The organism is Pseudomonas sp. NY15374 (assembly GCF_048068255.1).
Classification (GTDB): Bacteria; Pseudomonadota; Gammaproteobacteria; order Pseudomonadales; family Pseudomonadaceae; genus Aquipseudomonas; species Aquipseudomonas machongensis.
Genome location: NZ_JBLUPZ010000016.1, coordinates 56,662 through 111,281 on the forward strand (window position 1 = coordinate 56,662; position 54,620 = coordinate 111,281).

54 protein-coding genes (2 of these 54 only partly in view) are annotated in these 54,620 nt (G+C 64.5%); 28 read left to right on the plus strand and 26 right to left on the minus strand.

Annotated features, from left to right (window positions below):
* From mrdA to ACNFHO_RS25400, 9 genes are all read left to right on the plus strand, one after another.
* Window positions 1-1,372, plus strand: the 3' portion of a protein-coding gene (mrdA, locus tag ACNFHO_RS25360; RefSeq protein ID WP_416767746.1) for a penicillin-binding protein 2. The gene continues 530 nt to the left of window position 1, outside the view; 1,372 of the gene's 1,902 nt are visible here — the last part of the coding sequence; the start codon falls outside the window, past its left edge; the stop codon is at window positions 1,370-1,372.
* A 38-nt stretch (window positions 1,373-1,410) separates the two neighbouring features.
* On the plus strand, window positions 1,411-2,514 hold the full coding sequence (gene rodA / locus ACNFHO_RS25365) for a rod shape-determining protein RodA (protein WP_054892858.1): 1,104 nt from the start codon (window positions 1,411-1,413) through the stop codon (window positions 2,512-2,514).
* Between the two features lie 17 nt (window positions 2,515-2,531).
* Window positions 2,532-3,542, plus strand: a complete 1,011-nt coding sequence (gene mltB, locus ACNFHO_RS25370; RefSeq protein WP_416767748.1) for a lytic murein transglycosylase B — start codon at window positions 2,532-2,534, stop codon at window positions 3,540-3,542.
* Window positions 3,542-4,543, plus strand: a complete 1,002-nt coding sequence (locus ACNFHO_RS25375) for a septal ring lytic transglycosylase RlpA family protein (RefSeq protein WP_065861514.1) — start codon at window positions 3,542-3,544, stop codon at window positions 4,541-4,543. Before mltB ends, ACNFHO_RS25375 begins: the two co-directional genes overlap by 1 nt.
* Window positions 4,544-4,744: 201 nt before the next feature.
* On the plus strand, window positions 4,745-5,905 hold the full coding sequence (locus tag ACNFHO_RS25380; protein WP_054892812.1) for a D-alanyl-D-alanine carboxypeptidase family protein: 1,161 nt from the start codon (window positions 4,745-4,747) through the stop codon (window positions 5,903-5,905).
* A 75-nt stretch (window positions 5,906-5,980) separates the two neighbouring features.
* Window positions 5,981-6,256 (plus strand): DUF493 domain-containing protein, encoded by a 276-nt coding sequence (locus ACNFHO_RS25385; RefSeq protein WP_054892813.1) that lies wholly within the window; start codon window positions 5,981-5,983, stop codon window positions 6,254-6,256.
* Window positions 6,256-6,903 carry a lipoyl(octanoyl) transferase LipB gene (lipB, locus tag ACNFHO_RS25390; protein WP_054892814.1) on the plus strand — a complete coding sequence of 216 codons (648 nt, stop codon included), beginning with the start codon at window positions 6,256-6,258 and terminating at the stop codon, window positions 6,901-6,903. The genes ACNFHO_RS25385 and lipB overlap by 1 nt, the downstream gene beginning before the upstream one ends.
* A 2-nt stretch (window positions 6,904-6,905) precedes the next feature.
* Window positions 6,906-7,922, plus strand: coding sequence for a lipoyl synthase (gene lipA / locus ACNFHO_RS25395; protein WP_054892815.1), 1,017 nt, complete (start codon window positions 6,906-6,908; stop codon window positions 7,920-7,922).
* A 136-nt stretch (window positions 7,923-8,058) separates the two neighbouring features.
* Complete coding sequence (locus ACNFHO_RS25400; RefSeq protein ID WP_416767750.1) at window positions 8,059-8,997, plus strand: S66 peptidase family protein; 939 nt, start codon at window positions 8,059-8,061, stop codon at window positions 8,995-8,997.
* Window positions 8,998-9,032: 35 nt separating this feature from the next.
* On the opposite strand, the gene ACNFHO_RS25405 is transcribed toward ACNFHO_RS25400, so the two are convergent.
* From ACNFHO_RS25405 to leuS, 5 genes are all read right to left on the minus strand, one after another.
* Window positions 9,033-10,346, minus strand: coding sequence for a lytic murein transglycosylase (locus ACNFHO_RS25405; protein ID WP_054892817.1), 1,314 nt, complete (start codon window positions 10,344-10,346; stop codon window positions 9,033-9,035).
* 54 nt (window positions 10,347-10,400) lie between these two features.
* Window positions 10,401-10,565: an alternative ribosome rescue factor ArfA gene (gene arfA, locus ACNFHO_RS25410; RefSeq protein ID WP_039580593.1), complete on the minus strand. Its 165-nt coding sequence runs from the start codon at window positions 10,563-10,565 to the stop codon at window positions 10,401-10,403.
* A gap of 203 nt (window positions 10,566-10,768) precedes the next feature.
* Entirely contained in the window at window positions 10,769-11,806 is a 1,038-nt protein-coding gene (holA, locus tag ACNFHO_RS25415) for a DNA polymerase III subunit delta (protein ID WP_112897242.1), read from the minus strand.
* A gap of 36 nt (window positions 11,807-11,842) precedes the next feature.
* Window positions 11,843-12,448 (minus strand): LPS assembly lipoprotein LptE, encoded by a 606-nt coding sequence (lptE, locus tag ACNFHO_RS25420; RefSeq protein ID WP_054892819.1) that lies wholly within the window; start codon window positions 12,446-12,448, stop codon window positions 11,843-11,845.
* Between the two features lie 59 nt (window positions 12,449-12,507).
* Complete coding sequence (leuS, locus tag ACNFHO_RS25425; RefSeq protein WP_416767752.1) at window positions 12,508-15,114, minus strand: leucine--tRNA ligase; 2,607 nt, start codon at window positions 15,112-15,114, stop codon at window positions 12,508-12,510.
* 238 nt (window positions 15,115-15,352) lie between these two features.
* Here leuS and ACNFHO_RS25430 point away from each other — a divergent pair, with 238 nt between their 5' ends.
* Both ACNFHO_RS25430 and ACNFHO_RS25435 read left to right on the plus strand, forming a co-directional pair.
* The gene (locus ACNFHO_RS25430) at window positions 15,353-15,667 is read left to right on the plus strand and encodes a hypothetical protein (RefSeq protein ID WP_054892821.1); all 315 of its coding nucleotides are present in this window, start codon (window positions 15,353-15,355) and stop codon (window positions 15,665-15,667) included.
* A 130-nt stretch (window positions 15,668-15,797) separates the two neighbouring features.
* The gene (locus ACNFHO_RS25435) at window positions 15,798-16,559 is read left to right on the plus strand and encodes a YdcF family protein (protein WP_063542613.1); all 762 of its coding nucleotides are present in this window, start codon (window positions 15,798-15,800) and stop codon (window positions 16,557-16,559) included.
* 110 nt (window positions 16,560-16,669) lie between these two features.
* Here the strand turns inward: ACNFHO_RS25435 and lnt are convergent, their stop codons facing one another.
* The 8 genes from lnt to ACNFHO_RS25475 all read right to left on the minus strand — a co-directional run bounded on the left by lnt (window position 16,670) and on the right by ACNFHO_RS25475 (window position 24,179).
* Window positions 16,670-18,187 (minus strand): apolipoprotein N-acyltransferase, encoded by a 1,518-nt coding sequence (lnt, locus tag ACNFHO_RS25440; RefSeq protein WP_112897244.1) that lies wholly within the window; start codon window positions 18,185-18,187, stop codon window positions 16,670-16,672.
* A gap of 8 nt (window positions 18,188-18,195) precedes the next feature.
* Window positions 18,196-19,035 carry an HlyC/CorC family transporter gene (locus ACNFHO_RS25445; RefSeq protein WP_054892824.1) on the minus strand — a complete coding sequence of 280 codons (840 nt, stop codon included), beginning with the start codon at window positions 19,033-19,035 and terminating at the stop codon, window positions 18,196-18,198.
* Window positions 19,036-19,064: 29 nt separating this feature from the next.
* Window positions 19,065-19,538 (minus strand): rRNA maturation RNase YbeY, encoded by a 474-nt coding sequence (gene ybeY, locus ACNFHO_RS25450; protein WP_125930854.1) that lies wholly within the window; start codon window positions 19,536-19,538, stop codon window positions 19,065-19,067.
* Window positions 19,531-20,529, minus strand: a complete 999-nt coding sequence (locus ACNFHO_RS25455; protein WP_063542619.1) for a PhoH family protein — start codon at window positions 20,527-20,529, stop codon at window positions 19,531-19,533. Before ACNFHO_RS25455 ends, ybeY begins: the two co-directional genes overlap by 8 nt.
* 131 nt (window positions 20,530-20,660) lie before the next feature.
* Entirely contained in the window at window positions 20,661-21,212 is a 552-nt protein-coding gene (locus ACNFHO_RS25460; protein WP_054892827.1) for a tetratricopeptide repeat protein, read from the minus strand.
* 230 nt (window positions 21,213-21,442) lie between these two features.
* Window positions 21,443-22,726 (minus strand): glutamate-1-semialdehyde 2,1-aminomutase, encoded by a 1,284-nt coding sequence (gene hemL / locus ACNFHO_RS25465; RefSeq protein ID WP_054892828.1) that lies wholly within the window; start codon window positions 22,724-22,726, stop codon window positions 21,443-21,445.
* 17 nt (window positions 22,727-22,743) lie between these two features.
* Window positions 22,744-23,367 carry a thiamine phosphate synthase gene (thiE, locus tag ACNFHO_RS25470; RefSeq protein WP_416767755.1) on the minus strand — a complete coding sequence of 208 codons (624 nt, stop codon included), beginning with the start codon at window positions 23,365-23,367 and terminating at the stop codon, window positions 22,744-22,746.
* Between the two features lie 14 nt (window positions 23,368-23,381).
* Window positions 23,382-24,179, minus strand: coding sequence for a hydroxymethylpyrimidine/phosphomethylpyrimidine kinase (locus ACNFHO_RS25475; RefSeq protein WP_063546626.1), 798 nt, complete (start codon window positions 24,177-24,179; stop codon window positions 23,382-23,384).
* A 264-nt stretch (window positions 24,180-24,443) separates the two neighbouring features.
* Between ACNFHO_RS25475 and ACNFHO_RS25480 the strand changes: the two genes are divergently transcribed.
* The 4 genes from ACNFHO_RS25480 (at window position 24,444) to ACNFHO_RS25495 (ending at window position 30,459) form a co-directional block, all read left to right on the plus strand.
* Complete coding sequence (locus ACNFHO_RS25480) at window positions 24,444-26,432, plus strand: 7TM diverse intracellular signaling domain-containing protein (RefSeq protein ID WP_416767758.1); 1,989 nt, start codon at window positions 24,444-24,446, stop codon at window positions 26,430-26,432.
* A 99-nt stretch (window positions 26,433-26,531) separates the two neighbouring features.
* Window positions 26,532-28,175, plus strand: a complete 1,644-nt coding sequence (locus tag ACNFHO_RS25485) for an acyl-CoA dehydrogenase family protein (protein WP_416767760.1) — start codon at window positions 26,532-26,534, stop codon at window positions 28,173-28,175.
* A 145-nt stretch (window positions 28,176-28,320) separates the two neighbouring features.
* Complete coding sequence (amn, locus tag ACNFHO_RS25490) at window positions 28,321-29,823, plus strand: AMP nucleosidase (protein ID WP_178117571.1); 1,503 nt, start codon at window positions 28,321-28,323, stop codon at window positions 29,821-29,823.
* A 6-nt stretch (window positions 29,824-29,829) separates the two neighbouring features.
* Window positions 29,830-30,459: a pseudouridine synthase gene (locus ACNFHO_RS25495; RefSeq protein WP_112897249.1), complete on the plus strand. Its 630-nt coding sequence runs from the start codon at window positions 29,830-29,832 to the stop codon at window positions 30,457-30,459.
* A gap of 29 nt (window positions 30,460-30,488) precedes the next feature.
* Here the strand turns inward: ACNFHO_RS25495 and ACNFHO_RS25500 are convergent, their stop codons facing one another.
* On the minus strand, window positions 30,489-30,692 hold the full coding sequence (locus ACNFHO_RS25500) for a DUF2788 domain-containing protein (protein WP_013974331.1): 204 nt from the start codon (window positions 30,690-30,692) through the stop codon (window positions 30,489-30,491).
* Between the two features lie 54 nt (window positions 30,693-30,746).
* Window positions 30,747-31,223 carry an Lrp/AsnC family transcriptional regulator gene (locus ACNFHO_RS25505; protein ID WP_016712159.1) on the minus strand — a complete coding sequence of 159 codons (477 nt, stop codon included), beginning with the start codon at window positions 31,221-31,223 and terminating at the stop codon, window positions 30,747-30,749.
* 405 nt (window positions 31,224-31,628) lie between these two features.
* Here ACNFHO_RS25505 and ACNFHO_RS25510 point away from each other — a divergent pair, with 405 nt between their 5' ends.
* Window positions 31,629-32,468 (plus strand): DUF6515 family protein, encoded by an 840-nt coding sequence (locus ACNFHO_RS25510; RefSeq protein WP_416767763.1) that lies wholly within the window; start codon window positions 31,629-31,631, stop codon window positions 32,466-32,468.
* A 42-nt stretch (window positions 32,469-32,510) separates the two neighbouring features.
* On the opposite strand, the gene ACNFHO_RS25515 is transcribed toward ACNFHO_RS25510, so the two are convergent.
* Window positions 32,511-33,380 carry a cation diffusion facilitator family transporter gene (locus tag ACNFHO_RS25515; RefSeq protein WP_112897251.1) on the minus strand — a complete coding sequence of 290 codons (870 nt, stop codon included), beginning with the start codon at window positions 33,378-33,380 and terminating at the stop codon, window positions 32,511-32,513.
* A 25-nt stretch (window positions 33,381-33,405) separates the two neighbouring features.
* On the minus strand, window positions 33,406-33,825 hold the full coding sequence (locus ACNFHO_RS25520) for a hypothetical protein (RefSeq protein ID WP_054892836.1): 420 nt from the start codon (window positions 33,823-33,825) through the stop codon (window positions 33,406-33,408).
* 119 nt (window positions 33,826-33,944) lie between these two features.
* Between ACNFHO_RS25520 and hrpB the strand changes: the two genes are divergently transcribed.
* A complete protein-coding gene (gene hrpB / locus ACNFHO_RS25525) occupies window positions 33,945-36,479 on the plus strand; it encodes an ATP-dependent helicase HrpB (protein ID WP_416767765.1) in 2,535 nt (844 codons plus the stop codon).
* 128 nt (window positions 36,480-36,607) lie between these two features.
* On the opposite strand, the gene ACNFHO_RS25530 is transcribed toward hrpB, so the two are convergent.
* Window positions 36,608-37,381 (minus strand): alpha/beta fold hydrolase, encoded by a 774-nt coding sequence (locus tag ACNFHO_RS25530; protein ID WP_416767767.1) that lies wholly within the window; start codon window positions 37,379-37,381, stop codon window positions 36,608-36,610.
* 103 nt (window positions 37,382-37,484) lie between these two features.
* Between ACNFHO_RS25530 and ACNFHO_RS25535 the strand changes: the two genes are divergently transcribed.
* Window positions 37,485-38,921, plus strand: coding sequence for an HD domain-containing phosphohydrolase (locus ACNFHO_RS25535; RefSeq protein ID WP_416767768.1), 1,437 nt, complete (start codon window positions 37,485-37,487; stop codon window positions 38,919-38,921).
* Between the two features lie 10 nt (window positions 38,922-38,931).
* On the opposite strand, the gene ACNFHO_RS25540 is transcribed toward ACNFHO_RS25535, so the two are convergent.
* Together ACNFHO_RS25540 and ACNFHO_RS25545 are read right to left on the minus strand one after the other, a co-directional pair.
* Window positions 38,932-39,423: a hypothetical protein gene (locus tag ACNFHO_RS25540; RefSeq protein ID WP_416767770.1), complete on the minus strand. Its 492-nt coding sequence runs from the start codon at window positions 39,421-39,423 to the stop codon at window positions 38,932-38,934.
* Window positions 39,424-39,543: 120 nt separating this feature from the next.
* On the minus strand, window positions 39,544-40,212 hold the full coding sequence (locus ACNFHO_RS25545; protein ID WP_063542640.1) for a YciC family protein: 669 nt from the start codon (window positions 40,210-40,212) through the stop codon (window positions 39,544-39,546).
* Between the two features lie 151 nt (window positions 40,213-40,363).
* On the opposite strand from ACNFHO_RS25545, the gene ACNFHO_RS25550 reads away from it, so the two are divergent.
* Window positions 40,364-41,101 carry a DUF2076 domain-containing protein gene (locus ACNFHO_RS25550; protein WP_054892844.1) on the plus strand — a complete coding sequence of 246 codons (738 nt, stop codon included), beginning with the start codon at window positions 40,364-40,366 and terminating at the stop codon, window positions 41,099-41,101.
* A gap of 71 nt (window positions 41,102-41,172) precedes the next feature.
* Entirely contained in the window at window positions 41,173-41,652 is a 480-nt protein-coding gene (locus ACNFHO_RS25555; protein WP_054892845.1) for an NYN domain-containing protein, read from the plus strand.
* A gap of 10 nt (window positions 41,653-41,662) precedes the next feature.
* Here the strand turns inward: ACNFHO_RS25555 and ACNFHO_RS25560 are convergent, their stop codons facing one another.
* On the minus strand, window positions 41,663-42,121 hold the full coding sequence (locus ACNFHO_RS25560) for an Lrp/AsnC family transcriptional regulator (protein ID WP_054892846.1): 459 nt from the start codon (window positions 42,119-42,121) through the stop codon (window positions 41,663-41,665).
* A gap of 155 nt (window positions 42,122-42,276) precedes the next feature.
* Between ACNFHO_RS25560 and yedA the strand changes: the two genes are divergently transcribed.
* A complete protein-coding gene (gene yedA / locus ACNFHO_RS25565) occupies window positions 42,277-43,173 on the plus strand; it encodes a drug/metabolite exporter YedA (RefSeq protein WP_054892847.1) in 897 nt (298 codons plus the stop codon).
* Between the two features lie 103 nt (window positions 43,174-43,276).
* Window positions 43,277-44,602 (plus strand): DEAD/DEAH box helicase, encoded by a 1,326-nt coding sequence (locus ACNFHO_RS25570; RefSeq protein WP_416767772.1) that lies wholly within the window; start codon window positions 43,277-43,279, stop codon window positions 44,600-44,602.
* A gap of 184 nt (window positions 44,603-44,786) precedes the next feature.
* Here ACNFHO_RS25570 and ACNFHO_RS25575 read toward each other — a convergent pair whose 3' ends face one another.
* The 3 genes from ACNFHO_RS25575 to ACNFHO_RS25585 form a co-directional block, all read right to left on the minus strand.
* Window positions 44,787-46,040 carry a TIGR03862 family flavoprotein gene (locus ACNFHO_RS25575; RefSeq protein ID WP_416767773.1) on the minus strand — a complete coding sequence of 418 codons (1,254 nt, stop codon included), beginning with the start codon at window positions 46,038-46,040 and terminating at the stop codon, window positions 44,787-44,789.
* Window positions 46,041-46,188: 148 nt separating this feature from the next.
* Window positions 46,189-47,103, minus strand: a complete 915-nt coding sequence (locus ACNFHO_RS25580; protein ID WP_054892850.1) for a histone deacetylase — start codon at window positions 47,101-47,103, stop codon at window positions 46,189-46,191.
* A 71-nt stretch (window positions 47,104-47,174) separates the two neighbouring features.
* Entirely contained in the window at window positions 47,175-47,864 is a 690-nt protein-coding gene (locus tag ACNFHO_RS25585) for a histidine phosphatase family protein (protein ID WP_063542652.1), read from the minus strand.
* A gap of 183 nt (window positions 47,865-48,047) precedes the next feature.
* Between ACNFHO_RS25585 and ACNFHO_RS25590 the strand changes: the two genes are divergently transcribed.
* From ACNFHO_RS25590 to ACNFHO_RS25615, 6 genes are all read left to right on the plus strand, one after another.
* The gene (locus ACNFHO_RS25590) at window positions 48,048-48,617 is read left to right on the plus strand and encodes a GNAT family N-acetyltransferase (RefSeq protein WP_416767774.1); all 570 of its coding nucleotides are present in this window, start codon (window positions 48,048-48,050) and stop codon (window positions 48,615-48,617) included.
* A gap of 90 nt (window positions 48,618-48,707) precedes the next feature.
* Window positions 48,708-49,577, plus strand: coding sequence for an acyl-CoA thioesterase II (tesB, locus tag ACNFHO_RS25595; protein WP_063542654.1), 870 nt, complete (start codon window positions 48,708-48,710; stop codon window positions 49,575-49,577).
* Complete coding sequence (locus ACNFHO_RS25600; RefSeq protein WP_063542656.1) at window positions 49,574-50,164, plus strand: HAD family hydrolase; 591 nt, start codon at window positions 49,574-49,576, stop codon at window positions 50,162-50,164. Before tesB ends, ACNFHO_RS25600 begins: the two co-directional genes overlap by 4 nt.
* Before the next feature lie 278 nt (window positions 50,165-50,442).
* A complete protein-coding gene (locus ACNFHO_RS25605) occupies window positions 50,443-51,558 on the plus strand; it encodes an ABC transporter substrate-binding protein (protein WP_416767775.1) in 1,116 nt (371 codons plus the stop codon).
* A complete protein-coding gene (locus ACNFHO_RS25610; protein ID WP_054892671.1) occupies window positions 51,555-52,616 on the plus strand; it encodes a FecCD family ABC transporter permease in 1,062 nt (353 codons plus the stop codon). The genes ACNFHO_RS25605 and ACNFHO_RS25610 overlap by 4 nt, the downstream gene beginning before the upstream one ends.
* On the plus strand, window positions 52,613-53,374 hold the full coding sequence (locus ACNFHO_RS25615; protein WP_416767777.1) for an ABC transporter ATP-binding protein: 762 nt from the start codon (window positions 52,613-52,615) through the stop codon (window positions 53,372-53,374). Before ACNFHO_RS25610 ends, ACNFHO_RS25615 begins: the two co-directional genes overlap by 4 nt.
* A gap of 40 nt (window positions 53,375-53,414) precedes the next feature.
* On the opposite strand, the gene ACNFHO_RS25620 is transcribed toward ACNFHO_RS25615, so the two are convergent.
* Together ACNFHO_RS25620 and dmeF are read right to left on the minus strand one after the other, a co-directional pair.
* Window positions 53,415-53,759, minus strand: a complete 345-nt coding sequence (locus tag ACNFHO_RS25620) for a cupin domain-containing protein (protein WP_063542660.1) — start codon at window positions 53,757-53,759, stop codon at window positions 53,415-53,417.
* Between the two features lie 79 nt (window positions 53,760-53,838).
* A protein-coding gene (gene dmeF, locus ACNFHO_RS25625; protein ID WP_416767779.1) for a CDF family Co(II)/Ni(II) efflux transporter DmeF crosses the window boundary here: on the minus strand, window positions 53,839-54,620 show its 3' portion. The gene runs 154 nt beyond the window's last position; the window shows 782 of its 936 coding nt (coding positions 155-936); its start codon lies beyond the right edge, outside the window; it ends in the stop codon at window positions 53,839-53,841.

A 54,620-nucleotide genomic window follows, 5' to 3' on the forward strand; every position in this document is an offset into this window, starting at 1 on the left:
GGGCTATGTCGGGCGGATCAACGAGAAGGAGCTCAAGTCCCTCGATCCGGTGAACTACAGCGGCACCCATCATATCGGCAAGACCGGTATCGAGCGCTTCTACGAGGACGACCTGCACGGCCAGGTTGGCTACGAGGAAGTCGAGACCAACGCTCGCGGCCGTGTATTGCGGGTGCTCAAGCGCACCGACCCGATTCCTGGCAAGGATATTGTCCTGAGCCTGGACATCAAGCTGCAGGAGGCCGCCGAAGAGGCGCTGGCCGGGCGCCGTGGTGCGATCGTCGCCCTCGATCCGCGCACCGGCGAGGTCTTGGCGATGGTCAGCCAGCCGAGCTTCGACCCCAACCTGTTCGTCACCGGCATCAGCTTCAAGGCCTATGCCGAGCTGCGCGATTCGATCGACCGCCCGCTATTCAACCGCGTGCTGCGCGGCCTGTACCCGCCGGGCTCGACCATCAAGCCGGCAGTGGCCATCGCCGGCCTGGACAGCGGCGTGGTCAATGCCAGCAGCCGGGTATTCGATCCGGGCTATTACCAACTGCCCAACTATGACCACAAGTACCGCAACTGGAATCGTACCGGCGATGGCTGGGTGGATCTGGATGTGGCGATCATGCGCTCGAACGACACCTACTTCTACGATCTTGCACACAAGATGGGGATTGATCGGTTGTCGGCCTACATGAACAAGTTCGGTATCGGCCAGAAAGTCTCGCTGGACATGTTCGAGGAGTCGCCCGGGTTGATGCCATCACGTGAGTGGAAGCGCGCCACCCGCCGCCAGGCCTGGTTCCCCGGCGAAACGCTGATCCTGGGCATTGGCCAGGGCTACATGCAGGCAACGCCCCTGCAACTGGCCCAGGCCACCGCGCTGATCGCCAACAAGGGCAAGTGGAACCGCCCGCACCTGGCCAAGACCATCGAGGGCAAGCAGCCGGTGGATGAGAATCCGATGGAAGACATCGTGCTGCGCGACAAGAACGACTGGGCCCGGGTCACCCATGGCATGGAGCAGGTGATGCACGGCGCGCGCGGTACAGCGCGCAAGGCCGCGCTCGGGTCGCAATACCGCATCGCCGGCAAGAGCGGTACCGCGCAGGTGGTGGCGATCAAGCAGGGCGAGAAGTACGACCGCAACAAACTCCAGGAGCGTCACCGCGACCACGCGCTGTTCGTCGCCTTCGCACCCGCCGAAGATCCGAAGATCGTGGTCTCGGTAATGGTCGAGAACGGCGAGTCCGGCTCCGGCGTCGCCGCCCCCGTGGTGCGCCAGGTCATGGACGCCTGGTTGCTCGACGAAAACGGCCGGCTCAAGCCCGAATTTGGCCCTGCCACTGCCACTGCCACTGTCGCCCAGGAAACGGCCCCGTGAAGAACAATTTCGATCGCATGCTTTCCAGCGAGGACGTGATGCGCAGGCGCGCCAGCTTCCTGCAGCGCATCCATGTCGACGGTCCACTGCTGCTCATTCTGCTGACGCTCGCCGCCGGCAGCCTGTTCGTCCTCTATTCGGCCAGCGGCAAGAACTGGGACCTGCTGATGAAGCAGGCCAGCTCCTTCGGCATCGGCCTGGTTTCCATGTTCATCATCGCCCAGCTCGAGCCGCGCTTCATGGCGCGCTGGGTGCCGTTGGCCTACGTGGCGGGGGTGCTGTTGCTGGTGGTGGTGGATGTGATGGGCCACAACGCCATGGGCGCCACGCGCTGGATCAACATTCCCGGAGTGATTCGCTTCCAGCCCTCGGAGTTCATGAAGATCATCATGCCGGCGACCATCGCCTGGTACCTGTCCAAGCGCACCCTGCCGCCCCATCTGAAACACGTGGCAATCAGCCTGGTGTTGATCGGTGTGCCGTTCATCCTTATCGTCCGACAACCTGACCTTGGCACGGCTTTGCTGATCCTTGCCTCCGGCGCGTTCGTGCTGTTCATGGGCGGCTTGCGCTGGCGCTGGATCATCAGCGTGGTGACGGCGGCCGTACCGGTGGCTGTGGCGATGTGGTTCTTCGTGATGCATGACTATCAGAAGCAACGGGTCCTGACCTTCCTCGACCCCGAGAGCGATCCGCTGGGCACTGGCTGGAACATCATCCAGTCCAAGGCCGCGATCGGTTCGGGCGGCGTGTTCGGCAAGGGCTGGCTACTGGGCACCCAGTCGCACCTGGACTTTCTGCCCGAAAGCCACACCGACTTCATCATTGCCGTACTGGGTGAGGAATTCGGCCTGGTGGGCATCTGTCTGCTGCTGATCATCTACCTGTTGCTGATCGGTCGCGGCCTGGTCATCACGGCGCAGGCTCAGACCCTGTTCGGCAAGTTGCTGGCCGGCAGCCTGACGATGACCTTCTTTGTTTATGTATTCGTCAACATCGGTATGGTGAGTGGCCTGCTGCCCGTGGTGGGTGTGCCGTTGCCCTTTATCAGCTATGGCGGAACTTCGTTGGTGACGCTGCTGTCAGCGTTTGGCGTTTTGATGTCGATCCACACGCACCGCAAATGGATCGCACAGGTTTGAAAAAGGTGAAGAATTTCATGCAAGCAGTGCGTGGCTGGGCTGCCCGTTGTATGCCGTGGATCGGCGCGATGGGGCTGCTCGGCGCTGTCCAGCAGGCCAATGCCGGCGACTATGACGGCTCGCCCAAGGTGGCCGAATTCGTTGGCGAAATGACCCGCGACTACGGCTTTGCCGGCGAGCAACTGATGGGTGTATTCCGCGAGGTGCAGCGCAAGCAGGCGATCCTCGACGCGATCTCGCGTCCGGCCGAGCGGGTCAAGCCCTGGAAGGAATACCGCCCGATGTTCATCACCGATGCGCGCATCGCCCGCGGTGTCGACTTCTGGCGCCAGCACGAAGCCGTGCTGGCCCGCGCCGAGCAGGAATACGGCGTGCCGGCCCAGTACATCGTCGCGATCATTGGCGTGGAAACCTTCTTTGGCCGCAATACCGGCAACTACCGGGTCATCGATGCCTTGTCGACGCTGGGCTTCGACTACCCGCCGCGCGCCGAATTCTTCCGCAAGGAGCTGCGAGAGTTCCTCCTGCTGGCGCGCGAGGAGCAACTCGACCCACTCACGCTCAAGGGGTCCTATGCTGGCGCCATGGGCCTGCCGCAGTTCATGCCGAGCAGTTTTCGCAATTACGCCGTGGATTTCGACGGCGACGGCCACATCAATATCTGGAACAACCCGGATGATGCCATCGGCAGTGTGGCCAGCTATTTCAAGCGCCACGGCTGGGTCGCCGGGCAGCCCGTGGTCAGCCGGGCCCAGGTCAGCGGTGCGCGTGCCGACGAGGGCCTGACCACCGGCATCGAGCCTGTGAAGACGGTCGGGGAGTTGCGAGCGCTGGGCTGGTCGAGTCATGATGCGCTGCGCGATGATCTGCCGGTCACGGCGTTCCGGCTCGAAGGCGACAACGGCCCCGAATACTGGATGGGCCTGAAGAACTTCTACGCGATCACGCGTTACAACCGCAGCGTGATGTATGCCATGGCGGTGCATCAGCTCTCGCAACAGCTGGTCCAGGCACGGGGCGTCAAGTAATGCGCGAATTGTTCAAAGCCAATACCTTCAAGTTGCTGACTTGCGCCGCCATCGGCGTATTGCTGGTCAGCTGTTCTTCCAGCCGTCCGACCTCGCAGGGGGGCGGCAACACCGTTCGCTCGCAGCCGGGCCTGGACATCAACCGTGCCCACAAGGACGGTGCACCCTGGTGGGACGTGGACGTCAACAAGATTCCCGACGCTACCCCGACCGTGCACACCGGCAACTACAAGGCCAACCCGTACACCGTGCTGGGCAAAACCTATTACCCGATGCAGGACTCGCGCAACTACCGCGCCGAGGGCACGGCGTCGTGGTACGGCACCAAGTTCCACGGGCAGAACACCGCCAACGGTGAGCTTTACGACCTCTACGGCATGAGCGCGGCGCACAAGACCCTGCCGCTGCCGGCCTATGTGCGGGTGACCAACCTGGCCAACGGCCGCAGTGTGATCCTGCGGGTCAACGACCGCGGGCCATTCTATTCGGACCGCATCATCGACTTGTCGTACGCCGCGGCGAAGAAGCTCGGTTACGCCGAAATCGGCACCGCCCATGTGCGCGTCGAAGGCATCGACCCGCAGCAGTGGTGGGCGCAGAAGGGCCAGCAGCCGCCATTGATGCTCAAGGAGCCGCAGGTCGCCCAGGCGCAGCCGATCCCCGCCAGCACCGGGCGTGTCGAACAATGGACCCCGCCGCCGCAGCAGCACGCTGCTCCCGTGGTGCCGGTGCAGGTGGCCGGCAACAACGTACCGGGCAACAGCGGCGGCAGCTTCCTTCAGGTCGGCGCCTTCGCCAACCCGGACGCCGCCGAGCTGTTGCGTTCGAAGTTGAGCACCATGGTCAGTGCGCCGGTGTTCATCAGTTCCATCGTGCGCAACCAGCAAACGCTGCACCGGGTACGTTTGGGGCCGATCAGCAGCCAGGGTGAAATCCAGCAGGCGCAGGACAGCATTCGCCTGGCGAACCTGGGGCAGGCCAAGCTGGTCACAGCAGACTGACGACGCAGTACCTTCCGGCGCGGGTTTGCCCGTGAGCAAGACGATGCCGACCTGTCGGTTTGTTCATGAATTGCCAGGTCCGGCCATGTACAATGGCGGTTTTGCCCCTTGGGGCATGGGCTGTCCGCCAGCCCCGAAGCAGACTGAAACGCCGTGGTATCCCCACGGAACATCAGACCATTAGCGATTTACGAGAGACGGATGAACATCACCAACCTTGCCAAACGACTTTGCCTGCCCGTACTGCTGCTGATCGTGCCCGCTGCCTTTGCAGCCGAGCAGATGATGCCAGCACCTCCGCAGTTGGCAGCCAAGTCCTATGTACTCATGGATGCGTCCAGCGGCAACGTGCTGGTCGAGAACAACGGTGACGAGCGCCTGCCGCCAGCCAGCCTGACCAAGCTGATGACCGCCTACATCGCCACCCTCGACATCCGTCGTGGCCAGATCGGCGAGAACGACCCGGTGACCGTCAGCGAGAACGCCTGGCGTACCGGCGGTTCGCGCATGTTCATCAAGGTCGGCAGCCAGGTGACCGTCAGCGACCTGCTGCACGGCATCATCATCCAGTCGGGCAACGATGCCTCGGTAGCCCTTTCCGAGCACATCGCCGGCAGTGAAGACGCCTTCGCCGACATGATGAACAAGACTGCCGCCGACCTGGGCATGTCCAATTCGCACTTCATGAACCCGACCGGCCTGCCGAACCCCGAGCACTATTCCTCGGCTCACGACATGGCCCTGCTGGCGCGTGCGATCATCAACGAAGATCCGGCGCACTACGCGATCTACTCGCAGAAAGAGTTCTACTGGAACAACATCAAGCAGCCTAACCGCAACCTGCTGCTGTGGCGCGACAAGACCGTCGACGGTCTGAAGACCGGCCATACCGAGGAAGCCGGCTACTGCATGGTGGCCTCGGCCGTTCGCGATGGCCAGCGTCTGATCGCGGTGGTGTTCGGCACCAACAGCGAGCAGGCCCGTGCCGCCGAAACGCAGAAGCTGCTGACCTACGGTTTCCGCTTCTTCGAAACCCAGACCTTCTACCAGAAGGGTACCGAGCTGACTCAGGCGCCGGTCTGGAAGGGCGCCACCGCTCAAGTCAAGGCGGGTCTGGCCAACGACCTGACCATGACCATGCCTAAAGGCCAATTGAAACGCCTCCAGGCTTCGATGACCATGAACCCGCAGCTGACCGCTCCGATCGCCAAAGGTGACGTGATCGGTAAAGTGGAAGTCAAACTGGACGAGAAAGTGGTGCACAGCGCCGACCTGATCGCCCTGGATGGCGTCGAGGAAGGTGGTTTCTTCCGCCGTATGTGGGATAGCATCCGCCTGTTCTTCTACGGTTTGTTCAACTGATACGTGACCGGCCATGCCTCCGCGCAACCGCTCGGGGGCATTGTTGTTGCCACGCCTTACGAGGGCGTACGCGCCATGAGCGAAGCTGACGTCAAGTCGCACAAAATCGAATTCCCCTGCGCCGATTACCCGATCAAGGTCATCGGCGATACCGTTGTCGGCTTCAAGGACATGGTCATCGAGGTCCTGAGCAAGCACGCCAAGGTCGACCTGTCCACCCTGGCCGAGCGCCAGAGCAAGGAAGGCAAATACACTACGGTACAGCTGCACATCGTCGCCGAGAGCGAGAACCAGCTGCACGACATCAACAGTGCCCTGCGTGCCACCGGCATCGTGAAAATGGTACTGTGATGCCCGCGTCCCTCGGTTTTCGCGATCTTGGCCTGCAGCCCTATGAACCGGTGCTGGAAGCCATGCGTCGCTTTACCGAGCAGCGCGGCCCGGACAGCCAGGACGAAGTCTGGCTGGTCGAGCATCCCGCGGTCTTCACCCAGGGCCAGGCCGGTAAGGCCGAGCATCTGCTGATACCGGGCGATATCCCGGTGGTGCAGACCGACCGCGGCGGTCAGGTCACCTACCACGGCCCCGGCCAGTTGGTCGCCTACCTGCTGCTGGACGTGCGTCGCCTGGGTTTTGGCGTGCGCGAGCTGGTCAGCCGCATCGAGAGTACGCTCATCGAACTGCTCGCCAGCTACGGCGTGCAGGCGCTGGCCAAGCCCGACGCCCCTGGCGTCTATGTCGATGGCGCGAAGATCGCGTCACTTGGCCTTCGAATCCGCAACGGCCGTTCGTTCCACGGCCTTGCCCTGAACGTGGACATGGACCTTGCGCCATTCCGCCGAATCAACCCCTGCGGGTATGCGGGGCTGGCCATGACCCAGCTGCGCGACCTGGCAGGCCCGATCGAACTTGACGAGGTCAGGACAAGGCTGCGTGGACAGCTGGTCAGGCACCTCGACTATGCTGAGCAGACGACCCTCACGGGCGGAATCGACTGATTATGACAACTGTGCAAGAAGCCGTGCCGAACCTGATCGCGACGCAAGACGTCACCTCACGCCCTGCCCCCAAGAAAGTGGAAGCCGGGGTCAAGCTGCGTGGCGCCGATAAGGTCGCGCGCATCCCGGTGAAAATCATCCCCACCGACGAACTGCCGAAGAAACCCGACTGGATCCGCGTGCGCATCCCGGTTTCGCCGGAAGTCGACCGCATCAAGCAACTGCTGCGCAAGCACAAGCTGCACAGCGTCTGCGAAGAGGCATCCTGCCCTAACCTGGGCGAGTGCTTCTCCGGTGGTACCGCGACCTTCATGATCATGGGTGATATCTGCACCCGTCGCTGCCCGTTCTGCGACGTTGGCCATGGTCGTCCCAAGCCGCTGGACCTCGATGAGCCGAAGAACCTGGCGGTCGCCATTGCCGATTTGCGCCTGAAGTACGTGGTGATCACCTCGGTAGACCGCGACGACCTGCGTGATGGTGGTGCCCAGCACTTTGCCGATTGCATCCGCGAAATCCGCGCCCTGTCCCCAGGCGTGCAGTTGGAAACCCTGGTACCGGACTACCGCGGGCGTATGGACGTAGCGCTGGAAATCACCGCGCAAACGCCGCCTGATGTGTTCAACCACAACCTCGAGACCGTGCCGCGTCTGTACAAGGCCGCGCGTCCTGGGTCGGACTACGACTGGTCGCTGGACCTGCTGCAGAAGTTCAAACAACTGGTGCCGCACGTCCCCACCAAGTCGGGCCTGATGCTCGGCCTGGGCGAGACCGACGAGGAGGTCATCGAGGTGATGCACCGCATGCGCGAGCATGACATCGACATGCTGACCCTCGGCCAGTACCTGCAGCCGTCGCGCAGCCACTTGCCGGTGCAGCGTTTCGTGCACCCCGACACCTTCGCCTGGTTCGCCGAGGAAGGCTACAAGATGGGCTTCAAGAACGTGGCCTCCGGCCCGCTGGTGCGCTCGTCCTACCACGCCGACCAGCAGGCTCACGAAGCCAAGATCAAGCTCTGATCAGGGCTGAGCTGAACATGCCGATGCACGCTGAAAGGCGGCATCGGCATTTTTGTTTTCCGGGGCAGCGCTGCCTATGTGCGTCCTTCATTAGCCCCGTTAGAGTGGCCAGCCCTCATATGCAAGGAATCGCACGATGAACTGTCTTGAAACCCCGGTCTTCAGCCTGCCCAGGGCATTGCCCGGCAACGCCTGCTTCGCAATTGTCGCACCAGCGGGGCCTGCACGGCTGGATGTGGGCAAGGCGCGTCAATGGTTCGAGCAGCGTGGCTTGCGTTGCCGCATCTACCCGGGCGCGCTACAGGCCGACGGCTACCTGGCAGGCAGTGACGAGCAACGCGTGCGTGACCTGCACGACGCCTTCGCTGACCCTCGGATCGACGCGATCCTGTGCATGCGAGGTGGCTATGGCAGCATGCGGCTGCTTGATCGGCTGGATTTCGAGCTGATTCGTCGCCACCCCAAACCCTTGATCGGCTACAGCGACATCACCGCCCTGCACACGGCAATCCATCGCCATGCCGGGTTGCTCACCTTCCATGGCGGGATGCTCAATGCCGACCTGCTCGGTGCCAAGCTCGAGCCGACCGTCAGTTCGTTGTTCCAGCAATTGCAGGGGCAGCTCGGGCGAGGCGATGCCATCGAGCACCCGGCGGCGTTTGGCCTGACGACCGTGGTCCGTGGTGTCGCCAGCGGGCGGTTGGTGGGTGGCAACCTGTCGATGCTTGGGGCGACTCAAGGCACCTTGGCGCAGATCGATACCCACGGCAGCATCCTGTTCATCGAGGACGTCAACGAGCCCCTGTACCGGGTGGACCGCCTGCTGACCCAGTTGCGTCTGGCTGGCACGCTGGAGGGGGTCAAGGGTGTGCTGGTGGGAGACTTTGCGGGGATCACGGTGACGGCGTTGGAGCCATTGCTCAGAGACGTGTTCGGGCCGCTTGAGGTGCCGGTGCTGGCAGGATGGCGCAGTGGACACTGTGATCCGAATGTCTGCCTGCCGCTGGGGGCGCAGGTGCGGCTGGACAGTGATGCACAGAAGCTTGTGCTGGAGCAGGCGCTGTTCATGGCCTGAAGTTATCGGGGCTGCACGAGCAGCCCCGATGCGTTCTAGCGCCGCAGGCTATCGAGCAGCTTGTGCGTCGGATACCCATCAGCCGGCCAGCCTTGGGCCTGCTGAGCATTGCGAATGGCTTTGCGGGTGTTGGCACCGATGATGCCATCGGCGTTACCGGCTTCGTGCCCGCTGGCATTGAGCAGGTTCTGCAGCTCCATGCGCTCGCTGCGGCTCAGTGGCAGGTCGTCCTTCGGCCACGAACCGGCAATGAAACCCCAGCCCGAGAAGCGATCACCCAGCAGGCTTACCGCCAGGGCGTAGGACGAGGAATTGTTGTACTTCAGGATTGCGCGGAAGTTGTCCAGCACCAGGAATGCCGGTCCGCGTGCGCCTGCTGGCAGCAATAGCGCTGCCGAGAGCTGGTTGCTGCCGCTGGGCAGTTGGGTGCCGGTCGGCAGGGTCACACCCAGGCTCAACCATTCGCTGACCGACTTGCGTTGGGCGCCGTCTGCCAGCCAGTAGTCGAAGCCTGCCGGCACCTGAACCTCGAAGCCCCAAGGCTGGCCACGCTTCCAGCCCGAGCTTTGCAGGTAGTGCGCGGTGGAGGCCAGGGCGTCTGCCGTGCTGTTCCAGATGTCGCGGCGGCCATCGCCGTCGAAGTCCACCGCGTGGGTGTTGTAGGTGGTAGGGATGAACTGGGTCTGCCCCATTGCACCGGCCCAGGAGCCGCGCATGGCCTCGGGCTGAATGTCGCCGTTCTGGAGGATCTGCAGCGCGGCGATCAACTGGTCCTGGGCGAAGGTGGGGCGGCGGCCCTCATAGGCCAGGGTGGCCAGCGAGCGGATCACCGACTTGTTGCCCTGGAACTGTCCGAAATTGCTCTCCATGCCCCATACGGCAACCAGTACCTGGCGGTCGACGCCATAACGTTGCTCGATACGGCCGAGTAGCTCGGCGTGCTGTTCCAGCAGTTTCTTGCCGTTGCGCACGCGCAGGGGGGACAACGCACCGTCGAGATATTCCCAGACCGGGCGGGAGAACTCAGGCTGGCTGCGATCGGCCTTGATCACGTCCATGTCGGGCGTCACGCCAACGAATGCACGGTCGAAGGTGCTTGGGCTGATACCAGCTTGCAGCGCTTGTTGGCGGAAGCCCGCCTGCCATTGGGCGAAGGTCTGCAACGGTTGGATTTCGCTGCTGGTGTCAGTGGCGGTGCCGGGCAGGGTAACGTTCGGAGCGGGCTGGGCAGGGGCCAGCGGCAGGGCGTCGGCGGCGGTGGGTTTTTCCGCGCAGGCGACGAGCAGGATGAAGCTGGAGGCCGCGATCAGCTGGCGGGGGCGCCAGCGCTGGGAAAGACTGAAGGACATGCACAGATCCAGTTTTGCAGTTCAGGTGCCGACCATATCATGCCTGCGCCTTTTTCAGGCGGCCAGAAAGCAAGAAGCCTCCCAATCTCTCGATTGGAAGGCTTCGCGGCGGTAGCTGCCCTTGCCCTTTTCCGGTCGTTCCTGGCGGCAGCGGAACAGGGGTTGGGCGATGATCGACTTGGCCTTGTTGGGGCCGTGTTTTTTCGGCTTCTTGCTCATGGCGGGGTTCCCAGGTTGGATGAACTTGGGGGCCGACTTTATGGCCTAGGCGAACGGGGAGCCAATTGATTGTGTGTATTGACGTTGAGTGACGACCTGTGACACCCCTGTGGGAGCGGGCTTGCCCGCGAATCAGGCAACGCGGTGAGTGGCACCGGCTGCGCCGGTGTTCGCGGGCAAGCCCGCTCCTACAGTAGTCCCAATTATTCCGAAGGCAGCGCCAGGCGCTGTCCGGCCATCAACAGCGACAGCCGCGACAGCCCGGTCCACGGCGAACCCTCAGCCTGGCCTTTGATCTGTGCGTCGATGCGTTGGGCATCCTGCAGCAGTTGCGCCCAGCGTTGCGCTGACAGGCGCTGCAGGGCCTTGCTGACCAGAGGGCGGCGTTTGTCCCACACGGGCGGGCGCGCCTGGCTGAAGGCCTTGTCCAGCGGTACACCCTGGCTGAACTGCTGGGCCAGCCCCGCCAGCAGGCGCAGCTCGCGGGCCAGCGCCCATAGAATGACGGGCGGCTCGACCCCCTCGCCACGCAGCCCTTCGAGCATGCGCAGCGCATGCCCGGCCTCGCCGTTGAGGATGGCATCGACCAGGCCGAAGACATCGAAGCGGGCGCTGTCGGCGACGGCGGCCTGAACGGTCTCGACGGTGATCTGGTTGCCCTCGGCGAGCAACTTGAGTTTCTCGATCTCCTGGGCGGCCGCCAGCAGGTTGCCCTCGACCCGTGCGGCGATCAGGTCGACGGCATCGCGCTGTGCCGACAGCCCGGCCTGGGACAGGCGCTGGTTGATCCATTGCGGCAATTGCTGGGCGTCCACCGGCCAGATCTGGATGAACTGGCAGTGTTCGCCTTCGATGATGGCCTTGCCCCACTTGGTCTTCTGCGCGCTACCGTCGAGCTTGGGCAGGCTGACCAGCAGCAGCGTGTCTTCGGCAGGGTTGGCGCAATACTCCATGAGCGCGGCAGCGCCCTTGTCGCCGGGTTTGCCCGACGGCAGGCGTAACTCCAGCAGACGACGTTGGGCGAACAACGACAGGCTGGCACCGGCCAGCAGCAGGCTGCCCCAGTCGAAATTGGCATCGGCGCTGAACACCTGGCGTTCATCGAAGCCCTGCTGGCGCGCGGCGGCGCGAATGGCGTCGGCGGCTTCCTGACACAGCAGCGGATCGTCGCCACTGACCACATAGACCGGGGCCAGTGTGCCTTGCAGGTGCTTGTTGAGTTGGGCGGGAGAAAGCTTCATGGGATGGGCGGGGCACCAGCGGTGCCCCGTTCAGGCTCAATGGGCCGGGACTTCCAGCGGCGATTGCTGGGGCGTGTTGTCCTGGATGCGCTGGGCCTCTTTCAGGGCTTCGGCTTCGGCGCGTGCACGCTCGTCAGCCTTGCGCTGAAGGTGCGCCAGGTGCTCCGGGGTAAGCTGCTGCAGGCGGACCATCATGCCCTGGACCAGGTCGCGACGCATTTCCTGGCGAACCTGAGTGGCTTCCTGGGTGGAGCCGGTAATGTTGTTGCCGTCGTAGACATAGATCTTGCGTACTTCCAGCTTGTCTGCGAGCAGTACTGCATCGTTCTGACCCTGAACCTCGTAGTTCAGCACGGTGGTCAGCTCGTATTCAGCAGAGCGGCTGCCGCCGGAGTAGGTCGCCGCGCGCTGGCTGTCCTGCTCGTTGGTCAGTACCAGTTTGTAGGGCGCGCCGGCCTGGACCTTGACACCACTGTTCTGCAGGGTCTGGCGCAGTTGGGTGACGGTCTCGCCGTAGGCGTTACGTGCACCGAGGTCCAGCTCCTTGAGGGCAATTTCGTTGGTGCCGGTACCGCGCAGCTGGAAACCGCAGGCACTGAGCACGGCGGCCAGGCCTATTACCAGCAGATTGCGTTTGATCATGTTGTTGCTCCCTTGTGGGCCTGTTCCGCCCGCCCCGTGTCTAGGGGCGGGCGTTGCCATCAGTTGGCGACGATGTTGACCAGCTTGCCCGGTACCACGATGACCTTGCGGATGGTCAGGCCATCGAGGAAGCGCAGGACATTGTCGTTGTTACGGGCGGCGGCTTCGATTTCCTCGCGGCTGGCGGCAGCGGGCATTTCGACCTGGCCACGCAGCTTGCCGTTGACCTGGACCACCAATGTGATGGTGTCCTGTACCAGCGCGCTTTCGTCGACGGCCGGCCAGCCAGCATCGATCACCGCCTGGGTGTGGCCCAGTTCCTTCCACAGTGCGTGAGAGAGGTGCGGGGTGATCGGTGCCAGCAACAGGGTGACGGCCTCCAGGCCTTCCTGCAGCAGGGCGCGATCCTGTTCGCTGGCTTGCGGAGCCTTTTCCAGGATGTTCATCAGGGTCATCACCTGGGCGATGGCGGTGTTGAACTTGTGGAACTGACCCACGTCGGTGCTGGCTTGCTTGATTGCTGCGTGGATGCCGCGGCGGATGACCTTCTGCGCGTCGTCCAGGGCGGCGATGTCCAGCTTGCCTGGCAGGCCCTGGGCAACATGGCCATGAGCCAGGCGCCAGACACGGCGCAGGAAGCGGCTCGCGCCCTCGACACCGGAGTCGGACCACTCCAGGCTCATGTCGGGCGGCGAGGCGAACATCATGAACAGACGGCAGGTGTCGGCGCCGTAGGCGTCGATCATGGCCTGCGGGTCGACGCCGTTGTTCTTCGACTTCGACATCTTCTCGGTGCCACCGATTTCCACCGGCAGGCCGTCGGTCTTCAGGCGTGCGCCGATGATCTTGGCCTTGGCATCGCGCTCGACCTCGACGTCGGCCGGGTTGAACCAGTCACGGCCGCCGTTGCTGGCGACGCGGTAGTAGGTTTCGGCGACGACCATGCCTTGGGTCAGCAGGTTCTTGAACGGCTCGTTCGAGGTGACCAGGCCTTCGTCGCGCATCAGCTTGTGGAAGAAGCGTGCGTAAAGCAGGTGCAGGATGGCGTGTTCGATACCGCCGATGTACTGGTCGACCGGCAGCCAATGGTTGGCCGCTTTCGGGTCGACCAGGCCACCCTCGTAGTTGGGCGAGGCGTAGCGGGCGAAGTACCAGGACGATTCGACGAAGGTGTCCATGGTGTCGGTTTCGCGCTTGGCCGCGGTGCCGCATTTCGGGCAGGTGCACTCATAGAACTCGGGCATGCGCGCCAGTGGCGAGCCAGCGCCGTCCGGCACCACGTTCTCTGGCAGCACGACCGGGAGCTGGTCTTCCGGCACCGGCACGTCGCCGCAGGACGGGCAGTGGATGATCGGGATCGGGCAGCCCCAGTAGCGCTGGCGGCTGATGCCCCAGTCGCGCAGGCGGAACTGGGTGCGCGACTTGCCGAGGTCCTTGCGGATCAGCGCGGCTTCGATGGCGTCGAAGGCGCCGGCGAAGTCCAGGCCGTCGAACTCGCCGGAGTTGATCAGTTGGCCGTGCTCGCCATAGGCGGCCAGCCATTCGCTGCCGACTTCGTCGCCGGCGCTGGTGCGCACCACGGCCTTGACCGGCAGGTTGTACTTTTGAGCGAACTCGAAGTCGCGCTCGTCATGGGCCGGAACAGCCATTACCGCGCCATCGCCGTAGTGCATCAGCACGTAGTTGGCGACCCAGACCGGCAGCTTCTCGCCGGTGAGCGGGTGCTCGACCAGCAGCGAGGTGGCCATGCCTTTCTTCTCTTGCGTGGCCATGTCGGCCTCGGCCACGCTGCCGCTCTTGCATTCGTCGATGAAGGCTTGCAGCGCCGGGTTGCCCTGGGCGGCCTGGGTGGCCAGCGGGTGCTCGGCGGCGACGGCGACGTAGGTGGCGCCCATCAGAGTGTCGGGACGGGTGGTGAAGACCTTCAGCGCGCCCTCGTGACCGATGCTCGCATGGTCGTAGGGGAACTGCACTTCCATGCCACGCGACTTGCCGATCCAGTTGCGCTGCATGGTCTTGACCTGCTCTGGCCAGCCCGGCAGCTCGTCGAGGCTTTCAAGCAGCTCGTCGGCGTAGTCGGTGATGCGGAAGTAGTACATCGGGATCTCGCGCTTTTCGATCAGCGCGCCCGAACGCCAGCCGCGGCCGTCGATGACCTGCTCGTTGGCCAGCACGGTCTGGTCGGCCGGGTCCCAGTTCACGGTCCCGTTCTTGCGATAGATCACGCCTTTTTCGAACAGGCGGGTGAACAGCCACTGCTCCCAGCGGTAGTAGTCCGGCTTGCAGGTGGTGACTTCACGCGACCAGTCGAAGGCCAGACCCAGGCTCTTGAGCTGGGTCTTCATGTATTCGATGTTTTCGTAGGTCCACTTGGCCGGGGCGACGTTGTTCTTCATCGCCGCGTTTTCCGCCGGCATGCCGAAGGCATCCCAACCCATCGGCTGCAGGACATTCTTGCCCAGCATGCGCTGGTAGCGGGCAATGACGTCGCCGATGGTGTAGTTGCGCACGTGGCCCATGTGTAGCTTGCCGCTCGGGTACGGGAACATCGATAGGCAATAGTAAGTATCCTTGCCTTGCTGTTCGGTGACAGCGAACGATTGTTGCTCGTCCCAGAAGTTCTGGGCGGCGGCTTCTAAATCACGGGGCTGGTATTGTTCGTGCATGGCTACTTTTGCTGAGAGTGAAGAGACCTTGTTTCCAGGCAGCGCAACCTCGCTGCGTCCGGCACTCCGGTGTCGATGAGAGTGAACGGCCTAGCATACATGAGCGTCGCGCGTCGTGGGAAACCCAGAATGCGATTGACGCCGCGCGGGCCGTTTGTCGCAGCGGGCTGCTGCTTTTTTCAGTGCCGCTAAGCTCATCTATGGGGGGAGATATTCTTACCTTCAATGAGGTGAACGGATGGGAGAGTCGCAGCTAACCGCAATCAAACCGGAGCTATACGAACGCCTGATCGACCGACTGGGCCTGGCACTCGAAGTGGCCAGAACCTCGGTGCGACTGCGCGACGAAATGCCAGCAGAATTGGAGCTGCGCGGCCTGAGCCCCGCGGAGTTCCAGGTGATCAAGGCTTATCTGGACACGCTTCCGGAGAGCCGTTTCGCCAGTGCCGGCGCCTACCCTCAGCCGGAGTCGGGCAAGGGCAAGATCGTCTGGCTCAAGGACCGGCAGCGCCCCGCTGCAATGGACAGATCCAGAACGCAACCTTCCCGATAGCCGTTCAGGACACCAGGCCCGCGTCGTTTCGTGACGCTTCTTCGATACACCACTCTGATCGACGCCGGTCGCGCACTTGTTGCCCGGCGTCGATCCTCTTAGGCTGCACCTCTTCTATTGAGGTGTGCGCATGCCGATTCGTTTTTTCGTCAAGCAGTGGCTTATGCCGCCGGGCTTGCTGTTCCTGTTGTTGTTGGCGGCCTGGTGGATGCGCAAGCGCCGCCCGCGCCTGGCCGGGTTGTGTTTTGTCATCGGGCTGGCGGGCTTGTGGCTGATGAGCCTGCCGCTGGTGGTACAGGAGTCGGCGCGGGCGTTGGAAACCGAGGCGCCCCTGGCGCTGGATGAGTGGGCCGGGTTAGCCGCGCGTGCCGATGCCATCGTGATCCTGGGCGCAGGCCGGGAGCGTGGCGATCCGGCCTGGGGCGGACAGGACCAGCCCGCTGGCACGGCGCTGGAGCGCATGCGCTATGCGGCGCAGTTGGCCAAGGCTTCGGGCTTGCCGGTGCTGACCACCGGCGGCCTGCACTACGGCACGCCGCCGAGCGAGGCGCAACTGATGGCCGATCGGCTCAAGGCTGACTTCGGGGTGGATGTGACCTGGAAGGAAGAGGCCAGCCGCACGACCTGGGAAAACGCTCGTTTCAGCGCCGATGTTCTGCAGCCGTTGGGCCTGCGCCGTGTGGTGGTGGTGACCCAGGCCTGGCACATGCAACGCTCACGCTGGAGCTTCGAGCAGGTGGGGTTCGAAGTGGTGCCCGCGCCAGTGGGTTTCCTGGGGGGCGATCATGCGCGACCGTTTGCCGGGCTGCTGCCGGAAAGCCGGGCGATCTGGCAGAGCGGGCAGTTGCTCAACGAGGCGATGGGGCTGCTGGGATACCGATTGTTCTATTGATGTGGCAAACGCTGTGCTGGTCTCTTCAAGGGGAGCCCGCGCCCACAGGCACTGGGCCGTGAAGACCTTGCAGTGCCTGTGGGGGCGGGCTTGCCCGCGAAAAAAGCCCGCTAGAGGGCTCTGGCAATCCTGGCGGCCAGCAGCGCCCAGCCCATCAGCAGCACGCAGAGGATTGCCAATGGCCACGAGCGCCACTGCAGGTAAGGCGTGAGCTGCTGCATCGGCACCACATCCCCATACAGAATCGCCTTCTGGAACTGCGGAATCTGGGTGGTGATCCTGCCGAACGGGTCGATCAGGGCCGTTACACCATTGTTGGTGGCGCGGATCATCCAGCGGCCCGCCTCGAGTGCGCGCATCTGTGCCATCTGCAGGTGCTGTAACGGGCCGATCGAGGTGCCGAACCAGGTGTCGTTGCTGATGGTCAGCAGCAGATCGCTCTGCGCTGCCAGCTCTGCGGCGAATTCCGGGTAGACCACTTCGTAGCAGATGTACGGCGCTATCTGATAGCCCTTGGCCTGCAGCAGAGGCTGGTCTTCCGGCCCGCGGGCGAAGTCGGACATCGGCAGGTTGAAGAACTCGATCAGCCCGCGCAGCACGTCCTGCAGCGGAACGTACTCGCCAAATGGCACCAGCTTCTGCTTGAGGTAGGTGCCGTCGCCTTCGCCGGTCACGGTGATGCCGTTGTAGTAGCGGCGCTGATGGTGCACCACTTCGCGGATCGGCACCCCGGTGATCAGCGCCGAATGACGGTCAGAGGCGAAGCTGCCCATCATGTCGATGTAGCCCTGGGCCTGGTCCTTGAGCACCGGTACTGCGGTCTCGGGCCAGATCAACAGGTCGACCGGCTTGGAGCTCAGGCTCATGTCGCGGTACAGCGCCAGTTGGGCGTTGACGTGGGCCGGGTCCCATTTCAGGTCCTGCTCGACGTTACCCTGCACCGCAGCCACTTTCAGTGGCTCGCCGGCCGGTCGGGTCCAGGCGTGGTCCTTGAGCGCCAGGCCGATGCCCCACGGGGCGACCAGCAGCAGTGCGCCCACGGCGAGGAAGGCCGGGCGTGCCCGCAAACGGTGCAGGTTGCACAGCAGTGCGGCAGACAGCGCCAGGGCGAAGGAAATCAGCCAGACACCCCCCAGTGGCGCAAGCCCCGCCAGCGGACCGTCAAGCTGGCTGTAGCCGGCGTAGAGCCAGGGGAAACCGGTCAGGAACCAGCCGCGGAACGCCTCCTGCAACAGCCACAGGGCGGCGAAGCACAGGGCGTCAGCCAGTGGTGCCTCGTTGCGCCGCAGCCAGCGCGCCCAGAGCCAGGCGGGCAGGGCGAAGAACCAGGCGATGGCGGCGAAGAATGCCACCAGCAGCAGGGTCGCCAGCAAGGGCGACGCCCCGCCGTAGGTATTGATGCTGACGTAGATCCAGCTGGTGCCAGCGCCATACAGGCCGAACCCATAGCACCAGCCGCGACCCAAAGCCTGGCGCGGGCTGAGCTCGCGCAGGCCGAGGTAGAACAGCATGATCGCCAGCAAGGCGATCGGCCAGATGTCGAAGGGCGCCAGGGCCAGGGAGGTGGAAGCGCCGGCCACCATGGCCAGCAGGTTACCGGGCCAGCCGGGGCGGGTGATCCAGCGCATGTTCGTCCTTAGCGGGTGATCGGGGTCAGGCGCAGCAAGTGTATCCGGCGGCTGTCGGCATTGAGGATGCGGAAGCGATAGGCGCCGATTTCGGTGGTCTCGTTGCGCTTGGGCAGGTGACCAAAGGCGCTCATGACCAGGCCGCCGACAGTGTCGAACTCATCGTCGGAGAACTCGCTGTCGAAGAACTCGTTGAAGTTCTCGATCGGCGTGAGCGCTTTAACCAGGAAGTCGCCACTGGGCAGTGGCTTGATGTAGCTGTCTTCCTCGACGTCGTGCTCGTCCTCGATGTCGCCGACGATCTGCTCCAGCACGTCCTCGATGGTTACCAGGCCCGCGACGCCGCCGTATTCGTCGATGACGATGGCCATGTGATTGTGGTTGGCGCGGAACTCGCGCAGCAGCACGTTCAGGCGCTTGGACTCCGGCACGAAGGTGGCCGGGCGCAGCAGGTCCTTGATGTTGAAGCTGTCGCCGTTCTCCTTGAGGATCAGCGGCAGCAGGTCCTTGGCCAGCAGGATCCCGAGCACATCGTCATGGCTTTCACCAATCACCGGGTAGCGCGAGTGCGCGGCGTCGATCACCGCCGGCAGGAATTCGCGTGGGGACTGGCTGGCCTTGATGCTGATCATCTGCGAGCGCGGGACCATGATGTCGCGTACCTGCAGGTCAGCGACCTGGATGGCACCTTCGACGATGGTCAACGCTTCGCTGTCGAGCAGCTTGTTCTGATGGGCTTCGCGCAGCAGCTCGAGGAGCTCCTGGCGGTTTTTCGGCTCATGGGCAAAAGCCTGGGTCAGTTTACCCAGCCAGGACTTCTGCCCGTTGCTCGATCGATCTTCGCTCATGGCGGTTTACTCGTGTTCCTTTGCAGTGATCAAGGGTTGATTGAATCGATGTCGTCATCGGCGTACGGGTCAGGATGACCCAGTTCGGCCAGCAATTCGCGTTCCAGGGCTTCCATTTCCTCGGCCTCATCGTCGTCGATGTGGTCGTAGCCGAGCAGGTGCAGGCAGCCGTGAATGACCAGGTGCGCCCAGTGTGCCTCCAGCGCCTTGCCTTGTTCGCTGGCTTCGCGCTCGACCACCGGCACGCAGATGACCAGGTCGCCCAGCAGCGGAATATCCAGCAGTTCGTCGGGCACGTCAGCAGGGAAGGACAATACGTTGGTCGCGTAGTCCTTGTGCCGGTAGGTGTTGTTCAGTTCGCGGCCCTCGGCCTCGTCGACCAGGCGGATGGTCATTTCCGAGTCGGCGCTGCGCTGGCGCAATGCCAGCTCGCACCAGCGGCGGAATGCCGCGTCATCCGGGGCGGGGGTATCGGTGGCCCGTTGCAGATCGAGTTCAAGCATCTTTGGCGGGCGCCTCGGGCTTGGCCTGGCGGGCTTCGAAGCGATCGTAGGCTTCGACGATGCGCTGCACCAGCGGATGGCGTACCACGTCCTTGGGCTGGAAATGGGTGAAACTGATGCCCGGGACGTCCCTGAGCACTTCGATCACGTGAGCCAGCCCCGACTTGGTGCCACGCGGCAGGTCAACCTGGGTGATGTCGCCGGTGATCACTGCAGTCGAGCCGAAGCCGATGCGGGTGAGGAACATCTTCATCTGCTCGAGGGTGGTGTTCTGGCTTTCGTCGAGGATGATGAAACTGTTGTTCAGCGTGCGGCCGCGCATGTAGGCCAGCGGGGCGATCTCGATCACCTGGCGCTCGATCAGCTTGGCCACGTGCTCGAAGCCGAGCATCTCGTACAGGGCGTCGTACAACGGGCGCAGGTAAGGGTCGATCTTCTGGGCCAGGTCGCCGGGCAGGAAACCGAGCTTCTCGCCGGCTTCGACCGCCGGGCGCACCAGCAGGATGCGGCGCACCTGTTCGCGCTCCAGCGCATCGACGGCGCAGGCCACGGCCAGGTAGGTCTTGCCGGTGCCGGCCGGGCCGATGCCGAAGTTGATGTCGTTGGCCAGGATTTCCTTGACGTAGCGCTGCTGGTTGGCCCCGCGCGGGCGGATGTTGCCCTTGCGCGTGCGCAGCGAGACGCTGACTTCGTTGACGGCGGGGTTGTCGATGTTCTCGACCGCCGACTCCTGGAGATAGAGGTGGACCGTTTCCGGCGACAGGTCGGTGGCCTTGGTCTCGCGATAGAGACGGCGCAGCAGCTGTTCGGCGGCGGAGGTGGTCTTGGGCTCGCCGATCAGTTCGAACTGATTGCCGCGGTTGCGGATCTCGATGGCCAGGCGTTGTTCGATCAGGCGCAGGTGCTCGTCGAACTGGCCACACAAGTTGGCGAAACGGTGGGCCTCGAAGGGTTCGAGGGTGAAGCGATGGGGTTGTATGGGTGCGTTCAAGGTCGGTTCAAGGCGCTCGACGAAGGATATGAACTCAAGAATAACCCTTGAGCGACAGTGGCGAAAGATCTGAAACGATCAAGGGCAAGGCTGACAGTCTGCCAGCACCATTTGACGATTGGATGATCGGATCAGGGCAGCGGCGAGAACGGCGTGCGCCCTTCGGCGCTTTGCAGCTCCAGAAGGTACTTGCGGAAGATCTGCCCGAGCACTTGCGTGGCATGCTCGAGTTCGTCGCGGGGCATCTGCTCGGTGACTTCGTCGGCCATGTCCAGCGCGTCTTCGGCGCCGTTGACCGCAGCGATCTTCAGCAGGATATAGGCCTGGACGTTGTTGGCCTTGACCCCCTCGCCATGGAAGAACATGCCGCCCAGACGATATTGGGCCTGGGCATGACCCTGCAGCGAGGCTTTCTCGAACCAGTTCAGTGCCTTGTTCAGGTCCTTGGGGGCCTGGTTGCCGGTGTAGTAGAACTCGCCCAGTTCGTACTGCGCCTGGGCATCGCCGGATTCCGCACTTTGCGCGCAGGCTTTCAGCGCATTCTCCAGGTCTTGCGGCTGGGCATTGAGAGTGCAGCGGCCCGTCGCTGGAATCAGCAACGAGTTACCGCCCTCTGCCAGGGCCAGCAGGGGCTGAAGAAGCAACAGGCAGCCCAGGGTGAGGGCGCGGCCGGTGCGGTTCATGGGGATCGACTTACCTCTGCAAAGCTGCGGCCAATGTCTCTGGTGGCACATTATGGGATAAGCAGCGCCAACCTTACAAAGTTTTACTCGAAATTCTGCATCGAGGTGTATTTGTGCGACTTGTGATGGGGCTCACGTTTTGCTCTGAAGCAGCCTCCTCGGGGTACAACCCTGCCCCACAGACGATAGCTGTGGGGTGGGCTTGCCCCGCGATGAGGCCGTCAGGTGGGTCACTTCAGCTTGGCAAATGCCCGCTCGGCCGCATCCAGGGTGATCTGCAGCTCTTTCTCGCCATGGGCGATGGAGGTGAAGCCCGCTTCGAACGCACTCGGTGCCAGGTACACACCGCCTTCGAGCATCAGGTGGAAGAAGCGCTTGAAGCGCTCTGCGTCGCTGGCCATCACATCGTCGAAGGTGACGATGTCGTCGGCACCGGTGAAGTACAGGCCGAACATCGCACCTGCCTGGGTGGTGACGAACGGCACGCCGGCAGCATCGGCGCGTTGTTGCAGGCCGTCGAGCATACGGCTGGTGAAGGCGCTCAGCTCGTCGTGGAAGCCCGGGCGGCTGATCAGCTTGAGGGTGGTCAGGCCGGCGGCCATGGCCAGCGGGTTGCCAGACAGGGTGCCTGCCTGGTAGACCGGGCCGAGCGGGGCGATGCAACCCATGATCTCGCGCTTGCCGCCGAAACAGCCTACCGGCATGCCGCCACCAACGATCTTGCCGAAGGTCGACAGGTCTGGGGTAATGCCGTAGTGGCCCTGGGCGCCACCCAGCGATACGCGGAAACCGGTCATCACTTCATCGAAGATCAGCACCACACCGTGCTTGTCGCACAGCGCGCGCAGGCCTTCGAGGAAGCCTGGCGCCGGCGGTACACAGTTCATGTTGCCGGCTACCGGCTCGACGATGATGCAGGCCACTGTCTGGCCAACGTCGGCGAGGGTCTTCTCGACGGCTGCGATGTCGTTGAACGGCAGGGTCAGTGTGTGCTTGGCGAAGTCGGCCGGCACGCCCGCCGAGCTCGGCACGCCTTGGGTGAGCAGGCCGGAACCGGCTTTGACCAGCAGGCTGTCGGAGTGGCCGTGGTAGCAGCCTTCGAACTTGATGATCGCATCGCGACCGGTGTAGCCACGGGCCAGGCGAATGGCGCTCATGGTGGCTTCGGTGCCTGAGCTGACCATGCGCACCATCTCCATGGACGGCACGATCGAGCAGACCAGGTCGGCCATCTCGGTTTCCATGGCGGTCGGCGCACCGTACGACAGGCCGTGCTCCAGCTGACGGCGTACCGCGTCCAGTACGTCCGGGTGACCGTGGCCGAGAATCATCGGCCCCCAGGAACCGACGTAGTCGACGTAGCGCTTGTCGTCTTCATCGACCACATAGGCGCCTTCGGCATGTTTGAAGAACAGCGGGGTGCCGCCAACGCTCTTGAAGGCGCGCACCGGCGAGTTGACGCCGCCGGGAATGTGCTTCTGGGCTTGGGCGAACAGGGTTTCGGAACGGGACATGGGATCTTCTCTCGAAATCAGGAAGCGAACAGGGCGTTGAAGGCGCGGGCGCGGCGGGTGACTTCCTGCGCGCTGTCGGCACCGAACAGGCCGTGGATCACCGCCAGCAGGTCGGCGCCATGGGCGACCAGCGGGGCGGCGTTGTCGAGGGTGATGCCACCGATCACTGCGATCGGCAGCTTGACCTGGGCGCGGGCCTGCTCGATCAGGTCGAGGCGGGCGGCCGGGGCGCCGGGCTTGGTCAGGGAATTGAAGAAGCGGCCGAAGGCCACGTAGCTTGCCCCTTCGCTGGCCGCCTGTGCGGCCAGGTCGAGGCTGGCATGGCAGGTCGAGCCAATGATGGCGTTGCGCCCGAGCAAGGCACGGGCGGGTGTGAGCGGGCCGTCGGTCTGCCCCAGATGCACGCCGACGCCCAGGCGCGCGGCCAGCTCGGCGTCATCGTTGATGATCAGTTGGGTGCCGTAGCGTTCGCAGAGTTGCATCAGCGCTTCGGCCTCGCGCAGGCGTCGCGCCGCATCGTCACCCTTGTCGCGGTACTGCAGCAGGCAGACACCGCCTTCGAGCGCTGCCTCGACTTGCGAAAGGAAACGGCCGGCGAGCAGCTGGCTGTCGGTGATCGCGTACAGGCCGCGTAGCTTCATGTGATGGCCTCGTATCAGGAGCAGAAGTCCAGGGGCAGGCGGCGGGGCACGTACTGGCCCTTGCCCAGTTGCTCGGCGTCGCGCAGCGTGCGCCAGGTGTAGTCCAGGGCGCTGCGGACCGCGCTTTCGAGCTGCTCGCCCAACGCCAGGCGACCGGCCAGGGCGCTGGCCAGCGTGCAGCCTGAACCATGGTAGCTGCCGGGCAGGCGCTGGCAGGTCCAGGTGTGTTGCTGGCCGCTGCGGCTGTACAGACGGTTGTGGATTTCCACCTCGTCGCCATGGCCGCCGGTAATCAGAAGATGCTCGCAGAACGGCAGAAGTTTCTCTGCGCATTCGTCTGCGCTGCCGTTCGGCAGTTCGGCAAGGATGCGTGCCTCGGGCAGGTTTGGCGTGGCGATGGTGGCCCGCGGCAGCAGACGCTCGCGCAGGGCGTAGCCGACCTCGTCCTTGCCTAGGCGGCCGCCACCACCGGCACGCAGCACCGGATCGCAGACTAGCGGCAGGTGCGGATGCGCGGCGAGGAGTTCGGCGACGGTATCGACCATCTCGGTCGAGCCGAGCATGCCCAGCTTGACCGCTGCCACGCTGGAGTCGGTCAGCACGGCGTTGGCCTGGGCCAGCACCCACTCGCGGTCGAGCACGCGGAAGTCGGAAACGTTGACGGTATCCTGGACGGTCAGTGCGGTCACGGCAGGGGCGGCGTGACAGCCTTGGGCGATCAGGGCTTCGATATCTGCCTGCAGGCCGGCGCCGCCACTGGGGTCGTGGCCGGAGAGACAGAGGACAACGGGGCGGGAGCTGTAGGTATTCATGGTCGGCGAGCTTACCATCAAACCCCTTTGCGCGAATCGGCGAGTGCGGCAATTTAGTTGACCGTTTGGTCAGCTTGTGTCTGTGGTAATGCCTGAAATTACCGTTCTAGAGCGCTTTCTGGCAAATTGACAGTGGCTGCTGGACGGCTCCCAAGGCTATGCTAGAGTGCTCGGATAACTCTATTAACGGCGCTGCCGGGTTTCGTCGTCTCAAAGGGATGGGAGGCAATCACGACGCAACCGCGCAGACCATGCTGGGGCTGTATGCGCTATTTGCTGATTGTGCTCTTGGGCTGCCTGCCCCTGCTCGCCGGAGCGGTCGATTTCGACGATGCTACCCGGCAACTCCCCTTGGGCAAGCTGATGCAGGTCTACGAAGACGTAGATGGCAGCGCCAGCATCGACCAGGTCAGCGCGCCAGCGTTCGCCTCGCGCTTTCGCACGCACACCCAGGACGTACTCAATGCCGGCTACTCGACGTCGGTGTTCTGGCTGAAACTCGACCTGCGTCCTGTCGGTCTGCCAGCAGCCGCGCCCCGCCAATGGTTACTGGAACTGGCCTACCCACCGTTGGATCACCTGGAGCTCTACCTGCCTGACGGGGAGGGCAAATGGCGCCTGGCGCAACGCACCGGCGATGCCTTGCCCTACGCTAGTCGGCAGATCCGGCAGAACAACTACCTGTTCGAGCTGCCTTTGCCCCGTGAGCAGACCACCACGGTCTACCTGCGACTGCACAGCCAGGGATCGGTGCAGGCGCCGCTGACCCTCTGGTCGGCCGAGGCCTACATCGAATCGCAGCCGGGGCGCTTCTACGTACTGGGCATGATCTACGGCGTACTGCTGGTGATGCTGGTCTACAACCTGTTCATCTATCTGAGCGTGCGCGATGTCAGCTATCTCTACTACATCCTTTATATAGGTGCGTTCGGCCTGTATCAGATCTCGGTGAACGGTGCCGGGGTCGCTTACTTCTGGCCTGACAGCCCCTGGTGGACCAACGCCGCCACGCCATTGTTCATCGGTGCGGCCGGTCTGTTCGGCTGCCAGTTCACCCGTCAATTCCTGCAGGTGCGTCGCCTCAGCCCGGGGTTCGACCGGCTGTTGTTGCTGTTGATGGCCTGGGGTGTGCTGGTGATGCTGCTGGCCGTCAGCCTGTCCTATGGCGTGGCGCTGCGCATGGCCACGGCGTTGGCGCTGACCTTCACGGTGAGTGTGTTTGCTGTCGGTGTGATGGCCTGGCGGCGTGGCGTGCGCGTTGCGCGCTGGTTCGTCATCGCCTGGACGGCGTTTCTGCTCGGCGGGCTGGTCAATACGTTGATGGTGCTGGGTTACCTGCCCAACGTGTTCCTGACCATGTACGCCAGCCAGATCGGCGCGGCACTGGAAGTAGCGCTGCTGTCGCTGGCCCTGGCCGATCGCATCAACCGCCTGCGCGAGGAACAGTCGCGGGCGCTGCGTGACAGCGGCCGAAAACTCGAGCAGCTCAATCAGCAACTGGCGCGCAGCAATCGACTCAAAGATGAATTCCTCGCCACCGTCACCCATGAGCTGCGCACACCGATGAACGGCGTGATCGGTTCGCTCGAACTGATGCAGACCCTGCCCATGGGCGCCGAGCAGGCGCAATATCACCGCACGGCCGTGGGTTCGGCACAGGACATGATGGCGATGGTCGACGACATCCTGATCCTCACCGAACTCCAGGCGGGCCGTCTGCGCGCTCACGGCGCACCGTTCAGCCTTCGGCGACTGTTGCAGGAGCTGCGGGCAGGGTATGCCGGGCAGGCACTGGGCAAGGGGTTGTACCTGAGCCTGGACGTGCCTGCGGACCTGCCCGACAGCCTGGTGTGCGATGCGCAAAAGCTTGCCCGCTGCCTCGCCTGCCTGGTGGACAACGGGTTGAAATTCACCCATCAGGGCGGTGTGATGATCCAGGCCCGCGGTCGCCGGATCGGCCCCGACAGCCTGGCGCTGAGTGTGACGGTCAGCGACAGCGGCATCGGTTTCGACGATCTGGACCAGGCCATCCTGTACCAGCGCTTTTTCCAGGTCGATGGTTCCATGACCCGGCGCTATGGCGGCCTGGGGATCGGCTTGTCGATCTGTCGCCAGTTGGGCGAGCTCATCGGCGCGCGTCTTTCCCATGAGTCGACGCGTGGCCTGGGCAGCCGCTTCGAGCTGGCGATGACGGTGGCTGTGGCCCAGGTGCAGGCCCCTGCCGGGCGAATGGCTTCCGGGCCTGGGGCTTAGTAGGTCGGGTCGCCAGAATCGGCGCTTTTGCCACTTTGACTCATGGAGAATGAGTGCTTCACTGGACTTTCCAGGCCAGTTCGGATCCAGGAGCCGCCCATGAACCTGCACCAGTACGCCGAAACCCACGAAGTCACCAACCAGCCGCCGCCGCTCGACGGCGCCAATCTGTACCGCCTCGATGTCCCGCTGCAGGAATGGTCGAGGCGTTTCGGGGCGGGATGGGCCGAGGCGCGGATCGATGCCTATGGTGCCTTGGCGGGCGGGCCGCTGATGGCTGCAGGGTTCCTGGCCAATGCCCACAAACCCGAATTCAGCAGCCACGACCGTTATGGGCACCGCATCGACCTGGTGACCTTCCATCCGGCCTACCACGAGCTGATGCGCACTGCGGTCGAGCATGGCCTGCCCTCGTTGCCGTGGGCGGAGCCGCGCGCTGGCGCCCATGTGGCCCGGGCCTCGATGACCTACCTGCACAGCCAGGCCGAAGCCGGCACCGGCTGCCCCTTGACCATGACCTTTGCCGCCGTGCCGGCGCTGCGCCTGCAGCCGGAGCTGGCCGAATACTGGCTACCCAAGGTACTGGCGCGTGAGTACGATCCGCGCAACATCGGTGACCAGCACAAGGCCGGGGTGACCATTGGCATGGCCATGACCGAGAAGCAGGGCGGCACCGACGTGCGTGCCAACACCACCCGCGCCTATCCGGTCGGCACGCCCGGACCGGGGCAGGCCTACGAGCTGGTGGGGCATAAATGGTTCTGTTCGGCGCCGATGTGCGATGCCTTCCTGACCTTGGCGCAGACCGAAAAAGGCCTGAGTTGCTTCCTGCTGCCGCGCCATCGACCGGACGATCAGCGCAACCAGTTCTACATCCAGCGCTTGAAGAACAAGCTGGGCAACGTATCGAACGCCTCCAGCGAGGTCGAGTTTCGGGGGGCCCTGGCCTGGATGATCGGTGAGGAGGGGCGCGGCGTGCCGACCATCATCGAGATGGTGGCCATGACCCGCTTCGACTGCATGGTTGGCTCCAGTGCCTTGATGCGCCAGGCCCTGACCCAGGCCACCCATCACTGCGCGCACCGCAAGGTCGGCGGCAAGCTGCTCAGCGAGCAGCCTCTGATGCAGAACGTGCTCGCTGATCTGGCGCTGGAAAGCGAAGCAGCGTTGGCCCTGAGCCTGCGCATGGGCCAGGCGCTGGATCAGCTCGACGATCCGCAGCAGGCGCATTTCGCCCGTCTGGTCACGGCGGTGGGCAAGTACTGGATCTGCAAGCGTGCCCCGGCGATGATCAACGAAGCGGCCGAATGCCTGGGCGGCGCCGGTTATGTCGAGGACAGCATCCTGCCACGGCTGTACCGCGAGGCGCCAGTCAACTCCACCTGGGAGGGCTCGGGCAATGTGCAGTGCCTGGATGTGCTGCGTGCGCTGTCCAAGGAGCCGGGCGTGCTCGAGGCCCTGTTCGTCGAGCTGGGGGATGGCCATGGCGATCCGCGGCTGGCCGCGCACATCGGCAACCTGAAGGGGGCATTCGCCGACACCAGCGACATCCAGTACCGGGCACGCCAGTTGACCGAGGACATCGCCGTGGCGATTCAGGCCAAGCTGCTGCTCGAGGCGGGCAATGCCACGGTGAGCGATGCATTTATCGGCAGTCGGCTGGGCACGGGCGGCCGGGTGTATGGCGCGTTGCCGCGTGGCGTCGATGCCCAGGCCCTGATGGAGCGGGCCACTCCGCTTTGATCGCGTTGGCCCCTTCGCGGGTAAACCCGCTCCCACCGGTGCTGCGCTGTATTTGAAACTAGCGGTGAACGTGTGGGCGCGGGTTTACCCGCGAAGGGGTCGCCATTTACCACCGGGGGTGTTTTTAGCGCCGAAGGCAGGCAAGATGGAAACCCTGCATGCACTCCAAGACAGGAAGCCCAGCGTGAGCCAAGCCTTTGTAGTCGTTGATACCCCCGAACAGGCCGTCGATCGTCTGGCGGCCCTGCATGAACAGGCCACCGGGGCCCTCAGCCAGGCCCTCAAGCGTTACCTCAAGGACCGCACCGAGCCGGACGAAGACCAGCGCGCCCAGTTCCGCTATCCGGCCCTGCGCCTCACCTACTACAGCCAGGGCGAAGTTGCCGCCACCACGCGCGCCTATGCCAAGGTGCAGGTCGCCGGGACCTACAGCGTCACCGTCACCCAGCCGGCCGCCTTCCGCGGTTATCTGCTGGAGCAGCTACGCCCGTTGATGAGCGACTACACCGTGACGGTGGAAGTGGGTGTCAGCGAGCAGAACATCCCGTATCCCTATGTGGTCGACCAGGGCGACGAACTGGCCGGCAGCGGCATCACTGCCGCGCAGCTGGCGCGGGTGTTCCCCAGCACCGACCTGTCTGCCGCCACTGACAACATCGCCGATGGCCTGTACGACTGGGAAAGCGCCGAGACGCTGCCACTGGCGCTGTTCGACGCCGCCCGCGTGGACTTTTCGCTGCGTCGCCTGGTGCACTACACTGGCAGTGACTGGCGCCACATGCAGCCGTGGATCCTGCTGACCAACTACCACCGTTATGTCGACCAGTTCATTGCCCATGGCCTCGAGCAGTTGCGCCAGGATCCGCGTTTCGTGCGCATGGTGCTGCCGGGCAATGTCGTGATCGAGAAGGGCATGGACAACGGCGAGGCCCAGGCTCTGGTGGCGGGCGTGGTCTGGCATCGCTACCAGATGCCGGCCTACCACCTGATCGCCGCCGACGGTGATGGCATCACCCTGGTCAACATCGGTGTCGGCCCGTCCAACGCCAAGAACATCACCGACCACCTGGCCGTTCTGCGTCCGCACTGCTGGCTGATGATCGGCCACTGTGGCGGCCTGCGTCAGTCGCAGACCATCGGCGACTACGTGCTGGCCCACGCCTACATGCGTCGCGACGGCATCCTCGATCGCGTGGTGCCGCCGAACATTCCGATCCCGGCCCTGGCCGAGGTGCAGCTGGCGCTGCAGGAAGCGGCGGCGCAGGTGACCGGCGAGCGCGGCGAGCAACTGAAAAAGCGTCTGCGTACCGGCACCGTGCTTACCTATGACGACCGCAACTGGGAGCTGCGCTGGGCCCAGGAGCGCCCGCTGATCAACCTGTCGCGCGCCGTGGCGGTGGACATGGAGAGCGGCACCATCGCCGCACAGGGTTATCGCCTGCGTGTGCCCTACGGCACCTTGCTGTGCGTTTCCGACAAGCCACTGCACAGCGAGATCAAGCTGCCGGGCTCGGCGAACGCCTTCTACAACCGTGCGGTCAGCCAGCATCTGAAGATCGGCATCGCTGCCCTCGACCTGCTGCGCACCGAGCTCAACTCGCTGCACTCGCGTAAACTGCGCAGCTTCGATGAGCCGCCGTTCCGCTGAGGATCCATGCCCCTGCCACCCCGCTCCAAACCGCGCCGCCCGGCGGCGCGTCCTTCCGGCCCGCGTCGCCCGCCCAAGGCGCCGCCGGCCGAGCCTCGCCTGATCCTGTTCAACAAGCCCTTCGATGTGCTGACCCAGTTCAGCGACGACCAGGGGCGCGCCACGCTCAAGGACTTCATCGATATCCCGGGTATCTACCCCGCCGGGCGTCTGGACCGTGACAGCGAGGGGCTGCTGCTGCTGACCAATGACGGCGGTTTGCAGGCGCGCATTGCCGACCCGAAGCACAAGCTGCCCAAGACCTATTGGGTGCAGGTCGAAGGTGAGCCGAGCGAAGAGCAGTTGCAGCGTTTGCGCGATGGAGTCGTACTCAACGACGGCAAGACTCTGCCAGCCGAGGCACGTCTTCTGGATGAGCCAGCGCTGTGGCCGCGCAACCCGCCGGTACGCTTTCGCAAGAGCATTCCCACCCATTGGCTGGAATTGGTGATCCGCGAAGGGCGCAACCGCCAGGTGCGACGGATGACGGCGGCGGTGGGGCTACCGACCTTGCGTCTGGTGCGGGTCCGGATCGGTGACTGGAGCCTCGATGGGCTGGAGCAGGGCTGCTGGCGCGAGGTGCCGGCACGGCTGTAAGCCTGCGCCGGGGCCTGCTCGGATTTGCGCTACACCCCTTCGAGAAACCCCACCACCACGCTCTTGATGATGAAGGCCAGCACCCCCAACCCCAGCACGAAGAACAGGATCAGCGTGCCGAAGCGCCCGGCCTTGGACTTTTTCGCCAGGTCCCAGACGATGAAGCCCATGAACCCGATCAGCACGGTGACCAGGATGATCATCATCCATTCTTCGAAAACGGCGGGATCCATCTTTAAAGCTCCAGGCAGTCTGAAGACCCGATCATACGCCGGGTATCGCAGGTTTTAACGGAGGTGGGTCAATGGCATCTCGGTACTGGCCAGTACCTGGTTGAGCACGAAGCTCGAACGCACGCTGGTGACGCCTTCGATACGCGTCAGGCTGCCGAGCAATAATTTCTGATAGTGGTCCATGTCCGGTACCACCACCTTGAGCTGGTAGTCGGCGTCCATCCCGGTCACCAGGCTGCACTCAAGCACCTGGGGCAGGTTGCGAATGGCGGCTTCGAAGGTTTCGAAACGCTCGGGGGTGTGGCGGTCCATGCCGATCAGCACGTAGGCGGTGAGGCTCAGGCCGAGCTTCTTGCGGTCCAGCAGGGCCACCTGGCGCGAGATATAGCCGTCGTCTTCGAGCTGCTTGACCCGCCGGGAGCAGGGCGAGGGGGACAGGCCGATACGCTCGGCCAGTTCCTGGTTGGAAATGCGTGCATCGCGCTGCAATTCGGCAAGAATGCTCAGGTCGTAGCGGTCGAGCTTGCTCATCAAGAATGCCTTTTCTGTTCGGATTGCGGCGAATTATCAATCCTGAGTGAAAAATTGCGCAAGTGCTATTTATCAGAGCAATCTTCGCAATCCTCTGCCGCACCCATTCCTCTATCTTTATCAACAGAATCACTGCCCGGACTCAGGTCCACGGCGACGCGCCCTAGGCGGGCGGTCGCGGCCAGCCATCCAACCGGATCGCCCTGGCCCCCGGGCTGCACAGCGTCCAGAAGACACTGTGAGGTGAGCCGACGCCACAAGCGTCGAGCACGGACGACAATTCCTGAAGGGAGGCCAATGGCCTCCCTTTTTTATTGCTCGTGTGCCTGGGGGGATTTCATCTGCCTGCCCCCGCCTCAGGTTAGACTGCTGCCATCAAGCGCTGTGGTTATCGAGAGGACGAGCATGAGGTCACGCATCTGGCAGTGGGCGGGTGTTGGTTTGCTGGGCATGGGCATCAGCCTCGGGGCGCTGGCCCAAGGGCCGGGCGACGGGCGTGGCTGGGGTGGCCAGCAGGAGCCCAACGGTCCAGCCCAAGGTAGCTCGCCACTCAACTCCCGTGACGAAGTGCGCCAGACCCAGCCACCGCGCCAGGGCTACTATCAGGATATTCCGCGCCGCAACGGCGATATCCGCCACTGGGAGGCGGGCGGCTCTGGCCAGCGCCCGGGCGGTGATTGGCAGGACCGACCCGACGGCCATGGCAATGGCTGGGGGCCGGGGCCGCAATACCGCCCTGGCTACACCACGGACCGTTTCCCGGACCGTTACTGGAAAGTGCCTTACCGCGGTCAGGACTACTTCTATTCAGGCGGCTACTGGTATCGCCCGCATAGCGGCGGCTACATCGTGGTGCGCCCGCCTTATGGCGTGCGGGTGAACTACCTGCCTCCCTACGCCCAGGAAGTGTGGTTGAGCGGATTGCTCTACTTCCTGGTAGCCGATACCTACTACCAGTATCAGCCTGACAGCCAGGAGTACGTGGTGGTCAATCCGTCCGCCCCGGCGTATGCACCGCAACCCCAGCCTCAGGCGGACAATGGTTATGACGTCGTCGCCTATCCGGCGAACGGACAGGGCCCGGAGCAGCAGGAGCAGGATCGTTACCAATGCCATCGCTGGGCCGTCAGCCAGTCCGGGTTCGATCCGGCCACGGCCACCTATGCGCCACCGGCCAATGTAGCCAACGGCTATCGCCGCTCGCTGGCAGCGTGCCTGAGCGGTCGGGGGTACAGCGTCAACTGAGGGGCGAGGCTCAGGGGAGGCAGCGCAAATGTGCTCTGGCCGCTAGACAGGGTCGGCGTGCACCATGACATCTGCGCGCGGATAACGCTCGCGGATCGCCTCCGATGCCTTCACGCACAGGGCATGGGCGTCATGCAGCGGCAGTGCGCCGGGCAGTTCCAGGTGCAGCTGGACGAACCAATGGCTGCCTGACACACGGGTACGCAGGTCGTGCACGCCCTTGACGCCGGGAATGGCCAGGGCCAGTTCCTGCATGCGTTCGCCGATGTCGGCGGGGAGCTCCTGGTCCATGAGGATCGAGGTACTCTCACGGGCAATCTGCAGGGCGCTCCAGAGGATGTACAGCGCGATTCCCAGGCCGAACAGCGCATCCAGTTGTGGCCAGCCAAAGCCGGCCAGCAGCAGGGCGAGCAGGATGCTGCCGTTGAGCAGCAGGTCGGAGCGGTAATGCAGCGAGTCGGCACGTACCGCTGTGGAGCCGGTGATGCGGATGACCTTGCGCTGGAATGCCAGCAGCGCCACGGTCAACGCCAGCGACAGCAGCATCACCGCAATGCCCGCGCCCGTGTCGCCCAGCGGCTGTGGGGTCTGCAGGCGCTCCACCGCCTGGAATCCGATCAATACCGCACTGACCGCAATGAACAGCGCCTGGGCCATACCGGCCAGGGCCTCGGCCTTGCCGTGGCCGAAGCGGTGATCGTCGTCGGCCGGGCGCAGGGCGTAATGCACCGCCAGCAGGTTGAGGAAGGAGGCGACAGCATCGAGCGCCGAATCGGTCAGGCCCGCGAGCAGGCTCACCGAGCCGCTCAGCCACCAGGCAATCGCCTTGGCCAGGACGAGAATGCTGGCTACCGTCAGCGAAGCACGGGTGGCCAGGCGCAGCAGGCGTTGATGTTCGGCGGTGGCAGTCATGCGTGGCGTGTCATTCCGGTGTCGCTCAGGCGGCCGGGACCAGGCCGAAGGCGGCCAGCTGTTCAACGCTGCCACGGTGCTGGATCAGCCGCGGATCGTTCAGGGGCAGGCGCTGGCCCAGTTCGCTTTCGAGAATAGCCTGCAGCTTGAGGTTGTCGATCTTGCCATCGGCATCGACCGCAGGCTTGAGCTTGGCCGGGTCGACCTGGGCGGTCTTGCCGCCTGGGTAGTAGATGGCGCCCGTGGCGAAGTCGACACCGAAGGCGATCAGGCCAGGGATGACATAGAAGAGGATGCCGATCGCGTCCATGACGGCGACTACCGGATCGATCTTGCCTTCGATCTGGCCGCGACGGTCGGGATAGAGGATGGTGCCGCAGGCCGTCAGCTGGGTCAGCAGGGCGGCGATGAGGGCGCCACCGATGACGCGGGAATGGATGCGCATGTGAATCTCCGGAAAGGTGACTGCAGGAGGTCGGGCAAAAACGTCCGCACCTGATGCTCAGACCATGACGAAGCGGTCTCGGTTCGCCGTTATACTCGCTCGCCAGCTTGAGGACCACCATGAATTCTTTACCGATCGATGCTGTCTTGCCCGCCCTGCGTCAGGCCCTGGCCGAACGCCACGAAGCCGTGCTCGAGGCGCCGCCTGGCGCGGGCAAGACGACCCGTGTGCCACTGGCGCTGCTCGGCGAGCCATGGCTGGCCGGACAGCGTATCGTCATGCTCGAGCCGCGTCGTCTCGCGGCCCGCGCTGCCGCCGAGCGCATGGCCAGCGAGCTGGGGGAAAAGGTCGGTGAGACGGTCGGCTATCGCATCCGGCTGGATAGCAAGGTCGGGCCGGATACCCGCATCGAAGTGGTTACCGAAGGCATTCTCACCCGCCGCCTGCAGGCCGATCCGGCGTTGGAGGGCGTGGGGCTGGTGATCTTCGATGAATTCCACCTGAGAAACCTCGATGCTGACCTTGCCTTGGCGCTCACGCTCAATGGTCGTGAACTGTTCCGGGACGACACGGCGCTCAAAGTGCTGCTCATGTCGGCGACCCTCGAAGGAGAAAGGCTGTCGCGCCTTCTGGATGACGCTCCGATCATCACCAGCGAGGGGCGGATGTTCCCGGTCACGACGATCTGGGGCAAGCCGCAGCAAGCCGGCGAGTACATCGAGCCGCGAGTGATCAGCACCTGTCTCGATGCGCTGGCCGAGCAGTCGGGAAGCCTGCTGGTGTTCCTGCCGGGCCAGGCTGAAATCCGTCGCGTCCTGGCAGGGCTTCAGGACAGCCTCGATGCCTCCCCATCCCTGAAGCGCAATACGTTGCTTTGCCCGTTGCATGGAGAGCTCGACCTGAACCAGCAACGGGCCGCGATCGACCCTGCGCCACCGGGGATGCGCAAAGTGGTGCTGGCCACCAACATTGCCGAGACCAGCGTCACCATCGATGGCGTGCGGGTGGTCATCGATGCCGGGCTTGAGCGTGTTCCGCGCTTCGATCCACGCAGCGGCATGACTCGTCTGGATACCCAGCGGATCTCCAGGGCCAGCGCTACCCAGCGGGCAGGGCGTGCCGGGCGGCTGGAGCCCGGCGTTTGCTATCGCTTGTGGTCCGAAGCGCAGCACGATCAGATGGCAGGCTTCGCCACCGCCGAAATCCAGCAGGCGGACCTGACCGGGCTGGCGCTGCAGTTGACCAAGTGGGGTGTCCAGCCGAATGAGCTGGCGTGGCTCGATGCACCCCCTGCGGCTGCATACGCACAGGCCAACGACTTGCTGCGCCGCCTTGGCGCGCTCCAGGCGGATGGGCAACTGACCCGGCACGGTCAGGCGATGGCCGAGCTGCCGAGCCATCCTCGAATCGCCCATCTTCTGCTGCGAGGTCACGAGTTGGGGCTTGCCGAAACCGCGTGCACTATCGCGGCCTTGCTGGGAGAGCGGGATATACAGCGTGGCGCGGGCGCTGACCTGCACAGTCGGCTGGCCATTCTCAGCGGTGAGCAACGTGCCCAGCGCGGTGAGCAGGGAGGCGCGCAGCGCGCCAGGCAACTTTCCCGGCAGTATCGATCCTACCTGCGTGGCCCTGTGTCGCGAGCCGTCGCCGATCCTCATCATCCACGTTGGGTGGGCTGCCTGCTCGCGCTGGCTTATCCCGACCGTGTCGCCCAACAGCGACGTGATGGCGGGGCCGAATATCGCCTGGCCAATGGCCGGGCAGCGATGTTCACCGAGCCGGACGCCTTGATGAAGCACACCTGGCTGGCCATCGCGGACCTGGGCAGCCGACAGGGCCAGCGGGAGGAGCGGATCTATCTGGCCGCCGACCTCGACGCGGCGCTGTTCGACACCGTGCTGAAGGAGCAGGTCCGCACGGTGGATGAGCTCGACTGGGATGAGCGAGAGGGCGCCCTGCGCGCCGAACGACAGACCAAGGTTGGCGAGCTCGTGCTGTCGCGCACGCCCCTGGCCTCTCTGAGCGATGAGGCGCGCGTGCAGGCGCTGCTCGACTATGTTCGACGCAAAGGCCTGGAGCTTCTGCCCTGGACGCCTGACCTTCGTCAGTGGCAGGCACGTGTGGAGCTGTTGCGGGTACTGGATGAGGAAGCGGGTGTCGTCGGCCAATGGCCCGACCTGCGAGATGAGACGTTGCTGCAATCATTGGATGAATGGTTGGGGCCCTATGTCGGCAAGGTCGCCCGGCTCAGCCATTTCGCCCTGCTCGATCTGTCTTCGATCCTGCGCAATCTCCTGCCCTGGCCGCTGCCGCAGCAACTGGATGCCCAGGCACCCCAGACGATGGCGGTACCCTCGGGATCCAGTATTCGTATCGACTACAGCGAGCGCCCACCCGTGCTTGCCGTTCGACTTCAGGAGTTGTTCGGGCAGGCCGACACGCCACGCATTGCCAACGGCAGGCAGGTGCTCAAGCTGCACCTGCTGTCCCCAGCCCGGCGCCCGGTCCAGGTGACCCAGGACCTGGCGAACTTCTGGCGCTCGACCTACCTCGAGGTGAAGAAGGATCTGAAGGGCAGGTACCCCAAGCATTTCTGGCCAGATGACCCGTTGGTCGCGCAAGCCACTGCCCGCGCCAAACCCAGGGGTACTTGAGCTAGGCGATGATGCCTTGAGGCGAGTCGAGGGCGTGTCCGGAACGGATACACACCCTCGACTTTGCAGTTGCTTCACCGATAGCAGCAGCGAAAGCGTTCCTGCAAGGGCGAAGCATGTCGCGCAGGTCACTGACTGCTGGCAACCTTGTCCACCGCTTGCAGGATCACCTTGGCCACTTCGGCCGGCTGCGACTGCTGCGGCACATGGCTGGTCTGCAGTTGGGTGGTCTGTGCTCCCAGCTTCTTGGCGAAGGCGCGTTGCAGGCCTGGGTCGATCATGCGGTCCTGACCTGCAACCACGTACCAGGACGGTTTGCTGCTCCAGGCAGCAGCGCTGGTGCGGTCCTCGAAGGCCGAGGCGCGGATCGGGCCTTGGGTGGCAGTCATGATGTCAGTCTGGGCCTTGGGCAGGTCCTGGGCGAAGTCGGTGGCCATGCCTTGGGGCGTCAGGTACAGGTAGCCGTTGCTGTCGGCCGCGATCTGGCTGATGCCGGGTGGGGTCGGGTAGCCCTGGCCCAGGTCCTTGCTGGCCTGGCCGGCATCGGGTGCGAATGCCGCCACATAGACCAGCCCGCGGACGTGGGCGTCGGTACCTGCCTGGCTGATCACCGTGCCGCCCCAGGAGTGGCCGACCAGGACCACGTCCCCTTGCTGGTTGTTCAGCACGCGCCGGGTCGCGGCGACGTCCTCGGCCAGTGAGGTCAGCGGGTTCTGCACCACCGTGACCTTGATGCCCTGGGCCTGCAGCAGCGGCACGACCTTGGCCCAGTCCGAGCCGTCGGCAAAGGCGCCGTGGACGATGACCACCGAAGGCTTGGCGGTGTCGGCGAAGCTGCTGCCGAGGGTGAAGATCGAGGCAGTCATTGCTATTGCGGTGGCAAGCGTTTTGAATCGGAACATGGCGCGGTCTCCTGTGAGTGATGGCTGTATTCTCGGCAGGCTGTGCCTTCACGGGTATCGGTCGAATGACCGAGCCTCCAACTCACTGAACTGTGGACCGCTCATGCCTGTTGCCGACTACATCCCCCTGGAAGACGCCATCCTCGCCTTGTCGATGGTGGGTGACCTGAGCATGGGCCAGCCTATCGATCAGTCGCGCCGCACGGCGCAGCTGGCGCGCAGGCTCGCGCACGCCTGTATGGGCGAGGGCGACCACCTGCAGGTGGCCGCTGATGTCGCACTGTTGCGCTGGTCGGGGTGCACTGCCAATGCCGAAGATTTCACCCGCCTGCTCGGGGACGACGTGGGTGGCCGTCAAGCCATGCTCGCGCAGACCCTCGACGCCGCCGGGCAGCGGGCGATGCTGCAGACCGGGCCGCTGGCGCGCGTGCACTGCGAGGTGGCTGGCGAGGTTGCAGTTGCTCTTGGACTGGGCGCGCCAGTGGAGCAGGGGCTGCGGCACGTGTTCGAGCACTTCGACGGTAGCGGTCGCCCATCCGGCCTGCGTCATCCACAGGTGCCTGAGGTGGTGTATCAGGTGGTGCTGGCAGGTGACCTGGAGATCCTTTCGCGAGCGCGGGGTCTTGAGGCTGCGCTGGCCTGGATCGAGGGGCAGGCCGATCAGCGCTACCCGCGCAGCCTGGTGAGGGAGCTGCAGTGTCAGGCGGCCGACTGGTTGCATGACTTGCAGGAGGCTGAACAAGCGACGGCCTCGAATACAGCTTGCTCCGATGTGCCTTTGACCCTGGTTGCCGATGTCATCGACCTCAAGTTGACCTGGCTTGCGGGCTATTCGCGTGGTGTGGCTGCGCTGGTGCATGACGCCGCCGGGCTGATGGGCATGCCGGAGGCGCTGCAGGGCGTGCTAAGACAGGCGGCGCTGGTGCATGGCATCGGCCGCGCCGCGGTGCCGAACCGGGTATGGAACCTGCCGGGTGCATTGCTTGAGGGCGACCGCGAGCAGATTCGCCTGGTGCCCTACTGGACTCAGCGCGCTTGCGCGCAGATACCGGCATTGCAGCGTGCGGGCAAGCTTGCAGCACACGCCTACGAGCGTCTCGATGGCAGTGGTTATTTTCGTGGCGTGGAGGGTGATGCCCTGGCGCCGGAGCAGCGCTTGTTGGCCGTGGCGCTCGCCTGGCAGGCGCTGCGGGCCGAGCGCCCATGGCGAGCGGCGGTTGGCCAGCAGGAGGCCGAGCAGTTGCTCAGGCTGGAGGCGCAACAGGGGCGCTTCGACCTGCAGTGTTGTGAAGCCGTGTTCGCTGCCGCGCGCGGGGAGCGCAAGCTGCCGGCAGCCAAAGGGGGCGGTGGACTGTTGAGTGAACGCGAAAGCGAGGTGCTGCGCCAGATCAGCCTGGGTCACAGCAACAAGGAAGTCGCGCGGTTGCTGGGCATCAGTCCCAGTACCGTGCGCACCCATGTCGAGAGCACCTTCCGCAAGCTCGAATGCACCACGCGCGCTGCAGCAACGCTCAAGGCACTGACCCTCGGGTTGCTGTGAGCGCTGGGGTTCAGGTTGTGGGAACCACGAGGAACTCGGCGTCGTTCCCTTCGTAGGTGTTCAGGAAGTGGTAGGTGAAGTTATCGAAATGAGGGTCGTCCTGCCAGGTCTTCACGCCATGCCCTTCGTGATCACGCAAGCGGCAGACCCAGCCATTGGGCGCGTGCCGCAACGGTTCGAGTTTCCAGTAATCGGTCACCTCGCTGACCTGATAGAGCCCGAGATAGCCGCCGACGCTTCGCCCAAGCCTGCTGAATCCGCTCGACCTGCTGATCATGTAGTGCAGGCGGTCTTCGGTCTTGGAGTGAAACTCGAAGTCCAGAATCAGAGAAGGTTGGTCACCTCCCGCCTGCAGCCAGTCGTCCCCCGGAACTACGCCCCAGGTGAATTTATCCGTCGTTTTGCTCCGCCTGATCGGGACGAGCACGTCCCCCTTCATCCAGTAGAGCGTGGCTTTGAAGTCACGCTGTAGCTCGGTTGCGGAATCTGTTGTCATACCCATTGCATGCAGCTCCTGAGGGGGGCCCGCGACTGTCGGGCGTCGTTCAGGAGTGTCGATGCAATACGTTGGGCAGGGCACCGCGAACGCTTTCCAGAGCGTTGCCGTCATCCCGTACAGCTTTCAGTTTCCCGCAGCGGCGCCGGCCTCGCTCTCCAACAGCATGAACAAGCGGTACAGCACCACGCTGCTGAACAACTGCAGGAAGCCACTGAGGCTGTCCAGCACCAGTTGCGCGCCTGGCTGCGGCTCTGGGAAGGCCATCAGCAGCAGGCCATCGAGCAGCCATAGCGGTGCGAGCACCGACAGCACGCAGATCAGGATGCGCATGAAGTGCCCGGTGGTCATGCGTGCGCTCTCGCGCATCGACTGCATGACGGGAAGGCCGCGCAGGACCAGCAGATACTCGGCGAACACCAGCTTGATCATGATCCATACGCCCGGGAAGATGAACAGCGCCAGGCCCGCCATGATCAGCAGCGAGCTGATCAGGATCAGCAGGGCCAGCGCCGGCCACAACTGCACGGCGCGAGCGAACAGGTTGCGCTTGCTGATCTGTTGGCCGTTGCTGCGGGTATCCAGGTAGAGGATCAGCGCGGCGCTGTACAGCGGGTAGAACAGCAGGCTGACAAGCATGCCGTAGGCCGGCGAGGCGTCGTCACCCAACTGGCGGTACAGCAATTGGCTGAACAGGGCTTCCAGCACCACCAGCGGCAGGCACAACTGCAGGATGCTGGTGAAGTGACGGCGGAAGAAGTAGAGGGAGTCGCGCAGGATCGTCAGCGGGTTCATCGGTCTATATCGCAGGAAAAAGCAGTGCGTCACTTTAGCCCAGGAGCGGGCGATGCTGAAAAAAGTTTCATCGGCCCTGTAATTGAATCCTGACCAGGCACGCCCCATCTTTGACCTTGTCCGATGTTCCGCATGGCCCAAGAGGTAGCCCATGAACACTGAAGAACAAACCCTGATCGACGGTCTGTTCGGCCGCATCAAGCAGGCCGAGGATCCGCAGCAGCCGCGCGATGCCCAGGCCCAGGCGCGGATCGAGGAGCACCTGCGCCAGCAACCTGCGGCGCCGTACTACATGGCCCAGGCGATTCTGGTCCAGGAGGCGGCGATCAAGAAGCTCGACGAGCAGAACAAGCAACTCGAGGCCGAGCTCAGACAAGCCCGCGCCCAGGCCCAGCAAGAGGCGCCAAAGGCCAGCGGTGGCTTCCTGTCGAGCATCTTTGGCAGCAGCGCGCGTAGCCCGGAGCCTCAGCGTCCGGTCGCGCCACCCCCTGCCTCCGGTTCTGGTGGTTGGCGCGAGCCTGCGCCCCAGGCCTATGCCCCACAGCCCCAGGCGCAGCCGCAAGGTTTCGCTGCGGCCCCGGCGCGCAGTGGTGCGAGCAGCTTCCTCGGGGGTGCCATGCAGACCGCAGCGGGCGTGGCGGGCGGAGTACTGCTGGCGCAAGGTATCAGCAGCTTGTTCAGCCATAACTCGCAACCCAACGAGGTGGTCGAGGTGATCCGTGAAGAGCCGGCGCCGGCGAGCGACAATGGCGGCTGGAATGATCAGGACAACCAGCGCCAGGTTGCCGACAACGACGGTTGGGGCAATGATCAGGGCGGCTTCGTGGACAGCGACTACGACAGCGGCGGCGGTGGTTTCTTCTCGGACGATGACGACACCTTCGTCTGACGCGTCTGGCATAATCGCGGGATTCCCGGGGGCGCACTGCGCCCCTTTCGCCTTTATCCCGGGGCCACCAGGTGAAAAAGATCGCGCTGTTCGCGGATGTGCAGAACCTCTACTACACCGTGCGCCAGGCCCATGGTTGTCACTTCAATTACAGTGCCCTCTGGTCCCAGGTCAGCCGCGATGGCGCCATCGTCGAGGCCGTGGCCTATGCCATCGACCGGGGTGACAGCAAGCAGCAGCAATTTCAGCAGATCCTGCGCAACCTCGGTTTCGAGGTGCGCCTCAAACCCTACATCCAGCGCAGCGACGGCTCGGCCAAGGGAGATTGGGATGTGGGCATCACCCTGGACGTGTATGAGGCCGCCAGCCGGGTCGATCAGGTCGTACTGGCCTCCGGCGATGGCGACTTCGACCAGTTGCTCGAGCGGGTGATGCTGCGCCATGGCGTCGAGACGGTGGTCTACGGCGCGCCAGGGCTCACGGCGCTGTCGTTGATTCGCGCAGCCACGCGCTATGTACCGATCGAGGGTGATTTGCTGCTGCGTCACTGAACGGGCGCACTCACCCCTTCCTGCCATTGCCCTGCAAGTGGTCCAGCGGCACCCGGCGCTCCACCGCGCTGGACAGGATGATCGACGTCTTGCTGAACCCCAGTTGCGACACCTGGTTGATCAGCGCCTCCAGTTCATGCATCGAACCCACTGCCGCCTGCATGATCACGCACGGGTCGCCCGTGACCCGGTGGCATTCGGTGAGCTGGGGGATGCGCGCCAGGGCGTCATAGGCCTGCTGGTTGCCATGGCTGGCCAGGCGCAGTTCGATGATGCACTGGATCGGCAGGCCGATCTTTTCCAGGTCGACCTTGGCGGCGTAGCCGGTGATCACTCCGCTGGCCTCGAGTTTGGCGACTCGCTCGGCCACCGCAGGCGCCGACAGGTTGACCTGACGGGCGAGCTGGGCATAGGTGGCGCGACCGTCTTCGAGCAGGGCGGCGAGCAGCATGCGATCGTACTTGTCCATGGGTCTCTCGTTGCGAATGTGCAATCAACGGGAAAACAGGAGAATTACCGTTCATTGCAAAGTGTATGGGCCTATTAAACGTGTTTTGTAACTTATGTTTGCGGGAGCGCCTTCCTAAACTAAGTCACCCGTAAACGGATTTCGAGTCTTTTGTCATGCCTGCCTCCCGTCGTTTTCCCTGGCTGCTGATCGGCGCCTTCATTGCCCTCTACCTGGTCTGGGGGTCTACCTACCTGGCCATTCGCATCGGTGTCGAATCCTGGCCGCCGTTGCTGATGGCTGGGGTACGTTTTGTCATTGCCGGCAGCCTGTTGTATGGCTTCCTGCGCTGGCGCGGGGTGCCGGCTCCGACCTGGGCGCAATGGCGGGCGGCGGGGGCGATCGGGTTTCTGTTGCTCAGTTGCGGCAACGGTGGCGTGACCCTGGCCGAGCATGCCGGTGTGGCATCGGGCGTTGCAGCGCTGGCGGTGGCCACGGTGCCGTTGTTCACGTTGCTGTTCGGGCTGTTGTTCGGTCATCGCAATTCGCGTCTGGAATGGGCGGGGATTTTCCTCGGGCTTGCCGGTATCGGCTTGCTCAACCTCGGTTCGAACCTGCAGGCGAGCCCCATGGGGGCAGCGTTGATCCTGTTCGCAGCGGCGGCCTGGGCTTTCGGCTCGGTGTGGAGCAAGAACCTGCCCTTGCCCCAGGGCGCCATGGCCAGTGCTGCCGAGATGCTGGTGGGCGGTGCTGCGTTGTTGATCGGCAGCGCCCTGAGCGGTGAGCGCCTGACCCAGATGCCGACGGCGGCGGGTTGGGGGGCACTGGCCTACCTGATCTTCTTCGGCTCGATCGTGGCCTTCAGCTCGTACATGTACCTGCTCAAGCATGTGCGGCCGGCGGCCGCGACCAGCTACGCGTACGTCAACCCGGTGGTGGCGGTATTGCTCGGGATTGCCTTTGCTGGTGAACGCATCGGCGCCGAGGAATGCCTGGCCATGGGCGTGATCGTCGGGGCGGTGGTGTTGATCGGGCTGCCACAGTGGCGGCGCGCGCCACGGCAGGTGGCCTGAGGAGCAGGTGCATCCGGTGGGGGCAGCGGGCGTCAAAGCCAGCGCAACTCCAGGGGGCTTGCGGTAAACTGCCGCCTTCGCTGAACCCCCTGATGGTATCACCATGAATTTCGCCAAGCTCGGCCTGATCGAACCCCTGCTGCGCACCCTGCAGCAGCGGGACTATTCCACCCCGACCCCGATTCAGGCCCAGGCCATCCCCGCCGTGCTGGCAGGGCGCGACCTGATGGCCGCAGCCCAGACCGGTACGGGCAAGACCGCCGGTTTCGCCTTGCCGGTGTTGCAACGCCTGGCGCTTGAGGGTGAGAAGGTAGCCAGCAATTCGATCCGCGCGTTGGTGCTGGTGCCAACCCGCGAGCTGGCCGAGCAGGTGCACGCCAATATCCGTGAATACGCCGAGCACCTGCCGTTGAGCACCTACGCGGTGTACGGCGGCGTCAGCCTCAATCCGCAGATGATGCGCCTGCGCCGTGGCGTCGACCTGCTGGTGGCCACGCCGGGCCGCCTGCTCGATCTGTTCCGCCAGAACGCGGTGAAGTTCGGCCAGGTGCAAACCTTGGTGCTCGACGAAGCCGACCGCATGCTCGACCTGGGCTTTGCCGAAGAGCTGCAGGCCGTGTACGCCGCCTTGCCACGCAAGCGCCAGACCTTGCTGTTCTCGGCGACGTTCTCCGACCAGATCCGCATGCTCGCCGGCCTGGCCCTGAACGATCCGCTGAGTATCGAAGTCAGCCCGCGCAATGCCGCCGCCACCACCGTCAAGCAATGGATGGTGCCGGTAGACAAGAAGCGCAAGGCCGACCTGTTCTGCCACCTGATGCGCAAGCAGCGCTGGAAGCAGGCGCTGGTGTTCGCCAAGACCCGCAACGGCGTCGATCAACTGGTCGAGCGGCTGCTGGCAGAGGGGGTCAATGCCGATGGCATCCATGGCGATCGTCCACAGGCGACCCGTCAGCGGGCGCTGGATACCTTCAAGGCGCGTGAAATCCAGGTGCTGGTGGCGACTGACGTCGCTGCTCGCGGCATCGATATCGACGACCTGCCACTGGTGGTCAACCTCGACCTGCCGATCGTTGCCGAGGATTACGTGCACCGCATCGGTCGTACCGGGCGAGCGGGTAACAAGGGCGAGGCGATTTCCCTGGTGTGTGCCGACGAGGTGCAACTGCTGTCAGCGATCGAGGTCCTGATCCGCCAGACGTTGCCGCGTCATGAAGAGCCGGACTTCATCCCCGATCACCGGGTGCCGATGACCGATGCCAGCGGCCAGGTGCTGAAAAAGCCGAAAAAGCCCAAGAAACCCAAAGAGAACAGTGCCAAGCGCGGGCTCGGCAAGTGGATGGACAGCTCGGAAGATTCGGCACCGACGGTCAAGCCGGTGCGCAAGGTGCCGAGCTTCAACAGCGGGCCACGCAAGCGCAAACCCTAAAGCGCGGTCTTTGTTCAAAATCTAAGAGCCAGTCCAATCCCTGTGGGAGCGGGCTTGCCCGCGAAAGGAACACCGCGATGCATGGCACCGGCTACGCCGGTGTTCGCGGGACAAGTCGCAGCGGCAAACCGTCGCTCCCCCAGGGATTGGGCTGGCCTTTAGATTTCGGACAAGAGAGTGGCTCCTACAGGGAGGCCGCCTTACGCTCGTACAACCACTCCAGCGCCGCCCGTCCGGCCCGCAGTCCGCTGGCAAAGCACGCCGTCAGCAGGTAGCCCCCGGTCGGTGCTTCCCAGTCCAGCATCTCGCCGGCGCAGAATACTCCGGGTAGTTGCTTGATCATCAAGCCCTCGTCCATCGCCTCGAAACGCACGCCACCGGCACTGCTGATCGCCTCATCCAGCGGCCGCGTGCGCACCAGTTCGATCGGCAGCGCCTTGATTGCCTGGGCCAGGCGCACGGGGTCGGCAAAGGTGGCCTGGTCGGTCAGCTCGCGCAGCAGCGCGGCTTTCACACCGTCGATGCCGAGCTGCCCATGCAGGTGCTTGGCCATCGAGCGGGAGCCACGGGGCTTGGCCAGGGCCTGAGCGATTTTATCCACAGGGCGATCCGGCAGCAGGTCAAGCAGCAAGGTGGCGCGTCCGTTGCGCTCGATACCGGCGCGGACCGCCGCCGACCAGGCGTACACCAGGCTGCCTTCCACGCCTTGGGCGGTGAGGATGAATTCGCCCTTGCGCGGGGCACTGCCAGGTACGCTCAGGGCGATGTTCTTCAGCGGCGCGCCGGCGAACTTGTTCTTGAGCAGATCGCTCCAGGCCTGGACTTCGAAACCACAGTTGCTCGGACGCAATGGCGAGATATCCACAGCGCGCTCGGCCAGCAGTGGCACCCAGCTGCCGTCCGAGCCCAGGCGCGCCCAACTGCCGCCGCCCAGGGCCAGGACCACGGCAGTGGCGTGTACTAGGCGTTCGCCCTGTGGATAACCGATTCGCAGTGCGCCTTCCGCGTCCCAGCCAAGCCAGCGGTGCCGGGTGTGGATAACCACGCCGGAATCGCGCAGGCGCTTGAGCCAGGCGCGCAGCAGCGGCGCCGCTTTCATGTCGGTGGGGAAGACCCGCCCCGAGGTGCCGACGAAGGTGTCGATGCCCAGGCCGTGGATCCACTGGCGCAGGGCGTCGGCATCGAAATCACGCAGCAGCGCGTCGATGGCTTCGCGGCGTTCGCCATAGCGACCGATGAAGGCTGGGTAGGGTTCGGAGTGGGTGATGTTCATGCCGCCGACGCCCGCCAGCAGGAACTTGCGCCCCACCGATGGCATCGCATCGAACACCTCGACCGCCACACCTGCCTGAGCCAGGGCCTCGGCAGCCATCAGACCGGCGGGGCCGCCGCCGATCACGGCGACGAGGGGAGGGGAGGTGGTGTGGGAATCGGTCATGGTGGCGGCAGGCTGTGGAAAAGAGTCGGCATTCTACCCCAGCGGTGCCTGCGCAGATACTGTTCAAAAAATGAACAAATCTTTGCAGGTCAGGCAGTTAAAGGGCTCCAGGGGCTTTCTCGCAGGTTATCCACAAGCGGTTCCACAGTCATTGTGTGTAACCCAGCACCCGCGCCGCGGTGTGATGAAGGATGCCGTGACGCCGAGCCAGCGCCTCCCGGTCCTTGCTGTAACCGCCGCCGATCACCCCGACCACCGGGATATCACGGCCAAGGCAGTGGCGCAGTACCGCTTCGTCGCGGGCGGCGACGCCCGCATCGGTCAGTTGCAGATAACCCAGGGCGTCGTCCTTGTGCACGTCGACACCGGCGTCGTACAGCACAAGGTCGGGCTGGTAGAGCGGCAGCAGATAGTTCAGCGCATCGTTCACCACCTTCAGGTACGCCGCGTCGTCCATGCCGCGCGGCAAAGGGATGTCCCAATCGCTCTGGGCCTTGCGTGCCGGGAAATTCTGCTCGCAGTGCAACGACACGGTGATTGCCTCTGGTGTGTCGTGAAGGATGCGTGCGGTGCCGTCGCCCTGGTGCACGTCGCAATCGAAGATCAGCACGCGGTGTACGCGTCCGGCTGCGAGCAGGTAGTGGCTGATTACCGCCAGGTCGTTGAAGATGCAGAACCCCGCCGGGTGGTCGTAATGCGCGTGGTGGGTGCCGCCGGCCAGGTGGCAGGCGATACCGTGACGCAGGGCCATCTCGGCGGTCAGCAGCGAACCGCCGACGGCGCGCACGGTCCGCCGTGCCAGTGCCTCGCTCCAGGGCAGCCCCAGACGGCGCTGGTCTTCGCGTGAGAGCTCGCCATTCATGTAGCGCTCGATGTAGGCGCGGTCATGGGCCAGGGCAAGGATGTCGTTGGGGCAGAGTTCGGGGCGCAGCAAGGCCTGGTCGGTGGTCAGCCCGCTGTCGATCAGGTGATCGTGCAGCAGGCGGAACTTGTCCATGGGGAAACGGTGTTCCGGCGGGAACTCGGGGCTGTAGTCTTCGTGGTAGATCAGCGGCAGGGGCATGGGCAGGATCGCGGCTGGAGGCAGCGTTGATCTTGCCAGTGGGCCGGAATGCCACGCAACTCAAACACTCATCAGCGTTGTGCCGACGCCAGCACTCGTCGCCAGTCCGGCTCGTTCATGCGCCCGAGGATGCGCGCCTTGCCGCTGCCATCGACCGACACGAACAGCGCGCTGGCGTAGCCACTTTCGCGTTCGCCCGGGGCAACCTTGAGCGTGCGCTGGAAGTGATCGACGCAGCCGTTGTGGGTCACCAGCACAAGATTATGCCCTGCACGCTTGTGCGCCATGGCCTGGCCTGCGAAGCCGCTTTCGCAGCCTTCGAGCCAGTCCTCGCTGGTGACCGTGTCGCCGACGATGAAGTGCGCGGTCTGTCGGGTGCGCAGCTTCGGGCTGCTGAGCAGGTCGGCGCCGTCCAGCCCAAGGCGTTGCAACCCTTCTCCGACACGCTGCGCGGCTTGGCTGCCGGAGACGGTGATTCCGGTGGGGTCGTCCAGGCAAGGGCCGGGCGCGCTGTCGCAGCGCTCGGCGTGGCGAATCATCACGATCACGCTGCCTTCGGCCCACTTCTGCAACAGGCCGCTGGCGTTCAATTGTCGTTCATTGCCAAGGTTCACGATGTGCGTCCTCGTTGACGACCACAGCATCAATCCGGCCGCGGCCAGCACCAGGGCGAGGCCGGCGGCCCAAGCCTTGCGCGAACGTCGGTGTCGCTTGCGGCGGGTGGGGAGGGCCAGGTTTTCCAGGATGTCGCTCGACAGCATGCTCGGGCTCCGGCAGAGAGGGCCGCGCACAGGGCGGCGGCAGGTGATGGCATTCTGTGAAGCGGCCTGTCTGCGCCGAGTGAAGCCGTTGTGAAAATTGCATTGGGCCCGGGGGGGCAGGTGAAAAGCGCCCTCGGCGCCTAATCTGTAGACTGCAGGACTGAAAACCTGGAGCCCGCCCCGATGACCCCGATCCTCAAGCTCGAAAGCGCCCGCCTGGTGTTGCGCCAATGGCATGACGACGATTTGCAGGCGTTCGCCGAGATGTGCGCCGACCCGCAGGTGATGCGCTATTTTCCTGCGCCATTGACGCGTCTGGAGGCCGCCGCGTTGATCGGACGCATCCGTGGTCATTTCAACGAATACGGCTACGGTCTATGGGCATTGGAGCGCATGGACAGTGGTGCCTTCATTGGCCTGACCGGATTGCTCAACGTCAACTTCGACGCACCCTTCGCTCCGTCGGTCGAGATCAGTTGGCGTCTGGCCCGTCGTCACTGGGGCCAGGGCTTTGCCAGCGAAGCGGCCTGGACCTGCCTGCGCTGCGCATTCGCCCAGTTGCGCCTGGATGAGGTGGTGTCGTTCACCACTCAGGACAACGTACCCTCGCAGAAGGTGATGCAGGCGATCGGCATGGTTCAGGACGAGGCAGGCAGCTTCGAACACCCGCGGCTGCCCGAGGGGCACCCGCTGCGCCCGCACGTGCTGTATCGCATCGACCGGCCGCGCTGGGAGCGAACCCTGCATGCCTGAATGGGCCGCCATGCACGGAGGCAATGACAAATTCTGTATGATTTGCGCCAATGCCCGAATTGCCGTGACACCTGTTAGGAGAAGCCCCCGATGAGCCATGTGTTGGACGACCTGGTCGACCTGTTGAGCCTCGAATCCATCGAAGAGAATCTGTTCCGTGGTCGCAGCCAGGACCTGGGCTTTCGTCAGTTGTACGGCGGCCAGGTGCTGGGCCAGTCGTTGTCGGCGGCCAGCCAGACGGTCGAGGACGCGCGTCATGTCCATTCCCTGCACGGCTATTTTCTGCGCCCTGGCGATGCCAGCATGCCGGTCGTCTATTCGGTCGATCGGGTGCGCGATGGCGGCAGTTTCAGCACACGCCGGGTCACGGCGATCCAGAAGGGCAACCCGATCTTCACCTGCAGCGCGTCGTTCCAGTACGACGAGGGCGGTTTCGAACACCAGGTGCAGATGCCCGATGTAGTCGGCCCCGAGAACCTGCCCAGCGAAGTCGAACTGGCCCGCGCCATGGCCGACAAGCTGCCCGAGCGAATCCGCGACAAGGTGCTGTGCGCCAAACCCATCGAGATCCGCCCGGTGACCGAGCGCGATCCGTTCGACCCCAAGCCGGGGGATCCGGTGAAGTACGCCTGGTTCCGCGCCGACGGCAGCCTTCCGGACATCCCGGCGCTGCACAAGTACCTGTTGGCCTACGCCTCGGATTTTGGCCTGCTGACCACCTCGCTGCTGCCGCACGGCAAATCGGTGTGGCAGAAGGATATGCAGATCGCCAGCCTTGACCATGCACTGTGGTTCCACCGTGACCTGCGTGCCGACGACTGGCTGCTGTACGCCACCGACAGCCCGTGGGCCGGCAACGCCCGTGGTTTCACCCGCGGCAGCATCTTCAACCGCGCCGGGCAACTGGTGGCCTCGTCCACCCAGGAAGGCCTGATCCGCCATCGCAAGGACTGGGCATGAGCCTGCACGAAGTACGCAACTGGGTGTTCGACATGGACGGCACCCTCACCGTGGCGGTGCACGACTTTGCCGCGATCCGCGAGGCGCTGGAGATTCCGCCCGAGGACGACATCCTCACCCACCTTGCCGCGCTACCCCACGAAGAGGCCACGGCCAAGCACGCCTGGCTGCTGGAGCACGAGCGCGACCTGGCGATCGCCTCGAAGGCCGCGACCGGCGCGGTCGAGCTGGTACGCGAGCTGTCGGCGCGTGGCTGCCGACTGGCGATTCTCACGCGCAACGCGCGGGAGCTGGCACATGTCACGCTGGAGGCCATTGGCCTGGCGGACTGCTTCCCGGTCGAACACATTCTGGGACGCGACGAGGCGGCGCCCAAGCCCGACCCGGATGGCCTGTTGCAGATTGCCCGGGCCTGGGGTGTGGCGCCGTCGGAGCTGGTGATGGTGGGCGACTACCGCTTCGACCTGGATTGCGGGCGGGCGGCGGGGGCCAGGACGGTGCTGGTCAACCTGCCCGACAACCCCTGGCCGGAGCTGGCGGACTGGCATGCGGCGGATTGCCGGGCGTTGAGGGCGATGCTTGGCTGAAAGATTGCGCTGGGTTCTTCGCGGGCAAGCCCGCTCCCACAACAGCCGCCATAGCTTCTGAATACTGTGGTGTTGCCTGTGGGAGCTGTTGTTTGCCGCTGCGACTTGCCCGCGAAGAACACACCGCAACCCCAATGTAATGAAACGTCACCCATGACGATTCGCTGACATCCCACTACATACCCGGACACTGGCAAGGGCGGCCCGCTGACTAGAATGCCCGGTCTTGAATGAGACCGATTCTCTGTCACGCATCCGCTGTTGCCAGGAGCCCTCCGATGCCTTCCATTCTCCGTTCCGCGCGGCGCCTGCTGCCGTTGCTCATGCTGCTGGCCGCAGGCCTCGGCACTCTCCAGACCGCCAGCGCCGCCCAGGTTACCGACGTGCTCGGGCGCAAGGTCGAGGTCGATCATGCGCCCCAGCGTATCGTCCTCGGCGAGGGGCGGCTGTTCTTCGCCCTGGCCCTGCTGGATCGCGACAACCCGTTCCAGCGCGTGGTCGGTTGGCAGAACGACATGCGCCTGCTCGACCCGCACACCTACGAGGTCTACGCCAAGCTTTATCCACAGGTGGCCAAGCTGCCGCTGATCGGCCAGGCCTCGGAGCAGAGCGTCAGCGCCGAGCAGATCCTGGCACTGAAACCGGACTTGGCGATCTTCAGCATCGCCGGCGAAGGCCCGACCCAGCACAGCCCGGTCGCCGACCTGCTGGAGCAGGCCGGTATCCCGGTACTGTTCATCGACTTCCGCGTGCACCCGATCAAGAATACCCGCGTCAGCCTCGAAGCCCTGGGCACCTTGCTGGGTCGCGAGCAGCAGGCGCGGGAATACCTGGACCTCTACGACAGCCACCTCAAGCACGTCACCGACCAGGTGGCGGGGCTCAAGGACAGTGAGCGCCCGAAGGTCTTCCTCGAACTGCTGGCAGGCGTCTGGCAGGCGCCGGGGCACACTACCGGCAAGAGCGGCCTGGGCAGCGTGGTCGAGGCAGTCGGTGGGCACAACATTGCCGCCGACGTGGTGCCCGGAGCGCTGGGCGACGTCAGCGTCGAATACGTGCTCAAGGCCGACCCGGACGTGTACATCGCCACCGGCAACCGTGCTCCCGGCGTGCTGCTCGGCGCCGGTGTGAGTGCCGATACCGCACGCCAGAGCCTGGCCAGGATCATCGCGCGCCCCGAGTTCGCACCACTGCGGCCGATTCGCGATGGCCAGGCCCATGGCCTGTGGCATGACTTCTACAACTCGCCGTTCAACATCCTCGCCATCGAAGCCATGGCCCGCTGGGTTCACCCCGAGCGCTTCAAGGATCTGGATCCGCAAGCGACCATGACCGACATCAACCACTTGCTGAAGGTCGGCCTGGACGGCCACTACTGGATCGACGCCAAGTGACCGCCCAGGCTCTGGACGGCGCCGCGCTGGCAGCCTGGCGTTATCGGCGCCTGCTCTGGCGGCGTGCCGGGCTGGTCGGAGGGCTGGCCGTGCTGCTGGCGCTGGCGGTACTCGGCGACCTGGCCAGCGGCGCCTCCGGCATGGGGCTCGGACAGCTGCTGCATGGGGTGTTCGACCCGAATGCACTGAGCGCCACCGAACGGGTGATCATCTGGAACGTGCGCCTGCCTTATGCGCTCATGGCGGTGCTGGTCGGGGCCGCGCTGGCACTGGCCGGCGCCGAGATGCAGGCGATCCTCGACAACCCGCTGGCCAGCCCTTTCACCCTGGGTGTGTCCTCTGCCGCGGCGCTGGGTGCGTCGCTGGCCATCGCTTATCCGCTGTCGGTTGCCTGGCTGACGCCGAGCGCCCAGGTGACGGTGATGGCGTTCGTCTTCGCCTGCCTGTCGGTATTGCTGCTGCAGGCCATGTCGCGGCTGCGCGGCGCCGGGGTCGAGAGCCTGGTGCTGTTCGGTATCGCGCTGGTGTTCAGTTGCAACGCATTGGTGTCGTTGCTGCAGTTGCTGGCCACCGAGGATGTGCTGCAGCAACTGGTGTTCTGGACCCTCGGCAGCCTGGCGCGGGCCAACTGGCAAAAGCTGGGCATTCTTGCTGCGGTGCTGGCGCTGGTGCTGCCGTTCTCGCTGCGCGCCGCCCCGGCCATGACCCTGCTGCGCATGGGCGAAGACCGTGCCCGCAGCTTCGGCGTGGACACCCGGCGCCTGCGCGTCGCCTCGCTGCTGCGCATCAGCCTGCTGTCGGCGACCGCAGTGGCCTTTGTCGGCACCATCGGGTTTATCGGCCTGGTCGGCCCGCACATCGCCCGCCTGCTGGTGGGTGAGGACCAGCGCTTCCTGCTGCCGGCGAGTGCGCTGGTCGGGGCATTGCTGCTGTCGCTGTCGTCGATCGCCAGCAAGCTGATCCTGCCAGGGGTGATCGTGCCGGTGGGGATCGTCACTGCCCTGGTGGGCGTCCCGGTGTTCGTGGTGCTGGTGTTCCGGCGGGGGAGAAGGTTGTGAGCTTGCGTATCGAAGGGCTGTCGGTCAGCTATGGCGCGCGTCGGATCATCCAGCAACTGAGCCTGCCGCCGCTGCCGGCGGGCAGCCTGGTGGCGCTGGTCGGGCCCAACGGGGCGGGCAAGTCCACCCTGCTGCGGGCCCTGGCCGGGCTGGAGCGGATGCAGGGCGCGGTGCACCTGGGCGATGAGGACGTTACCCGCCTGAGTTTCGCCGAACGCGCCCGGCGCCTGGCCTACATGCCACAGCAACTGCCGCCGGGGCTGGCGCTCGGGGTGCTGGAGAGCATCGTCGCTGCGCTGCGCGTGGGGGCTGCCGATGACCTGTTGGCGACCGCCTTCGATGCGCTGCGCCAGTTGGGCATCGAGCACCTGGCCGAGCAAGGCTTGGACAGCCTGTCCGGCGGCCAGCGCCAACTGGTGGCCCTGGCTCAGTTGCTGGCGCGCAATCCACAGGTGCTGTTGCTCGACGAGCCGACCAGCGCCCTGGACCTGCACTACCAACTGCGGGTGATGGATGCGGTGCGTGAGCGGGTGGTGCGCCATCGGCTGTTGGCGGTCGCGGTGCTGCACGACATCAACCTGGCGGCCAGCCATGCCGATTGCCTGGTGATGCTGGAGAAGGGCCGGGTGGTGGCCTGCGGCACCCCGGCGCAGGTACTCGAACCGCAGTTGCTGGCGCAGGTATATGGCGTCGAGGCGCGGGTCGAGCAGTGCTCCCGTGGTCGCTTGCAGGTGCTGGTGGACCGGGCGCTGTGCTGAGCCTGCCGGCCCGGCTGCACGCCCGCTCCGTCGGCCGCAGTCAGGCGAAGACGAAGTACTTGCGTACGGTCTCGACCACTTCCCAGGTGCCTTTCATGCCGGGCTCGATGACGAACACATCGCCGCCCTTGAGGTGCTTGGGCTCTTCGCCTTCGGGGGTGATGATGCAGTAGCCCTCGAGGAAGTGGCAGAACTCCCACTTCTCGTAGTTGACCTCGAACTTGCCAGGCGTGCAGATCCAGGTGCCCATGATCTTGCTGCCATCGGCCGACAGGTAGGCGTTGAGGTTGACGGTGTGCGGGTCGCCGCCGATGCGTTTCCACTTGGTTGCATCGACCACCGGGGTCGGACAGGTTTCGCGCAGGACGGTGATGAAGTCGGACATGGCAGGGCTCCTGATGACGGGCTGAGTGACCCGTCACCTTAGGGGCTGGGCGAAAGGCACGGTTGCCTGCGCTCGACATTCATCTGTCTGGATGCGCTATGGCGTTCACCTCGACGGTGATATGCGCAAGCTCCTCGTGTTCCGCCAATGCCTGGCGTACACGGTCGGCACTCAGCTCTGTAGTGCAGGCCAGGCCGAGGATGCAGGCGTACTGGTCTTTGCCGACGCGCCACAGGTGCAGGTCGGTGATGTTCGCCTGGACTGGCAGCGCGGCGATCGCTTCGCGGATTTCTTCGACCAGTGGCGCGTCCATCTCGGCATCCAGCAGCACCCTCCCGGTGTCTCGCAGCAGTCCCCTTGCCCAAAGAGCCACCAGTACTGCGCCAAGCAGGCCCATGACTGGGTCGAGCCAGGCGGCGCCCCACAATTTGCCCGCCACCAGGGCGACGATAGCCAGCACGGAGGTCGCCGCATCGGCGATGACGTGCAGGTAGGCCGAGCGCAGGTTCAGGTCGTGTTGGTGGTGGCCATGCTCATGGTTTTGCTCGTGGTGGTGGGCATGATCGTCGCGCAGCAGCCAGGCGCAGATCAGGTTGACTCCAAGGCCGATCACAGCGATGAAGATTGCCTCGTTGTAGTGGATGGGACCCGGCGTGAGCAGGCGCTCGACCGACTGGAAGGCCATCAGCCCCGCGACCCCGAGCAGCAGCAGGGCGCTGGAGTAGCCGCCCAGGATCTCGATCTTCCAGGTGCCGAAGGCAAAGCGCCGATCTGTGGCATAGCGGCGTGCTGCGGCGTAGGCCAATAGCGAAAGGCCCAGGGCCAGGGCATGCGAGCTCATGTGCCAGCCATCGGCGAGCA

Excerpts from the sequence above, each read along its gene's own strand:
- ACNFHO_RS25485 (WP_416767760.1), top strand. The coding sequence starts at position 26,532 with ATGAACCTGCACCAGTACGCCGAAACCCACGAAGTCACCAACCAGCCG.
- mltB (WP_416767748.1), top strand. The coding sequence starts at position 2,532 with ATGCAAGCAGTGCGTGGCTGGGCTGCCCGTTGTATGCCGTGGATCGGC.
- ACNFHO_RS25430 (WP_054892821.1), top strand. The coding sequence starts at position 15,353 with ATGGGAGAGTCGCAGCTAACCGCAATCAAACCGGAGCTATACGAACGC.
- leuS (WP_416767752.1), bottom strand. The coding sequence starts at position 15,114 with ATGCACGAACAATACCAGCCCCGTGATTTAGAAGCCGCCGCCCAGAAC.
- ACNFHO_RS25380 (WP_054892812.1), top strand. The coding sequence starts at position 4,745 with ATGAACATCACCAACCTTGCCAAACGACTTTGCCTGCCCGTACTGCTG.
- ACNFHO_RS25570 (WP_416767772.1), top strand. The coding sequence starts at position 43,277 with ATGAATTTCGCCAAGCTCGGCCTGATCGAACCCCTGCTGCGCACCCTG.
- ACNFHO_RS25405 (WP_054892817.1), bottom strand. The coding sequence starts at position 10,346 with ATGTCCTTCAGTCTTTCCCAGCGCTGGCGCCCCCGCCAGCTGATCGCG.
- ACNFHO_RS25550 (WP_054892844.1), top strand. The coding sequence starts at position 40,364 with ATGAACACTGAAGAACAAACCCTGATCGACGGTCTGTTCGGCCGCATC.
- ACNFHO_RS25530 (WP_416767767.1), bottom strand. The coding sequence starts at position 37,381 with ATGTTCCGATTCAAAACGCTTGCCACCGCAATAGCAATGACTGCCTCG.
- yedA (WP_054892847.1), top strand. The coding sequence starts at position 42,277 with ATGCCTGCCTCCCGTCGTTTTCCCTGGCTGCTGATCGGCGCCTTCATT.
- tesB (WP_063542654.1), top strand. The coding sequence starts at position 48,708 with ATGAGCCATGTGTTGGACGACCTGGTCGACCTGTTGAGCCTCGAATCC.
- ACNFHO_RS25400 (WP_416767750.1), top strand. The coding sequence starts at position 8,059 with ATGAACTGTCTTGAAACCCCGGTCTTCAGCCTGCCCAGGGCATTGCCC.
- ACNFHO_RS25385 (WP_054892813.1), top strand. The coding sequence starts at position 5,981 with ATGAGCGAAGCTGACGTCAAGTCGCACAAAATCGAATTCCCCTGCGCC.
- ACNFHO_RS25475 (WP_063546626.1), bottom strand. The coding sequence starts at position 24,179 with ATGAATACCTACAGCTCCCGCCCCGTTGTCCTCTGTCTCTCCGGCCAC.
- ACNFHO_RS25600 (WP_063542656.1), top strand. The coding sequence starts at position 49,574 with ATGAGCCTGCACGAAGTACGCAACTGGGTGTTCGACATGGACGGCACC.
- ACNFHO_RS25590 (WP_416767774.1), top strand. The coding sequence starts at position 48,048 with ATGACCCCGATCCTCAAGCTCGAAAGCGCCCGCCTGGTGTTGCGCCAA.
- lipB (WP_054892814.1), top strand. The coding sequence starts at position 6,256 with ATGCCCGCGTCCCTCGGTTTTCGCGATCTTGGCCTGCAGCCCTATGAA.
- lnt (WP_112897244.1), bottom strand. The coding sequence starts at position 18,187 with ATGCGCTGGATCACCCGCCCCGGCTGGCCCGGTAACCTGCTGGCCATG.
- ACNFHO_RS25520 (WP_054892836.1), bottom strand. The coding sequence starts at position 33,825 with ATGCGCATCCATTCCCGCGTCATCGGTGGCGCCCTCATCGCCGCCCTG.
- lipA (WP_054892815.1), top strand. The coding sequence starts at position 6,906 with ATGACAACTGTGCAAGAAGCCGTGCCGAACCTGATCGCGACGCAAGAC.
- ybeY (WP_125930854.1), bottom strand. The coding sequence starts at position 19,538 with ATGCTTGAACTCGATCTGCAACGGGCCACCGATACCCCCGCCCCGGAT.
- ACNFHO_RS25500 (WP_013974331.1), bottom strand. The coding sequence starts at position 30,692 with ATGGATCCCGCCGTTTTCGAAGAATGGATGATGATCATCCTGGTCACC.
- ACNFHO_RS25620 (WP_063542660.1), bottom strand. The coding sequence starts at position 53,759 with ATGTCCGACTTCATCACCGTCCTGCGCGAAACCTGTCCGACCCCGGTG.
- ACNFHO_RS25460 (WP_054892827.1), bottom strand. The coding sequence starts at position 21,212 with ATGAACCGCACCGGCCGCGCCCTCACCCTGGGCTGCCTGTTGCTTCTT.
- ACNFHO_RS25535 (WP_416767768.1), top strand. The coding sequence starts at position 37,485 with ATGCCTGTTGCCGACTACATCCCCCTGGAAGACGCCATCCTCGCCTTG.
- ACNFHO_RS25560 (WP_054892846.1), bottom strand. The coding sequence starts at position 42,121 with ATGGACAAGTACGATCGCATGCTGCTCGCCGCCCTGCTCGAAGACGGT.
- ACNFHO_RS25515 (WP_112897251.1), bottom strand. The coding sequence starts at position 33,380 with ATGACTGCCACCGCCGAACATCAACGCCTGCTGCGCCTGGCCACCCGT.
- ACNFHO_RS25480 (WP_416767758.1), top strand. The coding sequence starts at position 24,444 with ATGCGCTATTTGCTGATTGTGCTCTTGGGCTGCCTGCCCCTGCTCGCC.
- ACNFHO_RS25510 (WP_416767763.1), top strand. The coding sequence starts at position 31,629 with ATGAGGTCACGCATCTGGCAGTGGGCGGGTGTTGGTTTGCTGGGCATG.
- ACNFHO_RS25545 (WP_063542640.1), bottom strand. The coding sequence starts at position 40,212 with ATGAACCCGCTGACGATCCTGCGCGACTCCCTCTACTTCTTCCGCCGT.
- ACNFHO_RS25375 (WP_065861514.1), top strand. The coding sequence starts at position 3,542 with ATGCGCGAATTGTTCAAAGCCAATACCTTCAAGTTGCTGACTTGCGCC.
- hrpB (WP_416767765.1), top strand. The coding sequence starts at position 33,945 with ATGAATTCTTTACCGATCGATGCTGTCTTGCCCGCCCTGCGTCAGGCC.
- thiE (WP_416767755.1), bottom strand. The coding sequence starts at position 23,367 with ATGAAGCTACGCGGCCTGTACGCGATCACCGACAGCCAGCTGCTCGCC.
- arfA (WP_039580593.1), bottom strand. The coding sequence starts at position 10,565 with ATGAGCAAGAAGCCGAAAAAACACGGCCCCAACAAGGCCAAGTCGATC.
- ACNFHO_RS25580 (WP_054892850.1), bottom strand. The coding sequence starts at position 47,103 with ATGCCCCTGCCGCTGATCTACCACGAAGACTACAGCCCCGAGTTCCCG.
- ACNFHO_RS25540 (WP_416767770.1), bottom strand. The coding sequence starts at position 39,423 with ATGGGTATGACAACAGATTCCGCAACCGAGCTACAGCGTGACTTCAAA.
- holA (WP_112897242.1), bottom strand. The coding sequence starts at position 11,806 with ATGAAGCTTTCTCCCGCCCAACTCAACAAGCACCTGCAAGGCACACTG.
- amn (WP_178117571.1), top strand. The coding sequence starts at position 28,321 with ATGGAAACCCTGCATGCACTCCAAGACAGGAAGCCCAGCGTGAGCCAA.
- ACNFHO_RS25605 (WP_416767775.1), top strand. The coding sequence starts at position 50,443 with ATGCCTTCCATTCTCCGTTCCGCGCGGCGCCTGCTGCCGTTGCTCATG.
- hemL (WP_054892828.1), bottom strand. The coding sequence starts at position 22,726 with ATGTCCCGTTCCGAAACCCTGTTCGCCCAAGCCCAGAAGCACATTCCC.
- ACNFHO_RS25505 (WP_016712159.1), bottom strand. The coding sequence starts at position 31,223 with ATGAGCAAGCTCGACCGCTACGACCTGAGCATTCTTGCCGAATTGCAG.
- ACNFHO_RS25585 (WP_063542652.1), bottom strand. The coding sequence starts at position 47,864 with ATGCTGTCGAGCGACATCCTGGAAAACCTGGCCCTCCCCACCCGCCGC.
- ACNFHO_RS25445 (WP_054892824.1), bottom strand. The coding sequence starts at position 19,035 with ATGAGCGAAGATCGATCGAGCAACGGGCAGAAGTCCTGGCTGGGTAAA.
- ACNFHO_RS25435 (WP_063542613.1), top strand. The coding sequence starts at position 15,798 with ATGCCGATTCGTTTTTTCGTCAAGCAGTGGCTTATGCCGCCGGGCTTG.
- lptE (WP_054892819.1), bottom strand. The coding sequence starts at position 12,448 with ATGATCAAACGCAATCTGCTGGTAATAGGCCTGGCCGCCGTGCTCAGT.
- ACNFHO_RS25575 (WP_416767773.1), bottom strand. The coding sequence starts at position 46,040 with ATGACCGATTCCCACACCACCTCCCCTCCCCTCGTCGCCGTGATCGGC.
- ACNFHO_RS25495 (WP_112897249.1), top strand. The coding sequence starts at position 29,830 with ATGCCCCTGCCACCCCGCTCCAAACCGCGCCGCCCGGCGGCGCGTCCT.
- rodA (WP_054892858.1), top strand. The coding sequence starts at position 1,411 with ATGCGCAGGCGCGCCAGCTTCCTGCAGCGCATCCATGTCGACGGTCCA.